The sequence below is a fragment of the Occultella kanbiaonis genome (assembly GCF_009708215.1).
Taxonomy (GTDB): Bacteria; Actinomycetota; Actinomycetes; order Actinomycetales; family Beutenbergiaceae; genus Occultella; species Occultella kanbiaonis.
The window spans coordinates 5,136,276-5,193,675 of record NZ_CP046175.1; the positions used below are offsets into that span (position 1 = coordinate 5,136,276).

Annotated in this window: 52 protein-coding genes (2 of these 52 only partly in view); 27 read left to right on the top strand and 25 right to left on the bottom strand. The window is 71.5% G+C overall.

Annotated elements, in window-relative coordinates:
* From GKS42_RS23490 to GKS42_RS23515, 6 genes are all read left to right on the top strand, one after another.
* A protein-coding gene (locus GKS42_RS23490) for an extracellular solute-binding protein (RefSeq protein ID WP_154796022.1) crosses the window boundary here: on the top strand, positions 1–1,223 show its 3' portion. It extends 406 nt beyond the left edge of the window; only the last 1,223 of its 1,629 coding nucleotides appear in the window; its start codon lies off the left edge, out of view; it ends in the stop codon at positions 1,221–1,223.
* A 111-nt stretch (positions 1,224–1,334) separates the two neighbouring features.
* Positions 1,335–2,042 (top strand): polysaccharide deacetylase family protein, encoded by a 708-nt coding sequence (locus GKS42_RS23495; RefSeq protein WP_154796023.1) that lies wholly within the window; start codon positions 1,335–1,337, stop codon positions 2,040–2,042.
* A gap of 68 nt (positions 2,043–2,110) precedes the next feature.
* Positions 2,111–4,024 (top strand): heparinase II/III domain-containing protein, encoded by a 1,914-nt coding sequence (locus GKS42_RS23500; RefSeq protein ID WP_154796024.1) that lies wholly within the window; start codon positions 2,111–2,113, stop codon positions 4,022–4,024.
* Positions 4,021–5,493 carry a hypothetical protein gene (locus tag GKS42_RS23505; RefSeq protein ID WP_154796025.1) on the top strand — a complete coding sequence of 491 codons (1,473 nt, stop codon included), beginning with the start codon at positions 4,021–4,023 and terminating at the stop codon, positions 5,491–5,493. The genes GKS42_RS23500 and GKS42_RS23505 overlap by 4 nt, the downstream gene beginning before the upstream one ends.
* Positions 5,494–5,509: 16 nt before the next feature.
* Positions 5,510–8,110, top strand: a complete 2,601-nt coding sequence (locus GKS42_RS23510; RefSeq protein ID WP_154796026.1) for a family 78 glycoside hydrolase catalytic domain — start codon at positions 5,510–5,512, stop codon at positions 8,108–8,110.
* A gap of 75 nt (positions 8,111–8,185) precedes the next feature.
* Positions 8,186–8,866: a class I SAM-dependent methyltransferase gene (locus GKS42_RS23515; protein ID WP_154796027.1), complete on the top strand. Its 681-nt coding sequence runs from the start codon at positions 8,186–8,188 to the stop codon at positions 8,864–8,866.
* Positions 8,867–8,893: 27 nt separating this feature from the next.
* On the opposite strand, the gene GKS42_RS23520 is transcribed toward GKS42_RS23515, so the two are convergent.
* The 3 genes from GKS42_RS23520 to rnhA form a co-directional block, all read right to left on the bottom strand.
* A complete protein-coding gene (locus GKS42_RS23520) occupies positions 8,894–10,171 on the bottom strand; it encodes an AI-2E family transporter (protein WP_154796028.1) in 1,278 nt (425 codons plus the stop codon).
* Between the two features lie 113 nt (positions 10,172–10,284).
* The gene (locus tag GKS42_RS23525; RefSeq protein WP_154796029.1) at positions 10,285–11,073 is read right to left on the bottom strand and encodes a TMEM165/GDT1 family protein; all 789 of its coding nucleotides are present in this window, start codon (positions 11,071–11,073) and stop codon (positions 10,285–10,287) included.
* Positions 11,074–11,236: 163 nt separating this feature from the next.
* Entirely contained in the window at positions 11,237–11,698 is a 462-nt protein-coding gene (gene rnhA, locus GKS42_RS23530; RefSeq protein WP_154796030.1) for a ribonuclease HI, read from the bottom strand.
* Between the two features lie 113 nt (positions 11,699–11,811).
* Here rnhA and GKS42_RS23535 point away from each other — a divergent pair, with 113 nt between their 5' ends.
* From GKS42_RS23535 to GKS42_RS23545, 3 genes are read left to right on the top strand one after another with little or no spacing between them, the layout of a single operon-like run.
* Positions 11,812–12,456: a molybdopterin-dependent oxidoreductase gene (locus tag GKS42_RS23535; protein ID WP_154796031.1), complete on the top strand. Its 645-nt coding sequence runs from the start codon at positions 11,812–11,814 to the stop codon at positions 12,454–12,456.
* Positions 12,457–12,473: 17 nt separating this feature from the next.
* The gene (locus tag GKS42_RS23540; protein WP_232847821.1) at positions 12,474–13,166 is read left to right on the top strand and encodes a ferredoxin reductase; all 693 of its coding nucleotides are present in this window, start codon (positions 12,474–12,476) and stop codon (positions 13,164–13,166) included.
* Positions 13,166–13,477, top strand: coding sequence for a DUF6510 family protein (locus GKS42_RS23545; RefSeq protein ID WP_154796033.1), 312 nt, complete (start codon positions 13,166–13,168; stop codon positions 13,475–13,477). Before GKS42_RS23540 ends, GKS42_RS23545 begins: the two co-directional genes overlap by 1 nt.
* Here the strand turns inward: GKS42_RS23545 and GKS42_RS23550 are convergent.
* The 7 genes from GKS42_RS23550 to GKS42_RS23580 all read right to left on the bottom strand — a co-directional run bounded on the left by GKS42_RS23550 (position 13,428) and on the right by GKS42_RS23580 (position 19,987).
* Positions 13,428–13,970, bottom strand: a complete 543-nt coding sequence (locus GKS42_RS23550) for a GNAT family N-acetyltransferase (protein ID WP_154796034.1) — start codon at positions 13,968–13,970, stop codon at positions 13,428–13,430. The genes GKS42_RS23545 and GKS42_RS23550 overlap by 50 nt on opposite strands.
* 12 nt (positions 13,971–13,982) lie before the next feature.
* Positions 13,983–14,666, bottom strand: a complete 684-nt coding sequence (purQ, locus tag GKS42_RS23555; RefSeq protein WP_154796035.1) for a phosphoribosylformylglycinamidine synthase subunit PurQ — start codon at positions 14,664–14,666, stop codon at positions 13,983–13,985.
* Positions 14,666–14,920, bottom strand: coding sequence for a phosphoribosylformylglycinamidine synthase subunit PurS (purS, locus tag GKS42_RS23560; RefSeq protein WP_154796036.1), 255 nt, complete (start codon positions 14,918–14,920; stop codon positions 14,666–14,668). The genes purQ and purS overlap by 1 nt, the downstream gene beginning before the upstream one ends.
* 101 nt (positions 14,921–15,021) lie before the next feature.
* Complete coding sequence (locus tag GKS42_RS23565) at positions 15,022–15,573, bottom strand: TOPRIM nucleotidyl transferase/hydrolase domain-containing protein (RefSeq protein WP_154796037.1); 552 nt, start codon at positions 15,571–15,573, stop codon at positions 15,022–15,024.
* 8 nt (positions 15,574–15,581) lie between these two features.
* On the bottom strand, positions 15,582–16,481 hold the full coding sequence (locus tag GKS42_RS23570; protein WP_154796038.1) for a phosphoribosylaminoimidazolesuccinocarboxamide synthase: 900 nt from the start codon (positions 16,479–16,481) through the stop codon (positions 15,582–15,584).
* A gap of 47 nt (positions 16,482–16,528) precedes the next feature.
* Positions 16,529–19,249 carry a multicopper oxidase domain-containing protein gene (locus GKS42_RS23575; protein WP_232847822.1) on the bottom strand — a complete coding sequence of 907 codons (2,721 nt, stop codon included), beginning with the start codon at positions 19,247–19,249 and terminating at the stop codon, positions 16,529–16,531.
* Positions 19,250–19,252: 3 nt separating this feature from the next.
* Positions 19,253–19,987, bottom strand: a complete 735-nt coding sequence (locus tag GKS42_RS23580; RefSeq protein WP_154796039.1) for a helix-turn-helix transcriptional regulator — start codon at positions 19,985–19,987, stop codon at positions 19,253–19,255.
* Positions 19,988–20,115: 128 nt separating this feature from the next.
* Here GKS42_RS23580 and GKS42_RS26995 point away from each other — a divergent pair, with 128 nt between their 5' ends.
* From GKS42_RS26995 to GKS42_RS23630, 10 genes are all read left to right on the top strand, one after another.
* Entirely contained in the window at positions 20,116–20,862 is a 747-nt protein-coding gene (locus GKS42_RS26995) for a DUF2249 domain-containing protein (protein WP_154796040.1), read from the top strand.
* A gap of 149 nt (positions 20,863–21,011) precedes the next feature.
* Positions 21,012–22,130 carry a TNT domain-containing protein gene (locus GKS42_RS23590; RefSeq protein WP_168217967.1) on the top strand — a complete coding sequence of 373 codons (1,119 nt, stop codon included), beginning with the start codon at positions 21,012–21,014 and terminating at the stop codon, positions 22,128–22,130.
* 73 nt (positions 22,131–22,203) lie between these two features.
* Complete coding sequence (locus GKS42_RS23595; protein WP_154796042.1) at positions 22,204–22,737, top strand: sigma-70 family RNA polymerase sigma factor; 534 nt, start codon at positions 22,204–22,206, stop codon at positions 22,735–22,737.
* Entirely contained in the window at positions 22,734–23,339 is a 606-nt protein-coding gene (locus GKS42_RS23600) for a hypothetical protein (RefSeq protein WP_154796043.1), read from the top strand. Before GKS42_RS23595 ends, GKS42_RS23600 begins: the two co-directional genes overlap by 4 nt.
* 49 nt (positions 23,340–23,388) lie before the next feature.
* Positions 23,389–23,961, top strand: coding sequence for a GNAT family N-acetyltransferase (locus tag GKS42_RS23605; RefSeq protein WP_154796044.1), 573 nt, complete (start codon positions 23,389–23,391; stop codon positions 23,959–23,961).
* Positions 23,962–24,044: 83 nt separating this feature from the next.
* The gene (locus GKS42_RS23610; protein WP_154796045.1) at positions 24,045–24,923 is read left to right on the top strand and encodes a hypothetical protein; all 879 of its coding nucleotides are present in this window, start codon (positions 24,045–24,047) and stop codon (positions 24,921–24,923) included.
* Positions 24,924–25,083: 160 nt separating this feature from the next.
* On the top strand, positions 25,084–25,623 hold the full coding sequence (locus tag GKS42_RS23615) for a hypothetical protein (RefSeq protein ID WP_154796046.1): 540 nt from the start codon (positions 25,084–25,086) through the stop codon (positions 25,621–25,623).
* A 20-nt stretch (positions 25,624–25,643) separates the two neighbouring features.
* The gene (locus tag GKS42_RS23620) at positions 25,644–26,150 is read left to right on the top strand and encodes a hemerythrin domain-containing protein (protein WP_154796047.1); all 507 of its coding nucleotides are present in this window, start codon (positions 25,644–25,646) and stop codon (positions 26,148–26,150) included.
* A 34-nt stretch (positions 26,151–26,184) separates the two neighbouring features.
* Positions 26,185–27,840, top strand: a complete 1,656-nt coding sequence (locus GKS42_RS23625; RefSeq protein ID WP_154796048.1) for an AAA family ATPase — start codon at positions 26,185–26,187, stop codon at positions 27,838–27,840.
* A gap of 119 nt (positions 27,841–27,959) precedes the next feature.
* A complete protein-coding gene (locus GKS42_RS23630; RefSeq protein ID WP_154796049.1) occupies positions 27,960–28,904 on the top strand; it encodes a GNAT family N-acetyltransferase in 945 nt (314 codons plus the stop codon).
* A 53-nt stretch (positions 28,905–28,957) separates the two neighbouring features.
* On the opposite strand, the gene GKS42_RS23635 is transcribed toward GKS42_RS23630, so the two are convergent.
* The 5 genes from GKS42_RS23635 to aceA all read right to left on the bottom strand — a co-directional run bounded on the left by GKS42_RS23635 (position 28,958) and on the right by aceA (position 36,188).
* Complete coding sequence (locus GKS42_RS23635; protein WP_210769254.1) at positions 28,958–29,689, bottom strand: class I SAM-dependent methyltransferase; 732 nt, start codon at positions 29,687–29,689, stop codon at positions 28,958–28,960.
* 43 nt (positions 29,690–29,732) lie between these two features.
* A complete protein-coding gene (locus GKS42_RS23640) occupies positions 29,733–31,550 on the bottom strand; it encodes a 5'-nucleotidase C-terminal domain-containing protein (RefSeq protein ID WP_154796931.1) in 1,818 nt (605 codons plus the stop codon).
* A gap of 305 nt (positions 31,551–31,855) precedes the next feature.
* The gene (purD, locus tag GKS42_RS23645) at positions 31,856–33,109 is read right to left on the bottom strand and encodes a phosphoribosylamine--glycine ligase (protein ID WP_154796051.1); all 1,254 of its coding nucleotides are present in this window, start codon (positions 33,107–33,109) and stop codon (positions 31,856–31,858) included.
* Positions 33,110–33,192: 83 nt separating this feature from the next.
* Positions 33,193–34,884, bottom strand: coding sequence for a malate synthase A (gene aceB / locus GKS42_RS23650; RefSeq protein ID WP_154796052.1), 1,692 nt, complete (start codon positions 34,882–34,884; stop codon positions 33,193–33,195).
* Positions 34,884–36,188: an isocitrate lyase gene (aceA, locus tag GKS42_RS23655; protein ID WP_154796932.1), complete on the bottom strand. Its 1,305-nt coding sequence runs from the start codon at positions 36,186–36,188 to the stop codon at positions 34,884–34,886. The genes aceB and aceA overlap by 1 nt, the downstream gene beginning before the upstream one ends.
* Positions 36,189–36,371: 183 nt before the next feature.
* Here aceA and GKS42_RS23660 point away from each other — a divergent pair, with 183 nt between their 5' ends.
* Positions 36,372–37,823 (top strand): XRE family transcriptional regulator, encoded by a 1,452-nt coding sequence (locus tag GKS42_RS23660; RefSeq protein ID WP_154796053.1) that lies wholly within the window; start codon positions 36,372–36,374, stop codon positions 37,821–37,823.
* Positions 37,824–37,896: 73 nt separating this feature from the next.
* Here the strand turns inward: GKS42_RS23660 and GKS42_RS23665 are convergent, their stop codons facing one another.
* Entirely contained in the window at positions 37,897–39,636 is a 1,740-nt protein-coding gene (locus GKS42_RS23665) for a BCCT family transporter (RefSeq protein ID WP_154796054.1), read from the bottom strand.
* Between the two features lie 244 nt (positions 39,637–39,880).
* On the opposite strand from GKS42_RS23665, the gene GKS42_RS23670 reads away from it, so the two are divergent.
* Positions 39,881–41,515 carry a carboxylesterase/lipase family protein gene (locus tag GKS42_RS23670; RefSeq protein WP_154796055.1) on the top strand — a complete coding sequence of 545 codons (1,635 nt, stop codon included), beginning with the start codon at positions 39,881–39,883 and terminating at the stop codon, positions 41,513–41,515.
* Positions 41,516–41,554: 39 nt separating this feature from the next.
* Here GKS42_RS23670 and GKS42_RS23675 read toward each other — a convergent pair whose 3' ends face one another.
* Entirely contained in the window at positions 41,555–42,841 is a 1,287-nt protein-coding gene (locus GKS42_RS23675) for an adenylosuccinate synthase (RefSeq protein WP_154796056.1), read from the bottom strand.
* A gap of 57 nt (positions 42,842–42,898) precedes the next feature.
* On the bottom strand, positions 42,899–43,309 hold the full coding sequence (locus GKS42_RS23680) for a DUF3151 domain-containing protein (protein WP_154796057.1): 411 nt from the start codon (positions 43,307–43,309) through the stop codon (positions 42,899–42,901).
* A gap of 115 nt (positions 43,310–43,424) precedes the next feature.
* Between GKS42_RS23680 and GKS42_RS23685 the strand changes: the two genes are divergently transcribed.
* Positions 43,425–43,739 carry an STAS domain-containing protein gene (locus GKS42_RS23685; RefSeq protein WP_154796058.1) on the top strand — a complete coding sequence of 105 codons (315 nt, stop codon included), beginning with the start codon at positions 43,425–43,427 and terminating at the stop codon, positions 43,737–43,739.
* A gap of 4 nt (positions 43,740–43,743) precedes the next feature.
* Here GKS42_RS23685 and GKS42_RS23690 read toward each other — a convergent pair whose 3' ends face one another.
* Positions 43,744–45,891 (bottom strand): ATP-binding SpoIIE family protein phosphatase, encoded by a 2,148-nt coding sequence (locus GKS42_RS23690; protein ID WP_154796059.1) that lies wholly within the window; start codon positions 45,889–45,891, stop codon positions 43,744–43,746.
* A gap of 140 nt (positions 45,892–46,031) precedes the next feature.
* Between GKS42_RS23690 and GKS42_RS23695 the strand changes: the two genes are divergently transcribed.
* On the top strand, positions 46,032–46,376 hold the full coding sequence (locus GKS42_RS23695; protein WP_154796060.1) for an STAS domain-containing protein: 345 nt from the start codon (positions 46,032–46,034) through the stop codon (positions 46,374–46,376).
* Positions 46,377–46,490: 114 nt separating this feature from the next.
* Here GKS42_RS23695 and fbaA read toward each other — a convergent pair whose 3' ends face one another.
* Together fbaA and GKS42_RS23705 are read right to left on the bottom strand one after the other, a co-directional pair.
* Complete coding sequence (fbaA, locus tag GKS42_RS23700; protein ID WP_154796061.1) at positions 46,491–47,513, bottom strand: class II fructose-bisphosphate aldolase; 1,023 nt, start codon at positions 47,511–47,513, stop codon at positions 46,491–46,493.
* Positions 47,514–47,627: 114 nt separating this feature from the next.
* Positions 47,628–48,254 (bottom strand): TrmH family RNA methyltransferase, encoded by a 627-nt coding sequence (locus GKS42_RS23705; protein WP_435529683.1) that lies wholly within the window; start codon positions 48,252–48,254, stop codon positions 47,628–47,630.
* A 107-nt stretch (positions 48,255–48,361) separates the two neighbouring features.
* Here GKS42_RS23705 and GKS42_RS23710 point away from each other — a divergent pair, with 107 nt between their 5' ends.
* Positions 48,362–49,135: an HAD-IIA family hydrolase gene (locus GKS42_RS23710; RefSeq protein ID WP_154796063.1), complete on the top strand. Its 774-nt coding sequence runs from the start codon at positions 48,362–48,364 to the stop codon at positions 49,133–49,135.
* A 218-nt stretch (positions 49,136–49,353) separates the two neighbouring features.
* Here the strand turns inward: GKS42_RS23710 and GKS42_RS23715 are convergent, their stop codons facing one another.
* Both GKS42_RS23715 and pyrE read right to left on the bottom strand, forming a co-directional pair.
* The gene (locus GKS42_RS23715; RefSeq protein WP_154796064.1) at positions 49,354–50,151 is read right to left on the bottom strand and encodes a LemA family protein; all 798 of its coding nucleotides are present in this window, start codon (positions 50,149–50,151) and stop codon (positions 49,354–49,356) included.
* An 87-nt stretch (positions 50,152–50,238) separates the two neighbouring features.
* A complete protein-coding gene (gene pyrE, locus GKS42_RS23720) occupies positions 50,239–50,814 on the bottom strand; it encodes an orotate phosphoribosyltransferase (RefSeq protein ID WP_154796065.1) in 576 nt (191 codons plus the stop codon).
* A gap of 55 nt (positions 50,815–50,869) precedes the next feature.
* Between pyrE and GKS42_RS23725 the strand changes: the two genes are divergently transcribed.
* Positions 50,870–51,664 carry an exodeoxyribonuclease III gene (locus tag GKS42_RS23725; RefSeq protein WP_154796066.1) on the top strand — a complete coding sequence of 265 codons (795 nt, stop codon included), beginning with the start codon at positions 50,870–50,872 and terminating at the stop codon, positions 51,662–51,664.
* Between the two features lie 107 nt (positions 51,665–51,771).
* Here GKS42_RS23725 and GKS42_RS23730 read toward each other — a convergent pair whose 3' ends face one another.
* Positions 51,772–53,052, bottom strand: a complete 1,281-nt coding sequence (locus GKS42_RS23730) for a metal-dependent hydrolase family protein (RefSeq protein ID WP_154796067.1) — start codon at positions 53,050–53,052, stop codon at positions 51,772–51,774.
* Between the two features lie 119 nt (positions 53,053–53,171).
* Between GKS42_RS23730 and GKS42_RS23735 the strand changes: the two genes are divergently transcribed.
* Both GKS42_RS23735 and GKS42_RS23740 read left to right on the top strand, forming a co-directional pair.
* The gene (locus tag GKS42_RS23735) at positions 53,172–54,383 is read left to right on the top strand and encodes a hypothetical protein (protein WP_154796068.1); all 1,212 of its coding nucleotides are present in this window, start codon (positions 53,172–53,174) and stop codon (positions 54,381–54,383) included.
* 91 nt (positions 54,384–54,474) lie between these two features.
* The gene (locus GKS42_RS23740; protein WP_154796069.1) at positions 54,475–55,299 is read left to right on the top strand and encodes a septum formation family protein; all 825 of its coding nucleotides are present in this window, start codon (positions 54,475–54,477) and stop codon (positions 55,297–55,299) included.
* A gap of 87 nt (positions 55,300–55,386) precedes the next feature.
* On the opposite strand, the gene clpB is transcribed toward GKS42_RS23740, so the two are convergent.
* Positions 55,387–57,400, bottom strand: the 3' portion of a protein-coding gene (gene clpB / locus GKS42_RS23745; protein WP_154796070.1) for an ATP-dependent chaperone ClpB. It continues 584 nt past the right edge of the window; 2,014 of the gene's 2,598 nt are visible here — the last part of the coding sequence; its start codon lies beyond the right edge, outside the window — the gene reads right to left on this strand; it ends in the stop codon at positions 55,387–55,389.

The following is a 57,400-nucleotide window of genomic DNA, read 5'->3' on the forward strand; positions in this document are numbered from 1 at the left end:
ACCGGTTCCAGACCACGGTCGCCGGCGACCGACTCCCCGACCTGTTCACGTTCTGGCCGAAGGGCATCCCCGGTCTGCCGTCGCTCCTGCAGGAGCGCGCCGCGGACCTCACCGAGCTGCTCAGCGGCGACGCGATCGAGAAGTACCCGTTCCTCGCCAGCATCCCCACCGAGAGCTGGAAGTCGAGCGTCTACGGCGGGCGCATCTACGGCATCCCGATCGCACGTGGCGCGCAGAGCAGCGTCGTGCTGTACGGGCGCTACGACCTGCTCGAGGAGCAGGGCATCGACCCGGCCGCCCAGTCCTGGGACGACCTCTACAGCATGTTCGCCGAGCTGAGCTCCACGAACACGTGGGCGCTCGCGAACGTCCCGATGCAGATCATCCGGCAGTCCTTCGGCCTGCCCAACGGGTGGTCGGTGGACGGCGACACCTGGCTGAGCGCGAACGAGGACGAGCGGCAGCTCGAGGTCCTCGAGGCGGGTCGCAAGCTCGTCGCCGATGGGCTGGTGCACCCGGACACGACGTCCGCGGACAACCAGCAGCGGCAGGCCTGGACGATCGCGGGCACCACCCGGTTCGTCGAGGACACGTTCAGCGCGTGGCCGGCGTTCGCGAACCTGTCCGGCGACCAGAGCGTGGATCTCAACGTCATCCTGCCGCCGCTGGCCGAGGGCGGTGGCATGGCCCCGATCTGGCGGGGCGCACCGACGCACAACCTCACGGGGATCAGTCTGAAGTCGGCTGACCGCGCCGAGGCGCTGCTGGACGTGCTCAACTACCTCGCCGCTCCGTTCGGCAGCTCCGAGCACCTGTTCAAGAACTACGGTCTGGAGGGTGTGCACCACACCCTCGTCGACGGCGACCCGGTGCTCAACGACAAGGGCAAGAGCGAGACCCAGCTCGCGCTGAGGTACCTCGCCGAGGGGCCGTGGGTGACCTACATGCCCGGGCGGCCCGACGTCGCGCAGTCGCTCTACGACGTGCAGACCGAGGCCGTGCCGACGGCGGTCTCCAACCCCTCGTCCACCTTGTTCAGCGAGACCGAGTCGCGCAAGGGCCCGCAGATCGGCAGTGCGCTCACCGACCTCGAGGTCGACATCCTGCAGGGTCGCAAGCCGGTGTCGGCCTGGACCGACGCCGTGAAGACCTGGAAGGCCGGTGGCGGCGACGCCATGCGGGACGAGTTCGCCGAGGCCTTCGCCGCCGCTGCCGAAGGCTGATCTGCGCTTGCCGGCCGGCACGGACCTGTCCGGGTCCGTGCCGGCCGGTGCGCGGTCAGGACCCCGTCGAACCGGACGCCTGGAGGCGGTCCAGGAAACTCGAGGAGGACGATGAGGCAGCCCCAGCTGCTGATGACCTTTGACGACTGCACGGTCGATCACTGGTTCGCCCACCGCGGCGTGTTCGTCGACACTGACGCGCGTGTGACGTTCTTCGTCTCGCACGCCGACCGGATCACCGATGACGAGACCGACAAGCTGCGGGCGTTGCAGCGCGAGGGTCACACGATCGCGAGCCACGGCCTGCGTCATCTCGACGGCCCGGCGTACGTCGCCCGGCATGGTCTGGCGGCGTACCTGGCGAACGAGATCGAGCCGTCGATCAGTGCGCTCGCCGCACGCGGTCTTGGCCATCGCGACTTCGCCTACCCCTACGGCCGCCACGACCGGGCCACCGACGACGCTCTGACGGCCCGGTTCTCCTGGGTGCGGACGACCTCGGCCAGGCACCTCGACGGACGCGCCACGCACGTCCGCGTCGACCTCGACAGTCCGACCCGGGTGCTGCCCTCCCGCGGCATCGACGTGGGCCGGCGCGGTGTCGCGAACCCCGATGACTGGGCGGCACTGCTCGCCGTCCTTGACGAGAGCGCACGCACCGGAACGGGAGTCTGCCTGTACGCGCACGACATCGCCGAATGGGATCAGGGACTGGCCGAGGGGCGCAACTTCATCACACCCGATCGATTGCGAGCGGTGCTGACAGCCGCGCAGGAACGCGGACTCACGGCCGACGGGTTCGAGGTGTTGCCCGACTGAACTCTGGCGCGAGGACCGGAGCGGCGCTCCACCAGCACGATTGACACGATCACCGACAGAAGGAACACATGCTTCACGATGAGCGGGCGGCAGCCCCAGCGATGGCAACGAGCGTCGTCCCGGACTGGGACCAGATACGCAGCCGGGTCGTCGAGCCCGGTTGGGCGGCGGACACCCTCGAGGCGGTGCGCGAGGACTTCGAGTTCTGGCAGTCGCACCTGCGGTTACCGGGACCCGACCAGGTCAGCGCCTGGACGCACCACTACTTCTGCGACGACGACGGTGAGCCGTTGCGGTTCGACCCGGGCAGCCCGGACGAACACGTGTGCCCCACCTGTGGGCGCGCCTACCGCGGGGAGCCCTGGGACGGCGCGTGGCGAACCCGGATGCACAACATGGCAGCGGCCCAGTCGCAGCGGGCGGCACTGCTCGCGCGGCTCGAGCGCGACGAGGATCGGCGGCGGAGCGCCACCGATGCCCTCGCCGAGATCGTGGACCGCTACGCCTGTGACTACGGCTCCTACGCGTTGCACGGCGTCAACGTCGGGCAAGGGCGAGTGCTGCCGCAGAACCTGGACGAGTCGGTCTGGGCCATCGGGCTGCTGCGCTCGGTCAGATGGGCGGGGCCGCTGCTGGCGGAGTCGACCCGGGCCGCGGCCCGGCGCCTGGCCGGGGAGATCGCTGCCGTGCTGGCGCCCCAGCTCGGGATGATCCACAACATCCACTGCTGGCTCGTCGCCGCGCTGGCGGAGTGTGCGGTCGCCATCGGCGACGAGGAGTTGCTCAGCACGGTGACCGAGGGCCCCTTCGGAGCCCGGAACCAGATCCTCGAAGGTTTCCACCCGGAGGGTCTGTGGTTCGAGGTGAACCCGCACTACCACTTCTACGCGGTCAACGCGCTGCTGTCCTTCGTCGAGGTCGCCGGGCCGGGAGCGCTCGCGGACGAGCATGCCGAACGGCTCCTTCGGGCCGTGCAGGCGCCGGCGAGACTGGCGTACTCCGACGGCCGGGTGCCCGCCTACGGCGACGGCTGGCCGAACAGTTTCCTCGGCGACTTCGCCCAGACCGCCGAGGTCGCGTCGAGGCTGCTGCCGGGAGCGAGCGCGCAGCTGGCGTCGTCCTACCTCGGCGATGCTCCGGCGCCCGTCGAGCTGTGGTTCGGAGCGGGCCGGGTCTCCGGTCCGTCGCCCGAGCGCGACGGCCGCTACAGCGTCGGCGCGATGGTGTTCGGCGCGGACTCGCTGCCGGGCACCGACGACGGCGTGACGCCGGCCTCGTTCGTGTGGCCCGGGCCGGGCATCGGTGTGCTCCGGAGCCCGTTGGCTCGGCTGGCGATGCGGTTCGGTCCGGATGCGGGCTGGCACGATCACCACGACAAGCTCTCGGTGGACGTCGAGTGTGGCGGATGGCGCAGCCTGGACCTCGGAACCAGCGGTTACGGAGCCGACATCACGGTGTGGATGCGTTCGCAGGCGGCGCACAACCTGCTCGTCGTCGGCGAACGGCAGCAGCCCCGGCACGCCGGTGTGCTGCTCCACGCCGATGACCGGTCCCTGGTGGCGCAGTCCAGCTGGAACGGCGCCGAGGTCCGCCGCAGCCTGCACCTGACGGCATCGGGCTGGACCGACGAGATGGAGGTGGCCGGGGTCCCGGGAACTGCGCTGGAGTGGCTGTTCCACGGTGACGGCACGATCGTCGCTGCGGCCGGCCCGGTGATCGACCTGCCGTCCGACGACCTCGGGCACGGGTGGCTCACGGACGTCCGGTCGTTGACCGTGCTGGACGGCATCGTGACCGTGACGTGGGATCACCCGGATGCCCCCGTCCTGAGGCTCGCGGTGCCGCCCGGCTGGACGGCGTACCGTGCCTGCGCGCCCGCCAACCCGACGGGCCTACCGCTCGGGGTCATCGCGGTACGGGGTCTCACGCAGGGCGCGACGACCCTGCGTGCGACGTTCACGCGGGAAGGGTCGCGCGCATGACCGGCCAGGCGCGCGAGAGCGGACTCGCGGCAGCCTCGATGGCGGTCCTGGACCAGTGGTGGGATCCCGGCATCGGCCTGGTCGTCGATCCTGACTGGTCGCCGACCCAGCGGCGGGCCCGGGTGCGCGAGACCTGCTGGTACGCGCTCGGGCTGCTCGCCCGTGGCGGTTCCACCGACACCCCGCGCGCGGTGCGCGCGATCGAAGCCGTGCTGGACCACCAGATCGATCAACCTGGCACGCCCTGGCACGGCACCTGGCTCCGCTGGCCCGAGGAGCCGACGCCCGTCGACGGTGCGCGAGCGTTCCGTGACTACGACCCCAACTGGCGTGAGTTCATCGGCTGCGCCCTCCTGCACCTCCTCGTCGAGCGGGAGGGTCACCTGCCCGCCGAGCTCGTCGCTCGGATCGACCACGCGCTCGACCTGGCCGTGGCAGGCACGCTCGCACGTGGGGTCGACCCGCTGTACTCCAACATCGCGCTCATGGCCGGATTCCTGATGCACGCCGTCGGGCGTCGCCGCGGGGACCGCGACTGCGACGTGAGCGGCCTCCACCTGATGGGGCGGGTGCTCGAGGCGTTCGAAGTCCGTGGGGCGTTCGAGGAGTACAACTCGCCCACCTATTACGGCATCGACCTCTACGCGCTCGCCCTCTGGCGCCGCTACGGAGGCGAGCCGGGCACGGTCCAGCGAGCCGGCGCCGTCGAGCTCGCGCTCTGGCGCGACGTCGCCGACCACTATCATCCGGGACTGTGCAACCTGGCCGGGCCGTACGACCGTTCCTACGGGATGGACCTGAACTCCTACGCCAGTGGGATCGGGTTGTGGCTGTGGCAGGCCGTGGGCCGCGACGCCGCGCCGTTCCCGGACATCCGCGGTCCGTTCGAGCACTTCTGGGATCTCGCGCTCGGCCCGTCGGTGGAGGCGCTGGGCATCCCCGACCTGCCGGCACCGGTGCGCGCAGCGCTGACGTCCTTTCCCGGACCGCGCACCCTCGAGCAGCCGATCGACGGACGTCGGGTCGCTACGACGGTGCTCGACGTCAACGTCATGGTCGGCGCCGAGCATCTCGGTGGCGACCGCAGAGGTCTGGGCGATCAGTTCCATCCGTTGACCGCGCACTGGCGCCTCGGCACCGGCGTGGGCTGGCTCCGGCTGGTCAGCGAGCTCACGATCGACGTCGCCGCGGCCTCCGCGGGGAGCGACGCCGCCGAGGTCCGGCTGCGGTGGCCGGCGGGTGGCTCGTTCGCGTTCCAGGTCCGGGCGGACGGGCTCGACGGCGGATCGGTGACACCGGAGCGGTGGCGGCTGCCCGGGCTGGAGGTCGCCGTCACCGGCACCGCCGCATTGGAACGCGTCGAGTCCGACCCGGACGGCACGTGGTGGCTGCACTATCGGGCGCCGTCGGATGCCGACGGCGGAGCCGGCCTGACGTTGCGGTGGTCTCACCGGGGCGAGGTCCCTTGATCGGGCCGTGCCCGGCATGAGCGCCGGCGCTCCGGACCGGCCGTCCGGCCTGATGGTCGACCTGCAGTCGGAGCCGGTCGGCGTGGACCCCGCCGACGCCCGGTTCTCCTGGCTCGTCCCGGCACTCGGCGACGGCATGCAGGTCCGGTACCGGATCCAGGTGGCCGCCTCGCCGTCCTCGTTCGGAGCGCCGTTCTGGGACAGCGGGCCGGTCACGTCGTCGTCGTCGACCGCCGTGCCGTACGCGGGGCCGCGGCTGGCGGCATCGACACCGTACTGGTGGCGGGTGCGAGCGGACACGTCGGTGGCCGGTGACTGGGCGACGCCGTCACGGTTGATCACGGCAGCCGACTCGTGGGGCGGCGACGCGATCTGGGGACCCGTCGGCGTCGATGACTCGGGCGCCGAGAACTCGTGGGTGCTCCTGCGGCACGAGTTCGACCTGCCGGACGCGCCCGTTCTGTCGGCATTCGTCGAGGCGGCGGGGCGCTCGGCCGAGGGTGGGCAGACGTCACAGACCGGGCCTCGGGGCGGGCGGCAGTACGTCTACAAGTTGTGGGCCAACGCCTCCGTCGCCGGCCGGGGCAGCGTGCGCGACTCGGACTCGCGCGCCCGGTATCACACCCACGATCTCGCGGGCGCGCTCACGCCGGGCCGGAACGCACTCGCCGCGTTGTGCTGGGCTGAGCACGGGCGCCAGTTCATCGCCCGGCTCGTCGTCGTGCTCGCCGACGGCCGCCGGATCGAGGTACCGACCTCCAGCCGGTGGAGGGCCGCGAGCGGGGCGCGCCTGCTGCCCGGGTCCGCGGACATCGGCGGCGGCTGGTACCGAGCCCCCCGCGAGGACTGGGACGCCAGACACGAACCCGTGGGCTGGACCGAGCCCGGCTTCGACGACCGCGACTGGGCGTCGGCCCTCGTGTGCGCGGCTCCGCCCGATCCTGCCCCGGCGATCGTCAGCATCGAGCAGAGTCTCGGCGAGGTCGCCGAGGCGGCTCTGCAGCCGGACGGCCGCTGGTTCATCGACCTCGGTCGCGAGATCGTCGGAGGCATCCGCCTCGACGTCCACGGCCGTTCGGGTGCACGCGTGCACGTTCGGCTCGGGGAGGAGCTGGCGGACGGGCGCGTGCGGTTCCGGATGCGCACCCACAACGTCTACGAGGACACCTGGACCCTGCGTGACGGGCCGCAGTCCGTGGAGCACTGGGGGTACCGGGCGTTCCGCTACATCGAGCTCGAGGCGGACCCGGCGCTCGACCTGACCCACGCCGTCCGGCCCGTCGTGCTCCGCTCCCCCTATGTGGGCGGTGCCGCGTTCTCCTCCTCCGACCCGGACCTGGACCGGGTGTGGGAGCTGTGCCGGTACACGATCGAGGCGACCTCGCTCGACGTGTACATCGACACCCCGGCTCGCGAGCGCGGCCCGTACGAGGGGGATGCGTACGTGAACCAGCTCTCCCAGTACGCGGTCGAGCGTAGCTACGCGCTGGCACGCTACTCCGGCGAGTACCTCACCCGGCGCTCCACCTGGCCGTCCGAGTACCACCTGATGCCGGTCCTGATCGCGTGGGAGGACTACGTCACCACCGGCGACGACCGGCAGTTGCGGGCCGACTTCGAGCACTGGGCGGCCCTCAACCACGACCGGCACCTCGACGAGAACGGGTTGCTTCGCAAGGACCCGGTGCCCACGGCGGGCAACTGGGACGCCGATCTGGTCGACTGGCCGCCCACGTACCGGGACGGGTACGAGTTCACCGAGGTGAACACCGTGCTGAATGCCTTCCAGGCAGCCGCCTACGCTGCCCTCGCCCGTATCGCCGAGGTCGTAGACCGCCCGCGCGAGGCCGCCCACTACCGTGACCTGGCCGACCGGACGCGGACCGCCGTCAACTCCCTCCTGCTCGACGCGGCCGCCTACCGTGACGGGCTGGGCTCGACCCATCACTCCCAGCACGCCACAGCTTTCCCGGTCGCTCTCGGCCTCGCTCCGGCCGACCGGCTCGCGGGGCTCGGTGACTGGCTCGCCCGCGACGGCATGAGGATGAGCGTCTACGGTGCCCAGTTCCTCCTCGAGGCCCTCTGCCGGGCGGGCCGGAGCGACCACGCGCTCGCGCTCATGTCCGCGTCCGGGCCGAACAGCTGGCTCCATCTGATCGACGACCTCGCTGCCACGATCGTTCCCGAGGCATGGGATCCGTCCCTGAAGCCCAACATGACGTACTCCCACGCGTGGGGGTCGGCCCCGGTCAATGTGCTGGCTCGATGGGTCCTCGGGGTGCGTTCGCAGTCCCCCGGGGCTGCGCGACTCGTGATCGAACCGCGTCCCGGTCCGCTCAACAGCCTGTCCGGGACGGTCCCCACCATCCGGGGCCCGGTCACCGTCGCTTACGACCGTGCCCGTGGCACCCTGCGCGTCGCGACGCCGCCGAACACCACCGGCCACCTCATCGTCCACCGGGCCGAGCTCGGTCTCTCCGAGGGCGCCACGGTCGAGGGCCCCGCGGGCGCTGCCATCGCCTGGGCTGCCGACCGGGTTGAGATCAGGAACGCCGCCGCGGGCGAGATGACCATCAGGTGGGATGCCACGCTCCCCAGACGTGGCACCGTCGGGTAGTTTGCCAGTCCGGCAACAGTAGTTGTCGTAAGGGCACCCCGGACCTCAGGCTTGACATCGACGAGAGGAGCCCGGATGGACCAGGCGGTATGGGACGAGATCTACGCTGAGCGGAACTGGAGCGGCGCGGTCAACGGCGCCCTGGCGGTCGAGGCCGCCGACCTCGAACCGGGACGGGCGCTGGATGTGGGTTCCGGCGAGGGCGGGGATGCGCTCTGGCTCGCGGCCCGCGGATGGCGAGTGACGGCGACGGACATCTCCCCCGTGGCACTCGACCGCGCGGCCGCGTCCGTGACCGCCGAACACGGGGACCGGATCGAGTGGGTCCACGTCGACCTGACCGCCGAAGCGCCCGAGCCGGGCGGGTACGACCTGGTCTCCCTGATGTACTTCCCGCTGCTGCGCAGCCAGGGCCCGACGGCGGTGCGTGCCCTGACCGACGCCGTCGCCCCGGGCGGGTTGTTCCTCATGGTCGCGCACGACCTGGGCGCACCTGCGGACCGGACCGCCGCAGGGCACGGGCACAACCACGACCACGGCGTGCCCGCCGGTGCCGGCCCGGCCGGCGGCAGTCCCTCACGGCAGTGGCGAGGACCGGACCCCGATGAGTTCCTGCGCCCGGAGGAGTTCGCGGCGACGCTGGGCGAGGGCTGGCAGGTCGAGACGCTGGAAACCCGTCCGCGGGTGGTACCGACCAGCGGGGCGGGCGTCGGCCATGTGGACGACGTCGTGCTGCGCGCCCGTCGGACCGCCTGACTCAGCCGGGGAGGTCCGCGCCGGACGTCACGCCTGCGGGCGCCGTTCCGCACCCGGATCGTCGTCGCCGTCGGCACCTGACTCCTCGGGGCCATCGGCGACGGACCCGCCGACCGCGCTCACGGTGGCCTCGGTCCCGACCGGCTCCGGCCCGGCTACGGCGTCGACCGCGTCCGGGTCGGCCGCCTCGGGCTCCGGATCGGCACCGGCCTTGGCATCCCGGAACCGGGCGAGTTGTTTTCGCGCCTCGGCGTCGGTGACCAGGTACGCGCTGATCCAACGGGACGCGGGGTGGGCATCCACGAGGACGGCCTTGGCGAACAGGGTCAGTGGGACCGCGAGGATGGCGCCGAGTGGGCCGACCACCAGAGTCCAGAACGTCAGGCTGAGGAAGCTGACCACCGGACTCAGCCCGACCGCATCGCCGGTGACCTTCGGCTGGATGATCGTCTGCACGGTGAAGTTGAGCACCGAGTAGACGACGATCACCCAGATCATCTGGCTCAACCCGCCGTCGACCAGGGCGATCAGTGCCGGCGGGATCAGGCCGAGGACGAACCCCACGTTCGGGATGTAGTTGGTCACGAAGGCGAGCACGCCCCACACGAGGACCATCGGCACCCCGATGATCGACAGTGCGATCACGTCGAGCACGGCCACGATCAGGCCGAACACGGTCGCGACGATCCAGTACTTGCGAACGCCGGTGACGAAGTCGGCCAGGGCGGCGGTGAGGTTGGGCCGTTGGGCGACGGACAGCTCGAACCTGCGCCCGACGTTGGTCGAGTCGATGGCCAGGAAGAACATGACGACCAACAGCAGTGCGGCCTGACCGCCTGCGGACGACATCCCCTCCAGCACGGTGCCGAGCAGCCCGACGATCCGGTTCAGGTCGAAGTCGCCGAGCACCCCTTCGAGCGTCTGCTCGTCGACGCCGAACTGGCTCAGCCACTCGATGAGGTCGGTGTAGATCGCTTGGAACCGATAGGAGTACGCCGGCAGTTCGGTGACCAGGCGGGCGACCGAGAGGGCCAGCATGATCACAAGTGCTACGAGGATCACGTACAGGAACAGCAACACCAGGATCGCTGCGACCATCGGGGGAACCCGGTGCCTGGTGAGCCACATCTGCAGGGGCCGGGCGGACACGATGAGCGTGAGCGCGAAGAACGTGGGCGCGATGATGCTGGACGCGAAGTGCAGGCCGACCGCGGCGATCGTGAGTCCCCCGAGCACGAGCGCCGTGGTCTGCAGTGAGGGCCGCGAGTTGACCTCGAGGACGCCCGTTCCTGACTGGGTGGACATGCTGCTCCTGTGCTGGGACCCGCTGACGATGACGCGGCGGGGGCTGCCCCGCGCGGCCAGTCTTCCACGCCGGGAGGTTGCTTTCGTGAAGCACCGCCCGGCGGCGGCCTCGGTCAGCGACCGGTCGTCAGCGCGCCGTCGGTGGCGTCGGCCCTGACGGCCGGCTCGATCGCGGCGGCCGGTTCGACGGCGGCCGGGTCGGCACCGGGCCCGTCGCCTTCGGCCGCACCCTCGCCCGGGCCGGCGGCGTGCGGCCGGTTCCGCTGGGCGATCCAGACCGCGGCGGCACCGAGGACCACCAGCACCGCGCCCATCGGGCCGGCCGGGGTGCCCGGCACGACCGCGTCGAGGAGCAGCCAGCCACCGAAGGCGAAGAACATCACTGCGGCGCCGAGCTGGATGACGTGCTCGGGCAGGTGCTTGCCGAGTACGGCGCCTACGACGATGGCCAGCGCGTCAGCGGCGACCATGCCGAGGGTGGAGCCGATCCAGACCCCGGCCCAGTCGTGGTCGGTGGCGAGAGCGACGGTGGCGAGCATCGTCTTGTCGCCGAGCTCGGCGAGGAAGAACGCGGAGGCGACGGCGATGAAGGCCGACCTCTTCACGCGGGCGGCCTTGGCCTCCTCGTTGTCGCTGAGGCTGTCACCGCGCAATGTCCAGAACCCGAAGAAGATGAATGCCAACCCACCGATGACGGAGATCAGGCCGGTCGGGATGGCGTTCCCGAGCACGTGGCCGAGGCCGACGGAGGCGACGTGCACCAGGGCCGTTGCGGCCGTGATCCCGCCGAGGACGACCCACCAGCGGTAGCGCAGCGCGAACGTCATGGCCATCAGCTGGGACTTGTCCCCCAGTTCGGCGACGAAGATCACGGCGAAACTCAACACGAGCGCAGACAGCACGGAGTAGACCCCTCATCGATCGCGGGGAATGCCCCGCGATCTTTGACATTACGCGCGCGTTCGACGCGGAATCAAATCCCGCGAAGTATTCGCATCACCGAATTCTCGAATAGTGAGAATGTTCGCCTCTGCGAACAATTATGAATTCGGCGGACCGAACAATTCACCGGGCCGCGGCACGCACCGCGTCCACGCCGCGGTTGGCGAGTTCGTCCGCGCGCTCATTGCCCGGATCGCCCGAGTGGCCCTTGACCCAGACCCAGTGCACCGTGTGCCGGGCCACCTGCTCGTCGAGGGACTTCCAGAGTTCCACGTTCTTGACGGGCTTCTTGTCCGCGGTGCGCCAGCCATTGCGCTTCCAGCCGGCCAACCAGGTCTTCATCCCGTTCATCACGTAGGAGGAGTCCACGTGCAGGGTCACGTCGCACGGCTGGTTCAGCGCACGCAGGCCCTCGATGACCGCGGTGAGTTCCATCTTGTTGTTCGTGGTGAGTTCCTCGCCGCCGAACAATTCACGCTCGTGTTCGCCGAAGCGCATCCAGGCACCCCATCCGCCCACTCCCGGGTTGCCCTTGCAGGCACCGTCGGTCCACATCGACACCACAGGGAGTTCGGGTTCAGCCATGACTGGCACCCTAGATCGTCGGAGCGGGTCCAGTCATACCGGCGGCCGCGCAGCACTGGTGCGCGGCCCGGCCGGGCGTCTACCTTGGGCATCAATCGAGACGGGATGTGGCCATGGGCGCGAACGACATCGATCCGAACACCGGCACCACGCCGCGATTCGTCTCGCGCGGTTTCACGGGTCGGGCACGCCGGGCCCGATCGGCCCGCCTCCCACCGGGACAGTACGACGTCGGCACCGGGTTCCCGGTGCTGTCCGCCGGCCCGACACCCAATACCCACCTGTCCCGCTGGGACTTCACCGTCCAGGGCCAGGTGGATCAGGTGCGGCACTACTCCTGGGCGGAGTTCCGGTCCCTGCCCCGCGAAGACGTCGAGGTCGACATCCACTGCGTGACGAGCTGGTCCAAGTTCGACACCCGGTGGGAGGGCGTCTCCGTGGACACGCTGCTCGGTGACGTCGAGTCCGAGGCGGAGTACGCGCTCGCGTTCAGTGATGGCGGGTACACGACCAATCTGCCGCTGGCCGATCTCACCGGCGGCCGAGCCTGGGTCGTGGACACCTACGACGGCGCGCCGTTGCGACCCGAGCACGGTGGCCCGGCCAGGCTGCTCGTGCCACACCTGTACTTCTGGAAGTCCGCCAAGTGGGTGCGCGGACTTGTCCTCGGCGAGGTCGAGGAGCTCGGCTTCTGGGAGAGGTTCGGCTACCACCGTTACGGGGACCCATGGCGCCAGCAGCGCTACGCCGGCGACTGAACTGGCAGGTGGCAGACGTGCTGAGCGTCACGGCCGAGACGCCGACGGCGAGCCGCCTGCGCCTCGCCGTCCACGACTGGGCGGGGCATGACGCCGGGCAACACGTGGACGTGCGGCTGACCGCGCCGGACGGTTACACGGCGCAGCGCAGCTACTCGATCGCCTCGCCGCCGCAGGCGCCGCACCTGGACCTGGTCGTCGAGCGCCTCGAGGACGGCGAGGTGTCGGGCTACCTGACCGAGGAGTTGCGCGGCGGCGACCTGCTCGAGCTGCGCGGGCCGATCGGCGGCTACTTCGTGTGGCCGGCGACGGCGGCCGGTCCGGTCCAGCTCATCGCCGGAGGCTCCGGCGTGGTTCCGTTCCTGTCGATGCTCGGCCACCATCGCGCCACCCGCAGCGAGACCCAGGTGCGGTTGCTGTACTCGGCCAGGTCCGAGGCGGATCTGATCGGCACCGGCGAGCTCGCCGGCGCCGGAATCTCGACGACCGTGACCCTGACCCGCGCCGCGCCGCCCGGTTGGGAGGGCCTGCGACGTCGGGTCGACGTGACGATGCTCGCCGAGCACACGCTCGCGCCGGAACGCTCGCCGCTGGTGTTCGTGTGCGGGCCGACGTCCTTCGTCGAGACCGTGGCAGCCGGACTGCTCAGCCTCGGTCACGACCAGTCTCGGATCAAGACGGAACGCTTCGGCGCCACGGGAGGACCCTGATGAGCACGCCACCGAACCCGCCGGACCGACGGCTGGACATCAACGCAGCCGCCGGACCGCTCGCCGAGTTGTTCGCCGTGGACCTCACGCTGGCCACGGTCCAGTGCGACGGCTGCGCGGTCACCACGGATCTGGCGCGGTACGACGTGTACGCGGACGGCCCCGGCCTGGTGATCCGCTGCCGGGGCTGCGACCACGTCGTGCTGCGCTACTCCACCGCCGGGGGCCGGCTGCGGCTGGACATGACCGGCACGCGCCTGCTCATCCTCCCGGGCGCGGGTTCGGGAGCCGCTGCGCGCCCAGGATCTTGACCATGGCCCGATCGGTCTCGGTAGCCGTGTGGTCGGTCCCAGCAGCGTCCGTCCAGGTGTAGGTCACGGTCGAGAGCAGGCCGGTGTCGGTGTAGCCGAGTCGCTCGTACAGCGCTTGCGCCCGGAGGTTGTCGAGCCCGACGCCGAGGCATGCGCGCGGATGCCCACGGCCGGCGATCCGGCGTTCCGCCTCGGCGATCAATGCGGTGCCGACTCCCCGCGAGCGGGTGCGCTCGGCCACGTGCACCGTGGCGATCTCCGGGATCGGGCCGAGCCTGTCGGCGACGTCACCGCCGTGGTAGCCGTCCCAATGGATGACTGCGGTGCCGACCGGGCGACCGTCCGCAGTCCTCGCCACGAGGTGGTCGATCAGTCCTGCCTCGGCCCGCGCGTGATGCGACTCGTGGGCGCGGCCTGCGGGCAGGGCGGCCTCCAGCGCGGCGACGTCCTCCGGGGAGGAGTCAGAGATCGAGACGGCAGCGGTGGATGTCACGGCACCCGAACGTCAGTTGGCCGCGAGCAGTGACCCGAGTGCCGAGGTGAAGAAGCGCAGGCCGTCCGTGCCGGAGCCCTCGGGGCCGAACCCGGCCTCGACGGCGTGCTCGGGGTGCGGCATCAGGCCCACCACGTTGCCGCGCGCGTTCGTGATGCCGGCGATGTCCCGGCGGGAGCCGTTCGGGTTGCCGACGTAGCGGAACACGACGCGTCCCTCGCCCTCGAGCTCGTCGAGGGTGGCCTCGTCGGCGATGAACTGCCCGTCCTGGTTCTTCAGCGGGACCACGATCTCCTCGCCGGCCGCGTACTCGTTCGACCAGGCGGTGGTGTTGTTCTCCACCCGCAGCGTCTGGTCCTTGCACACGAAGGTGAGGTGCTCGTTCTTGATCATGGCGCCGGCGAGCAGGTGCGTCTCGCACAGGATCTGGAAGCCGTTGCAGATCCCGAGGACCGGCAGCCCGCCGTTGGCGGCGTCCACCAGGGCGCCCATGATCGGGGCGAACCGGGAGATCGCCCCGGCACGCAGGTAGTCGCCGTAGGAGAAGCCGCCGGGCAGGATGACCGCGTCGACCTCGGCGAGGGAGTCGTCCGCGTGCCACAGCCGCACCGGCTCGGCGCCGACGAGGCGCACCGCGCGGGCGGCGTCCCGGTCGTCGAGGCTGCCGGGGAAGGTGATCACACCGATGCGGGCCATCAGTCCTCCGTGGCGACGTGCACCGAGACGACGTCCTCGATGACCGGGTTGGAGAGCACCTCTTCGGCGGCCCTGCGGGCCGCGGCGAGGACGTCCTCGGTCGCCTCCCCGTCCACCTCCAGCTCGAACCGCTTGCCCTGACGCACCGACGCGAAGCCGGTGAACCCGAGCCGCGGCAGCGCACCCGCGACCGCCTTGCCCTGGGGGTCCAGGATCTCCGGCTTCGGCATGATCTCCACGACGACACGTGCCATCTGAGCGGGACTCCCTGGTTCTACGAAAGGTGACGGGACGCCCCGATCCTACCGGCCGCCGTCGCCGGTCCGGCGAGGTGCCCGTAGAACGGGCAGTCGGCTCAGACGGCGCCGAGCACCCCGTCGAGCGGTGCGGGCACCCGGTCCAGGTCGAGCGCGTCGACGAGCGCCGGCGCGTAGGCGATCTTTCGCCCGCCGCGGGTGCCGAGGAACCGGCGGAGCTGGGCGGTCAGGGGTCGGTCCCGCTGGGCCGGTTGCTGCTGCATCGTCCGGAACGAGCCGAGTTCGCCGCGCTCGTCGATGACGGCCTCGACGGCGTCGGTGCCAAGGGCGCGGATCAGCTCGTCCTCGAGGTCGGCGACGCAGACGAAGAACCCGCGCTGCTCCAGTTGCGCTCGGGTCAGGTCCGCGCCGAGCCCGGCTGCGGCCAGTCCGCGCCGGTAGTAGCCGACCTCGGCCACGTCACACAGACCGGCGAGGTCAAGGCCGAGCCCGCGTGGGCCGAGCCGCTCGAGGTAGCGGCGGATGTTCGTGGCGCCGCCCATCGCGACGACGGCGACGCCCTCGGCGGCCAGATCCCGGCCCCGGCGGCCGGCCAGGCGTTCGAGCGCGGCGCTGTCACTGCGCCCCTCGACCAGCACCGCTGCACGCATGGCTCGGGTCAGGCGCCGAACGTCAGGCCGGTGATCCGCTCATAGGCCTCGACGTAACGGTCCCGGGTGCGGGCGACCACGTCCGCGGGCAACGCCGGCGGGGGCTCCTCCGAGTGCCGGTCCCACCCGGACTCCGGCGACGTCAGCCAGTCCCGGACGAACTGCTTGTCGAAGCTGGGCTGGGCCCGGCCGGGCTGCCACTGGTCGGCCGGCCAGTACCGGGACGAGTCCGGGGTCAGTACCTCGTCACCGAGGATCAGTTCGCCGCTCACCGGGTCGGTGCCGAACTCCAGCTTGGTGTCCGCAAGGATCACGCCACGCTCGGCCGCGATCTCTTCGGCACGTGCGTAGACGGCGAGGGTGGTGTCCCGGAGCCGGGAGGCGACGTCCTGACCGATCTGGGCGGCGACCACGTCGAACGAGACGTTCTCGTCGTGCTCACCGACGGCCGCCTTGGTGGCCGGGGTGAAGATCGGCTCGGACAGCCGGGAGCCGTCCACGAGGCCGTCCGGCAACGGCACCCCACACACCTCACGGGTGGCTTCGTACTCCACCAGTCCGGAGCCGGTGAGGTAGCCGCGGGCCACGCACTCCACCGGGTACATCTGGAGCCGACGGCAGATCATCGCCCGGCCGGCGACCTGCTCGGGCACCTCGAGCGAGACGACGTGGTTGGCCACGAGCGGGCTCAGCTGGTCGAACCACCACAGGCTCAGCGCGGTGAGGACGGCGCCCTTGTCGTCGATGGTCGTCGGGAGCACGTGGTCGTAGGCGCTGATCCGGTCGCTGGCCACGACCAGGACCACGTCGGTGGCGCCGTCGTCGGGCACGTACAGGTCGCGGACCTTGCCCGAGTAGGTGTGCCGCCAGCCGGGCAGCGCGGGTGGGGTGGTCGCCGTGTCGGTCACGGGTCCAGTCTGGCACCATCATCGCGGCCGCCCGCGCCTCCGCCCGGTCACGGCGCGGTCACCTCGAGGACGCCGTGCGCGCCGCGTTCGGCATCGCTCATCACGTGGTTGACGACCGGGTAGCGCCCGGCCTCGGGCATCACGAGCTCCACGAACCCGCCCTGTGCGGCGCCGAGCGCGAGGGTCTGCGCGCCGCCCCCGGTGGCCTCGCCGGAGGTCAGCAGGTAGGCGCCCTCGGCGAACACCGTGTCGAACTGGCCGCCGACGACGTGGAACGAGGTGCCCCGGTTCGGCCCGGCCGCGAGCACCCAGATCCGCACCCGCTCCCCCGCGACGGCCTCGAGTGGCGCGAAGTCGTAGGCGTTCGCGTACCCGTTGAAGACCACCAGGTCCGCCTCCCCCGCCGCGACCTTGGCGGTATCGACCTCGCCCCCCTGTTCGCCCAGGTAGTACTCGGACTGGATCAGTACGTACTCGCGGTCGACCGGCGCCAGGCCCGGCGGGTCGATGATCACCGCCCCGAACATGCCGTTCGCGATGTGGGCGCTCATCGGCATCGTGGCGCAGTGGTACATCCAGATCCCTGACCGGGTGGCCGTGAACGTGTAGGTGAGCGACTCCCCGGGCGCGATCGTGCGCATCGGCTCGTCCGGCGCCAGCGCCCCGGCGTGGAAGTCGATCGAGTGCCCGATGGTGCCGTCGTTGACCAACGTGATCACGAACGTGTCCCCGATCCGGCCGTGCAGGGTGGGGCCGGGCGCCGTTCCGTTGAACGTCCAGAGCGTCTGGGTGACCCCGGGCGCGACCTCCCTCTCGGCCTCGCCGACCGTGAACGTGTACTCGTGCGTGGTACCCGCCGGGATCGAGGGGACGACGGCGTCCGGCGCCTCCCAGCCCGGCCCGGGGGTCGCGCCAGGGTCGAGGTCTGCGGCGGCACCGGCGCCGGTGCCGCCGGCCGGGTCGTGGCCGTCGTGCTCCGCCGCACCGCCGGCGTCGCCCTCACCCGTCGCGGCCCCCGCGTCCGTGCCGCCACCGGTCACCTGGATGGCGAGCACCATGCCCATCTGGCGGTGCCCGATCACCGAGCACCAGGCGTCGAGGGACCGGCCCACCACGCCGACGTCGATCGTGGCGGACTCCCCGGGGGCGAGCCGCCCCGAGCTCATGCCGTTGTCGAGCACCAGGTCGTGCACCTGGGTCGCGTCGGTGTTGTGCACCTCGAGCACGAGCCGGTTCCCTGCTGGCACCTCGATCGCATCCGGCGTGAACCGCATGTCCGCGGCCTCGACCACGACGGTGGTGCTCTGCCCGGTCCCCGCCGCCCCGGCGCCTGCTCCCGCGCCCGCGCCGACCGCCGCCGGGTCCGCGGCGACTGCCGCTGCGACGGCGAGGGCGAGGGCGGCCAGACCGGCCACGGCCTGGCTCCGATACCGGTGTGGCACCGGTGCGACCGGACCGGTCGTGGGCGGGGTCCGCCCGGCCGAGCGCGCCCGGCGGTTCATCACCGCGGCGGCCACGAGCAGGGGCAGGAAGGACCCGAGCCCGATCAGAACCGCGAACGACGCCGCGACGAGCACAAGCGAGGGCACCGGTGCCACGCCGAGCACGAGGCCCGCGTTGGCGACCGCGACCCGCCACCCGGCGCCGCGCTCGATCGTGGTCATGGTCGCGCGCAGGACCGCCGGCCCACCGCCGAGCACCACCGGTGCCAGGTACGTCATCGCGCCGATGAGCACCTGGGCGGCGAACCCGGCCGCGAACGGGACCGTCACCGCGCCGACGGCGTCCGCCAGCTCGGCCCAGTCCGGGGTACGCGCCACGATGACGATCAGCTGCACGAGGCCGAACACCAGCCAGCAGATCCCGGCCAGCACGGACAGGGTGGGCATCGCCGTCGGCGGTTTCGTGCGCGCCACCCGGAGCATCGGGGTCCCGATCCAGGCGATCCCGACCAGGTAGCCGACCAGCCCGGCCAGCACCAGGATCCTGGAACCGGCGGCCGCGCCGACCGCGATCGCCACGACCGAGCCCGCCAGGATCCACAGCGCGCGCCGGGAGGCGGCCTCGCCGTCGGGGTCGATGCGGGTGCGCAGCATGGTCGGCCAGAGCGTGACGAGCGTCCCGAGCACGGTGAGGCCGACGAAGCCGAGCAGGTTCACGGCCACGTGCGCCACCTGCAGGCGCGCCTGCCACTCGTCGGCCGGGCCGCGGGCCATGAGGACGCCCAGGCCGGCACCGACAGGCAAGAGCCAGGACGCCACGACGTAGTAGCGGATCGTGGCGGCGAACCGGGAGGAGAGGGCACGCCGGGCCCGCAGCGCCAGGGCCGTCCCGTGCGCGGCCATCGCGGCGCCCACCATGATCGCGCCGGCGAGCACCAGGAGCCAGATCCCGGCGACCACCCCGGCCACGGTTGCGATCACACCGACGTTGAGGGCGACGGCGCGCACCGTCTGCCAGCGCCGGGACGCCGGCCGCCGGCGTAGCAGTGCGTCCGTGAAGTGGGTGCTCCACACCCCGATGGCGTTCGTCACGGCGCCGAGCAGGAGCAGGTGCACGAGCAGCCAGCGCTGCTCGGGGATCCACCGGTGCGCGATGGCGACGACCACGACGGCGAGCAGCCAGAACGCGACCGGCGCGTTCGCGCGCAGGTGGTGGCGGGAGCGGTCCGGCATCGGCGGGAGCGGCGGGCGGCCGCCGCGTCCGTCCTCGGCCGTCGTGGGGCCGTCCGGAGCGGCCGGGTCCCTGGGTCCGGTTCGGGACCGCATCGCTCAGGCCTTGGATTCGGGCACGCGCGCAGGCACCTGCTCGGGCAGGTGGAGCACACACGCCCCCCGCTCGGCGAACGGCACGAGGCGCACTCCGACCGGGTCCGCACCGGACTCCTCCAGGAACCCCTGGACCATGCCCAGGTGCACGCCGCAGACCACGTGCTCGTGTCGGTGGGCGGCCTCCAGGAGTGGGCACCGGCGCAGCCGGACCACGTCCGAGCCGTGCTCCGGGTCGGGGTCGAAGCCGAGCCCGTCCAGGGTGTCGAGCACCTCGTCGTAGGCGTCCCCGGAGCCGACGTCCGGGGAGTCGGCGGGACCGGAGCCGATGCGCCTCGAGCCGGCGGGATCGAGAGCCAGGGACCGGCGGGCGGACGCCTGACGAGCGGCCGATCGGCGGGCCAGGTCCTGACCCCAGTATCGGCCGGCCGTGATCCCGGCCTCACGTGGATCCTCACTGGTCCGGGCGACCTGGGCGGCGAGCGCGGTCGCCAGGCCGACGTACTCCTGGGTCGCCATCGGCGCATCCGGCTCGGTGGCGGCGTACAGCCAGGCCGGCCGGCCCCTCCCCTTCGCCGCGGCCCGGGTGCGCGTGACCAGTCCGGCCTCGATGAGGGCGTCGAGGTGCTCCCGCACGGTGTTCTGGTGCTGGTGCAGTGCCTGGGCGAGGGCGCCGACGGTGCACGGGGCGGACTGCTGCGCCAGCAGGTCCAGCACGGCCCCGCGAGCCGCGCTCATCGGCGTGTGCACCGACGCCGGTGGCAGCACCGGCCGCGGTCCAAGGTCCGACGGGCGACCTCGATTAATTATCACGGAATGCAGTGTAATAAAGTTTGGACGCCACGCACACCATTCCGGAGGACGTCATGACCACGCTCGTTGTCGCCAGCACCCAGGCCGATGCCACCGCCGTCGAGGAGCTCCGCGCCCGCCACACGGAACTCGGGGCCGCGCTGCGGGCGCGCACCGATGCCCTGTTCGCCGCCGCTGCCGGCGGCTCCGTCGCGGCCCAGGCCGCCCGGCGCGAGGTGCAGGAGTTCACGGCCGCCGCAGTGCTGCCGCATCTGACCCGGCTGGCCGCCGACACCCTCGCGCAGGCCCGTGAGCATGGCGGGACCCGACTCCTGGCGCAGAGCCTCGCGGGCCAGCAGGCGGGCATCGTCGGCGCGGCCCAGTCGCTCGCCGACGCGCCCGACCCGATCGCCGGCGTCGCTGCGGCCGGCGCCCTGACCGCGCTCACCACCGCCCACCTCGCCGACGTCGACGACCACCTGCTGCCGGCCCTGGCGGCCCTGCCGGGCGTATCGCTCGCCGACCTCGCTGCGACTCTGCCCACCCTCGGCGACGCGGGCCACGGCCACGCCTGCGGATGCGGCGGCACCGAGGCGGCGGAACCAGAACTGGATGCCCGGACCGTGCCGCACGCGATCCGGCACGCAACCGTCTTCGGGGCGCTTGATGCGGTGCGGCCCGGAGCGTCGATGATCCTCGTCGCACCCCATGACCCGCTGCCATTGCTGGCCCAGTTGGAGCAGCGCCGGCCCGGCGCGTTCGACGTGACATACGTCGAGCGGGGCCCGCAGGCCTGGCGGCTGCGGTTCAGCCGGAACTGAGCGATTCCGCGGCGCATCGCCAGGGGGCGTCACCGGCGAAACGGCGCGTCGAGCCCGGCGCTGCGTCACTGATTCACGTGACGGGTCGGTGGCGCAGCGGCACGTCCGGCCTGGCGTCTGCGCCGGGTCCGGACGGCATAATGCCTGGCATGGAACTCGACGCCGTCTCCGACCTCACGGAGCAGTTGGGTCGGTCGCTGGTCACCGCGGCGAACGTCGAGGCCGGCACCCAGTCCTGGCTGAGGTTCGACGTCGAGTGGTCGCAGGCAGGCACGCAGCACAGCGGTCGCGCGTACCTGACCGACACCGGGCACGCGGCCCCACGACCCGTGCGGGTGCCGGACGCCGCCGTCGGAGCTCTGGCCGCGCTGCGCGCGCACATGAGCGCACCCGGCAGGGGCGCGTGGCTGTCCGCGACGGCGTCGATGACTCCGCCGGGGTCGCTGGACGTCAGCTACAACTACGACCGCCGCCCGTACTGGAACTCGACCACCGGCTCGATGCTCGACGCGCCGGAGGAGCCACCGGTGCCCACCGACGAGAAGTGGCTGGCCGACCTGCGCCGCCACCCTCGGGAGCGCGACCTGGTGCCGGCCTGGCTGACCCTGGATCACGTGGAGGGTGAGGAGGCGGCCCGGTTGCGTGCCGCGCTGGGCACGATCGGGCACCCGCAGCGCGGGGTCGTGCTGCCCGGCGACGATCCGAACGCTGCGCTCGAGGGCACGATCGAAGTCATCCGCTACGGCCCTCGCCACTACGGGGTGCAGATCGAGGACTACGGCCAGCACGAACTCCTGGCCGAGCACTTCACGGAGCGCGACGCCTGCGCGACCGTCTGGGGCTATCTCACCGCGCCGGTCCCGCAGCCGCTCCAGATCCCGACGGCGGAACTCGCCCAGCGCGCGCAGGCGGCCCAGCGTAGTTACACCGATCTACACGCTCGGCTCATGCAGGCAGGGCCCGGTGGCATCATCACGAACCTCGCGGCCGGAGTGCCCTACGACCGGATCGGAGTGCTCGACGGCCTCTACTTCTACCCCTGGCGCACGCCCTGGGAGCAGCGTTCGCTGCCGCCGGCCGCAGCGGGCGAGGGCGCCCAGGAGATCATCCTGATGGCGATGCAGCCGGTCGAGGTGCAGGCCGAGATCGTGCCGCCGTGGTTCGACCAGCCCGGCGGCGGCATCCGGTTCCACGTGGAGGGCAAGGGCCGCGGGGTACGCGACCTCGTTCGCGCCGGGGTGCTGCGTCAGGTCATCGCGTTCGGCTGAACAGGGGCTGTGTAACCTTTCGCGACCGGTGTGCGTGTGAGTGGGTGTGGACCACATGCGAGACGGAGGTGTCATGGACGGGCCCGAACTCGCCTTCGCGGACGAGGACCCGGACACCGCGTTCGACGCGTTCGTCCGGGAACGTGGCCCTGCGCTGTACCGGGCCGCCTGGGCCCTCGCCCTCGACCGGGCCGACGCCGAGGACCTGACCCAGGAGGCCCTGGCCCGCACCTACCGGCACTGGCGGCGAATCCGGCGTGCGGACACCGACCCGTTCGCGTACGCCCGCCGGATCCTGGTCAACCTCCGGGTCGATCGCTGGCGCCGGCGCACCCGCGAGTCCGCGACGCTGCGCGAGTACGCGAGCGGTCCGCGACCGGCGGAGGTGGCTTCGGGCGTCGAGGACCGTGCCGAACTGGCCGGCCTGCTCGAGCGCCTGACCCTGCCCCAGCGTCGCGTCGTGGTGCTGCGATACGTCCTCGACCTCCCCGTTGCCGTGGTGGCCCGGGAACTGCGGATGAGCGAGAGCAACGTGAAGACGACCTGCTCGCGCGCACTCGCCGTCATGCGTGCCGACCGGACGCCGTCCGACCTGGAGGACTCATGAGGAACGTGGAACAACTCCTGCGTGAGGTGCCCGCAGCACTGCCCGAGCCCGACCTCGACGCTGCGTCGATCCGGGCGCGCGCTCGCCGGTCGCGGCACCGGAGCGCCCTCGTGGTGAGCACCGCCTGCGCCGTCCTGGTCGCGGGCGCGATCGTCGGGGGGCTTCAGGTCGGCGCCCGAACACCCACGGTCCTTCCGGGCACGGTGACTCCCTCCACAAGCCCGGGGCCGACAGGCCCTCCGTCAGGCGCCGGCGCACCCCTACCCGTCCTCGTGGTGGAGCCGGAGTCGGTCCGGTCGGTCATGGAGGCCCAGATCCAGGGTGTGCTGGAGGTGGATGCCGACGGGTGCGTCGGCATCCGGACCGTTGACCTGTTCTCCCTCGCCGCATTCCCGTACGGCACGACGATGGGCCGCGACGCCGAGGAGGCCGACGACCTCGTCGTCACCTTCCCGAACGGGACCGAGGTGCTCCTCGGCACCTCGGTCGTGGGCGGGGGCGGCTGGTACAACGACCCGGCGTTCGCCGACACGCTCCTGCCCGACGACCTGCCCGAGGCGTGCCGCTCGCTGCCCCTGGTCCAGTTCTCTCTGACGGAGTAGGCACCATCCGGCGTCGACATGGCGGAACCTGCTCGCCTACCGTCGAGGAATGACCCACGATTTCGCCACCAAACCCGTCCTGACCGGGGATCTGGTCACCCTCCGCCCGTTCGAGGAGGCGGACCTGCCCGCGATCGCCGCCGTCCTGAACGACCCCGTTGTGGGCCGGCTGACGATGAGCTACACCAGCACCGCCGAGCTCGAGGCCGACAACACCGGGGTCGAGGACGTGCGGGAGTTCTACCTCCGTAACACCACCGCGACCGACCGCCTCGACCTGGCGATCGTGGACAACGCGAGCGGCGCCGTCGTCGGCGAGGCGGTTCTCAACGACTACGACCCGAACGCGTCCTCGTGCAACTTCCGGATCCTGATCGGCCCGGCGGGCCGCGGCCGCGGGCTGGGCACCGAGGCAACCCGGCTGATCACCGACCATGGGCTCGACGTGATCGGCCTGCACCGGATCGGCCTCGACGTGTTCTCGTTCAACCCGGCCGGCCGGCGGGCCTACGAGAAGGCGGGGTTCGTGTTCGAGGGCACCAAGCGGGACGCCGCCGTCTTCGACGGCGAGCGCATCGACGAGCACTTCATGTCCCGCCTCGCCACCGACCCTCGCCCGTAGTCCGCCCGCGCCCACCGCACGGGCAGAACGGCCCATCGCGAGGGCGACCACCGCCGTCGGGCATCTTCTAGGCTCAGCCCTAGATGTCTACCGCCCGACCCAACCCACCGCGCCGCAAGCGGCCCGTCACGCGGGCCCGCAAGCGGGTGAGCCGGACCATCGGCACCGTCGTGACCACGATCGGCGTGCTGTCGACGGCCGTCACCTGCGGGGTCGGCGAGGTTTACTCCGGCGGGATCCAGGCGGTCGACGTGGGGCTCGGGGTCTTCCTCGTGGTGATGCTCCTCACCTGGGCGGTCGGCGCGGTCTGGGCGTCCGTGGTGCTGATCGGGCAGGCGGCCGTGCGGATCCCGCGCCGACGGCGGCTGCGGGCGTGGGCCAAGGGTGCGGGTTGGGCGTGGTTCGCCAAGGGCAAGCAGATCCCCGCGCAGCAGGCGTCCGCGGCGAGCGTGTGCCAACCGGTCCGGGACCTGAACTCCGACAAGCGCGCCAGGTTCTCCGAGCTGCTGACGGGGCACTACCGCGGCCGGATGGGGCTGTCCTTCCATTTCGAGCGGGGCAGCGGGTACCTGCTCGAGGTGGAGCAGGTCATCGCGCGACGGCTGCGGAACGTGCTGCCGCCGGTGAGCCTGATCGACCGCGCCGAGGACGACGTGTTCACCGGTCAGCAGGTGCGCTTCGAGTCCGCCACGTTCAACCACCACTGGCGGGTCGACGCCGAGGATCCGCGGTACGCGTCGGCGTTCACGCATCCCCGCCTGATGGAACTGCTCAACCACGCCGACGACTCCGTCACCGAGATCCACGTGCGTGGGGACTTTCTGGTCTCGCACGCCCCGACGAACCTGACCCCGCAGTTGCTCGAGACGCACCTGCGGATCCTCGCCGAGATCGACGACGGCGTCCCCGAGTGGGTGTGGCGCGAGTACGCGGGCACCACCAGCGTCCGGAGGCGGACGTGACTCGTCACTGCCCGGTGCGCCATGCGCCGCTGCCGGCAGACACCCACACCCGGTTCGGGGTGGCGGTGTCCGCGCCGTATGCTCGAACGGTGCAGATGACAATCACGATCGGTCGGCGGCGCAACCGTCGTGCAGCGGGTTCCCTGATCGTGAGGTTCGGGTGACGGCCGAGCGCTGGGTAGGGGTCAACGAGGGTTCGGGCGCCTGGGCGGACGCGGCCCACGACATCCTCACCGAGGTGGCCGGCCATCACCTCGCCGTCATCACGCGTGCCGATCTCGCCGAGCAGGTCCAGTCCCGCAGCCTGCTGCGCACCCGCTCCCCGTACCGCACCTGGATCGGGAGCGTCCTCGCGATCGTGGTCACTCGCGCGCACGCGGACGGCCTGCCCCCGCTGACATCGCTGGTGGTCCACCGGGCCGGCGGGGACGTCGAGACCGAGGAGAGCGTCACCCAGGCCCGCTTCGCCTGCTACCGGCGCTACGCCGACGACATCCCTGCCGAGGTCATCGCCCTCGCCGATGCCGAGGCTCGCGCCAAGGAGGCCGAGGCCGAGAACGCCACCCGCGCCCGCCGCACCGGAACTCGAACCCGCGCACCTCGGGTGAGCAAGCCGACGGCGCCCGAGGAACTTCCCAAGATCTGCCCGACCTGCTTCGTCCAGCTCCCCGCGTCCGGGATCTGCGACGACTGCGGCTAGATCCGGGCGGAGCGGACCTGATGTCCACCGATCGGCTCCTCACCTGGGGCGCGGAGCTGCGTGCCGTGCACGCCCGGCTGCGCGAGGCGATGACACTGGCCCGGGACACGGTCGAGGACTCGGATCCCACCGTGCCCATCCCGCGGGACCTGTTGTTGTACTGCTGGGGCTTCTGTTCCGCGCTGACAGGGCATCACCGCAGTGAGGACGCAGCGCTGTTCCCTCAGATCGAGGCCGCCCACCCGGACCTGGCGCCGGTGCTGCGGGGCCTGACCCGGGACCACTCGATGCTCGACCATCTCATCGGCGAGCTCGGCCGCACCCTCGAGGCCGGGGCACCGCGCGAGGACACCCTGCGCCACCTCGACGGCATCGAGGCGATCATGGAGACCCACTTCCGGTTCGAGGAGAAGCAGCTGATCTCGGTGCTGGACGCCCTCGACCTTCCCGGCCCGGCCGGTTCAGCAGTCGGTTCAACAGACGGCGCCGACGGCGATCGACGGCACTACCTCGGCCCTCTCGCCTGAGCAGGAGGCGGGCCGGGGCTGACAGGATGACCGGATGAGCATCCCGCCCGCGGCCGAACCGTCCGGCCCCAGCCCTCTCGAGGGCTCGCTGGCCTCCTTCCTGGCCGACTTCCACGCACTGGCGAGCCTCGCTGCCTCGCACTCGACGCCGGAGACCTCCGGGGAACCACTGCTGCCGGTGCTCACCGCGCACCTCGGAGTCGACCCACGCACTCCCGCCACCCTCACCGAGGAGATCAGCCCGCTGCGCACGGCGGACGCGGACGTCGCCCTGGAGCACGTGATCGCGGCGCACGGCGGCGGCGAACAGCTCGGCATCGGTGGCGGGGACCAGCGCTGGCACAACTCGCTCAGCGAGATCGTGCAGTACGCCGGCCAGCACGGCATGTTCCCGATCGGGCCGGTCGAGTTCCGAACCGTCCCGGTCGGGCCGGAGACCGAGCGGTCAGTGGTCGCGTTCGGCCTGCACCTGTTCGCCTTCGACGGCAACCCCGTCGCGGTCCTGCAGCGCGGCAGCAACCCGCAGTTCGGCGCGGCCGCCAAGCTGGAGGTGCTCACGCCTGACCGGGAGGTGGCAGCCGCCTTCCTGACCCAGATCCGCACCGCGATGAACAGCCACAGCGTGCTGCGCGGACAGGTCGTCACGTTCACCAGCTCCGAGTACGGGCCGAGCGCCGGCGGGGTCACGTTCCACGCCCGCCCCGCCGTCGGAGCGGGTGACATCGTGCTGCCCGAGGGGACCCTGCACCGGATCGAGCGGCACGTGCTCGGCATCGGCGCCCACGCCGAGGCGCTCGCCCGCGCCGGCCAGCACCTCAAGCGCGGGGTGCTGCTGTACGGGCCGCCGGGCACCGGGAAGACCCTGACCGTTCGCTATCTGGTGGGCGCCGCGAGCGACGCAACCGTGATCCTGCTCTCGGGGCAGACGCTCGCACTGGTGTCCCTGGCCGCCGAGACCGCCCGCACCCTGGCGCCGGCGATCGTGGTCCTGGAGGACTGCGACCTGGTGGCGGGCGCGCGCAACCCGCACACCTCCTCCCCGTTGCTGTTCGAGGTCCTCGATGCCCTCGACGGCCTGTCCGCCGACTCCGACGTCACGTTCCTGCTCACCACCAACCGGGTGGACGTGCTGGAGCCCGCGCTCGCGCAGCGGCCCGGCCGGGTGGATCTCGCCGTCGAGATCCCCCTGCCGGACGCGCCCGCCCGGCGCGCCCTGCTCGACCTGTACGCCCGGGACCTCGCCTTCTCCGCGCAGGCCCGCGAGGAGGTCGCGGACACTGCAGCCGGTGCCACCGCGAGTTTCGTCAAGGAACTCGTGCGGCGCGCGGTGCTGCTCGCCGCCGAGACCGGCGCCCCGGAACAGGTCGGTGACGACCAGCTGCGTTCCGCCGTCGCCGAGATGATGTCCGACGGCGACGCGATCACCCGGGCGACCCTCGGCGCCTCGGGACCGGACGGAGCGCCCGATGGCTTCGACGAGGACGAGGCGGACGACGGGTACGGGGCCGGTGGGACCAGCGGGGGCTGGTTCGCTTACGCCCCCGGGTCGGGCGGGGTGTGCCGGCCCGCGAGCGCCACCTTCTCCTCGGACCTGCACTTCGAGCCAGGTGCCGGCGACGGCCCGGAGGGAGTTCCTGGTCCGGGCCGCGATCCGGACCCCGGTCCCGACGGCGGCGAAGCGCCCGCGTAGATCGGTGCGCTCTCTCGTCGGGCGAGGCGGCCACCGCCGCGATTACCCTTGACGCCGCGGGGGCGGTCCGCGGCATCCTGGGGCGTCCCGTCCGCCGATCACGCCTGGAAGGCCGCCCGATGACACTGCGCTGGAGCACCCTGGACACCGATGCGGTGCCCGCCTGGGCCGAGCTGACGAACCTGCTCGCGAAGGTCGACCGCACCGAGGAGTACTACGAGCCGGAGGACCTGGCCGAGGAGCTCGGCGAGCCGGGCTTCGACCCCGCGCTGGACTCGATCGCGGTGTGGGACGGGGACACCCTGGTCGCCTACAGTCAGCTCCGGGTCTCCCTCGCGCTCACCTATGAGGGCACGGCCCGGGCGATGATCGGCGGCGGCGTGCACCCGGATTGGCGCGGGCAGGGCATCGCCACCCGGATGTTCGACGAGATGGAACCGCGCGGGCGGGCCCTGGCCACCGAGCGTCACCCGGGCGAGCCGTTCGAGCTCCGCGCGTCCGGCGGCCTGGAGTCGGACCCGGTCCGCCCGCTGCTGACCGGGCGTGGCTACGAGATCGTCCGGTACTTCACCGCGATGCAGCGCCCGCTTCCCGGGGACCCGCTGCCCGAGGTCACCGACCCGCGGGTGGGGCCGGTCACGCCCGAGCTGGCCGAGCCGCTGCGGCTCGCGCACAACGAGGCGTTCGCCAGCCACTGGGGTTCCGCGCCGCAGGAGCCCGAGCAGTGGGCCAAGGGGATGGAGGCCCGGTCGCTGCGGGTCGCGACGTCCCGGGTCGCCGTGGAGGACGGCGTGGTGCTCGCCTACGTGATCACCGGCCAGTGGGTGGACCGGGAGCTCTACATCAGCATCGTCGGCACCCGACCGTCCGCACGCGGCCAGGGCCTGGCGCGCCAGGTGCTGACCGCGAGCCTGACGGCCGCGGCGGCGACCGGCGAGTACGACCTGGTCGAGCTCGACGTCGACTCCATCAACCCGACCGGCGCCGGCCGCCTGTACGAGTCGGTCGGCTTCACACCGGTGCGCACCACCGCGACGTTCGCCAAGGTCGACCGGACCGACTGACGCTCGATGCCCGACGGCGCAGCCGCCGTCGGGCTCTTGCGCGTGACGCCGGACTACTCGGGGCGCTGCGCGACGTAGACCCACTCGCGGCCGGGCCGGTCCGGTGCGTCGCGCACGTCGCGGACGACGTAGCCGGTCTCGACGAGCGAGGCCTCGACCTCCTCGCGAGTACGGAACCGCAGCCTCGACGTCGACTCGATGCGGACGCCGTCGACGTGGAAGACCGTCGGCGATGAGAACTCGAGCACGCCATCGGAGTAGGAGATGATCTCGGTCCAGTCCTCGACCAGGCCGGCCGGGCCGCAGTCGACGATCTGGTGGGTCGCCTCCGGCGTCCAGGCCTCCCAGGCACGCACCTCCGGCCGGCGGGCCTCGAACACCAGGTGCCCACCGGGCCGCAGCGCCCGGTGGATGCCGGCCAGCGTGGCGACCCAGTCGTCGTCGCTGGTGAACACCTGCGAGACGTTCGCGGTCATGGTCGCGGCGTCCACGGTGAGGTCCGGCAGTGCGGTCGCGTCCCCGTCGAGCCAGCGGACCCGGTCCGCTCCCGGCTTGCCGCGGGCGACGTCGACGCTCGCCCGGGCCGGGTCGACGCCGACGACGTCGAGGCCCCGGTCGGCCAACATGATCGCGAAGGTGCCGGTGCCGCACCCGACGTCGAGCACGCTGCGGGCGCCGAGCTCGTCGGCCAGCAGGGCGACGTAGACGTCGAGGTCGCGGCGGTCGGGGTCGAGCGCGTCGTAGACGGCGGCGAGTCGGGGCTCGTCGAAGATCGGATCGGGCACGCCCGTCACGCTAACGGGCATGCCCAACTGATTTCCGCGGTCGTCAGGCCTGGATGATCACGGGCGCACCGTTGGCGACCAGGCGCCAGTCCGTCGCGGCGAAGACCGAGGAGTCGATCTGGCCGACGGCCGTTGCCCAGTCGATGATGAGCTGACGGATCTCGACCTGGGCGTTGTAGACCACCGGGGCAGCCACCACGCCCGGGAAGTTGCCACCGCCGGACTGGCGGTAGTTGTTGATCGCGATGACGAACCGTTGCGCGGGGTCGATCGGGGCGCCGTCGTAGCTCAGGCCGACGATCCGGGATCCGGGCGCCTGCGCGATGTCGATGTCGTAGGTGAGCGGCGCGGTGAAGCCGCCCATGATGTCGTAGTTGTAGTCGGGCGTGCCGTTCGGCGCCGTCGGGGTGACGGCGTTGGTGACGTCGTCCGGGGCGAACGGTCCGGTACCGGTGATCTGCTTGAAGTAGGCCGCGGACTGCTCCAGGTAGGCGAGCACCTCGGCCCCGGTCAGCGTGATCGCCAACAGGGTGTTGTCGAAGATGTACATGCCGGCCACGTCCCGCACCGTCACGTCGCCCGCGGGAATGGCCGCGTCCCGGTTGAACGGGGCCGCGATGGACAGCACCGGAAGGTCGGCCTCGGGCGTGCCGGCCAGGGCCTGGGTGACGGCGTCCGACTGGACGTGGTTGATGAAGTCCATGGCCGCGGTGTCCTCGTACCGTGAGGTCTGCGCGGACATCGCGGTCAGGTTCGTGCCGATCACCGAGTTCACGTAGCCGCGGACCGTCTCATGGTCGGCGGTGAGGATCTCCACGATCGCCGGGTCCTCGGGCACAGAGTTCGCGTTCAGCAGGCGGGAGTGCGCGGACTCCACGTGCCAGCGGCCGCGTTCGGAGACCAGGTCGAGGTCCATGACGCTCAGCCGCATGCCCCAGCGCAGCGGTTCGGTGAGCAGGACCTGCTTGCCGGTGGCGGTGTTGGTGACGAAACGCTCGACGATCTCGGAGTGTGCGTGGCCGACGAGGATCGCGTCGATGTCCGGCACCTGCTCGGCGACGAGGGTGGCGGCGTTCTCCGGGTACGGCAGGGCGTCGCCGTAGGAGCTGGACGTGTCCGCGCCGGAGTGCGCCGAGACGATGATGATGTCCGCCCCGCGGCTCTTCATCCGCGGCACGAACACCTGCGCCTGCTCGACGAGGCCCGGGAAGTGCAGGATGCCCTCCACGTTCGCCTTGTCCCAGATCGCCACGCCCGGGGTGACCAGGCCGAGGATGCCGACCTTGATCGGGCGGGCCCCACGCGGGCGGACGGTGTGGATGACGTAGGGCTCGTAGGCGGGTTCACCGGTGAAGTCGTCGACGGCGTTCGCGCACAGCAGCGGGAAGTCCAGCTGGTCGACGAACGTCTGCAGCGTGTCGAGGCCGTAGTTGAACTCGTGGTTGCCCATCGCGGCGGCGTCGTAGCCGATCGCGTTCATGGCGGCGGCCATCGGGTGCACGTGCCCACCCGTGATCGGGTCGATCCTGGCGTAGTAGTACGCGAGCGGCGTGCCCTGGATCGTGTCCCCGGCGTCCAGCAGCAGGGTGGTGCGCTCGCCACGCTCGGCCCGCATCGCGCTGACCAGCGTCGAGATCTTCGCCAGGCCGATGTCGTTGCCGGCCGAGTCGGTGTACTCGCCGTCCTTGAAGTAGTCCCAGTTGAACACGTTGCCGTGCAGGTCCGTGGTGCCGAGCACGGTCAGGCGGCGCCGGTGCGCGTCGTTGCGCCCCGGACCCCCGGTGTCGGTGTTGCCGGCGTGCGCGGCGTCGGCACCGATGAGGCCCGCGGCCGCAGCGCCGGCGGTCCCGACGGCGGCCATCCCGAGCAGGCGACGCCGGGACACCTCCGAATCGAGGAGGGCGGCGTGCGCGGTCTTCGCGTCGGAGGTGGGGGTGGGCTTGTGGGCCATGGGGACTCCTCGTCGAATCGCCGGCGGCCTCGTGGGCCGCCGGGGTGGGGCGTCCGCCGGGGGGGCGGACCGCGACGACACTACTCAGGTCGGCCCGACCTGCACAGGGGGGTCGCCGATGAACGTCCGGTGACCACTGGGCCTCGACCTGCCGCGACGGCCGACCGGGCCACCCTGGCGCGCGCGGAGCGCCCGGGTGGCCTCCGTCGGGAGCGTCAGAGAGCGGCGGCGATGTCGCTGCGGTGCTGGCCGCCGTCGATCCCGATCCGCTCGACGCCCGCGTAGGCGGCCGCGCGAGCGGCCGGCAGGTCCGCGCCGGTACCCACCACGGACAGCACCCGACCACCCGCGGTGACCAGGCCGCCGTCGGCCATGGCCGTGCCCGCGTGCAGCACGTGCACGTCGTCGAGCGCCTCGGCGGCGTCGATGCCGGTGATCGGGTCGCCGGAGCGGACCTGCCCGGGGTAGCCGTGGGCGGCGATCACGACGGTGACGGCGGCACCGTCGGACCAGCGCAGGTCCGGCAGCCGGTCCAGGGTCCCGGTGGCGGCGGCGTGCAGCGCGGTGGCGAGGGAGGACTCGAGGCGGGCGAGCACCACCTGGGTCTCGGGGTCCCCGAACCGCGCGTTGAACTCGATCACGCGCAGCCCGCGCGAGGTGAGCGCAAGGCCGCAGTAGAGCAGGCCGACGAACGGGGTGCCGCGGCGGGCGAGCTCACGCACGGTGGGCAGCGCGACCCGGTCCACGACCTGCTCGACGAGGTCGTCGGGCGCCCACGGCAGCGGCGAGTACGCACCCATCCCGCCGGTGTTCGGTCCGGCGTCGCCGTCGGCGAGGCGCTTGAAGTCCTGGGCGGGCGCGAGCGGGACCACGTTCTCGCCGTCACAGAGGCAGAACAGGGAGATCTCGGGGCCGTCGAGGAACTCCTCGATGACCACGGTGGCCCGGCGGCTGCGGTTCACGCACTCGGCGGCGTGGGCGAGCGCGGCGGCCCGGTCCTGCGTGACGACCACACCCTTGCCCGCGGCGAGGCCGTCGTCCTTGACCACGTACGGAGGGCCGAACGCATCCAGCGCGGCCTCGGCCTCCTCGACGGTGCGGCACACGTGCGCCATCGCGGTCGGGACGCTCGCCGCGGCCATGACGTCCTTCGCGAACGCCTTCGAGCCCTCCAGCGTCGCCGCGTCACCGTTCGGTCCGAACACGGGGATCCCCGCGGCGCGCACGGCGTCCGCGACCCCGGCGACCAGTGGCGCCTCAGGGCCGACCACCACGAGGTCGGCGTCGAGCTCGCGGGCGAGCGCGGCGACGGCGGCCGGGTCGTCGGCATCCACGTCCCGGTTGGTCGCGAGCGCGGCCGTGCCGGGGTTGCCCGGGGCCACGGTCAGCGTGCTCGTCGCGGAGTCCGCGGCGAGCGAACGGGCCAGGGCGTGCTCGCGGGCACCGGAGCCGATCAGCAGGATCTTCACGGACAGCGAGCCTACCGGGCCGCCCCCGTGCGCGAGTGCGCGCGATCACGAGAGCGTGATCGCGCGCACCGACCTGCATGGGTTCAGCGCAGGTAGTCGCGGTAGCCGCGGAGGGTGAAGAACTCCTCGAACTCCTCGCCGAGGGCAACGTCGCAGAACAGCCGGACGGCGTCGGCGAGCAGTGGGTGACCACCGGGATCCGCGCCCGAGTGGATCCGCTCCGCCTCCTCCGCCACGAGGCGGCGCACCAGCGGCTCGGTGACCGCGATGCCCTCGTCGAGCACCACGCCGGCCTGGCGCCACTGCCACACCTGGGACCGGGAGATCTCCACGGTGGCGGCGTCCTCCATCAGGTTGTTGATGGCGACGGCACCCTGGCCGCGCAGCCACGCCTCGAGGTAGCGCAGCGAGACCGCGATGTTCGTGCGCAGCCCGACCAGGCTGGCCCCGGAGCCGGCCGAGTCAACGTCGAGCAGGTCCGCCGGGTCCAACACGTCGTGCCGCTGTCGCTCGAGCTGGTGGTCGCGCCCGCGCAGCACGCCGGTGAACGCGGCCCTGGCCACCGGCACCAGACCCGGGTGCGCCACCCAGGACCCGTCGAAGCCGTCCTCGGCCTCCCGATCCTTGTCCGCCCGGATCCGCCGCAGCGCGTTCTCGGTGGCGCGTTCGTCGGCCCGGTTCGGCACGAACGCGGCCATCCCGCCGATCGCGTGGGCGCCGCGACGGTGACACGTGGCCACCAGGCGCTCGGTGTAGGCACGCATGAACGGGACGGTCATGGTCAGCGAGTCGCGGTCCGGCAGGGTCGCCCCGGTCTGCCGCAGCGTCTTGATCAGCGAGAACAGGTAGTCCCACCGCCCGGCGTTCAGCCCGGCAGAGTGCTCACGCAGCTCGTAGAGGATCTCCTCCATCTCCAGCGCCGCCGGCAGCGTCTCGATGAGCACCGTCGCCCGCACGCTGCCGCGCGGGATCGAGTACCGGTCCTGCAGGTAGCAGAACACGTCGTTCCAGAGCCGGGCCTCCAGGTGCGACTCGAGCTTGGGCAGGTAGAAGTACGGTCCCTGCCCGCGCTCGATCAGAGCCGCGGCACAGTGGTGGAAGTACAGCGCCACGTCGGTCAGCGACGCCGACGTCTCGCGCCCGTCGATCAGCAGGTGCTTCTCGCTCAGGTGCCAGCCGCGCGGGCGCATCAGCACCGTGGCGGTGCGCGCGCCGACGATGTACTCCTTGCCGCCGGGGCCGGTGAAGTCCAGCTCGTCGCGGGTGAACCGGATCAGGTTCTGCTGTGCCTCGATCAGGTTCACCCAGGTGGGGCTGGTGGCGTCCTCGAGGTCCGCCATCCACACGTCCGCGCCGGAGTTCAGCGCGTTCACGGCCATCGCCCGGCTCGCCGGGCCCGTGATCTCCACCGTGCGGCGGCTCAGTCCTGGCGCCGGCGGCGCCACCTGCCAGGTGGGGTCGGCACGGAGGTCTGCGGTCTCCTCGAGGAGTCCGAGCTCGTTGCCCTCGGCGAGCCACGCCTGACGCTCCGCTCGACGCCCGAGGAGGCACCGCCGTCGGGCATCGAAGCGGTGGTGCAGCTCGACCACCGTGGCGAGCGCGCCCGGGGTGAGCACGACGTCGTCGCCCGGCACCCGCGGTGCCGTGATCGTCAGGCCCGACGGCGCAGCGAGCCTGATGCGGTTCGGGCCGCCCTGGTCGGTGGTCGGGTTCTCCGGAGCGGCCGACCGCGTCCGCTCGGTCGTGTGACTGCGGGGTGGGCTGATCGTGCTCATCAGAACTGCTCCTCTTCCGTCGAGCCCGTCAGCGCGAGCGTCCCGGACGTCGGGTTCAGGGCGGTCGCGACTCGGTCGAAGTAGCCGGTGCCCACCTCCGCCTGGTGCTTGACGGCGGTGTAGCCGCGGTCGGCGGAGGCGAACTCGGCCTGCTGGAGCTGCACGTAGGCGCTCATGCCGGTACGGGCGTACCCGTGCGCCAGGTCGAACATCGAGTGGTTCAGGGCGTGGAAGCCGGCCAGGGTGATGAACTGGAACGCGTAGCCCATGGCACCGAGCTCGCGCTGGAACCTGGCGATCGTGTCCTCGTCGAGCGCGGCCGCCCAGTTGAAGGACGGCGAGCAGTTGTAGGCGAGCTTCTTGCCGGGGAACTGCGCATGGATCGCCTCGGCGAACTCCCGCGCGAAGCCCAGGTCCGGCTTTCCGGTCTCCACCCAGATCAGGTCGCAGTACGGCGCGTAGGCCAGGCCGCGGGCGATCGCCGCGTCGGGCCCTGGGGTGATCCGGTAGAAGCCCTCGGTGGTGCGCTCGCCGGTGACGAACGGCCGGTCCCGCTCGTCGGTGTCGGTGGTGAGCAGATTCGCACCGAGGGAGTCGGTGCGGGCGATGACCAGGGTGGGGACCCCGGCGAGGTCGGCCGCGAGCCGGGCCGCGTTCAGGGTGCGGATGTGCTGCGCGGTCGGGATGAGAACCTTGCCGCCCATGTGGCCGCACTTCTTCTCCGAGGCGAGCTGGTCCTCCCAGTGCACCCCGGCGGCGCCGGACGCGATCATCGCCTTCATGAGCTCGAAGGCGTTCAGCGGGCCACCGAAGCCGGCCTCGGCGTCGGCGACGATCGGGGCAAGGAAATCACGGCAGTCGGGCTCCGTGTCCCCCTCACTGAAGGAGATCTGGTCCGCCCGCAGCAGCGCGTTGTTGATGCGCCGCACCACGGCCGGCACCGAGTTCGCCGGGTAGAGCGACTGGTCCGGGTAGGTCTGGCCGGACAGGTTCGCGTCCGCGGCCACCTGCCAGCCGGAGAGGTAGATCGCCTCCAGGCCCGCCTTGACCATCTGCACCGCCTGGTTGCCGGTGAGGGCGCCGAGTGCGTTCACGTAGTCGCGGGTGTGGATCAGGTCCCAGAGCCGCTCGGCCCCGCGGCGGGCGAGGGTGTGCTCCTCCTGCACGCGGCCGCGCAGGGTCACCACATCCTCGGCTGTGTAGCTGCGTTCGATGCCGCGCCAGCGCGGGTCGGTGGCCCAGTCGCGGCGCAGCTGCTCGGCCGGGTCGAGCCGGACGGCCCGGCCCTCCTCGCTGTGCTGGATGGACGGGGTCTGGGACTGGTGGGTCGTGGTCGTCACGGTCGTTCACTCCTTCGGAAGACTTCGTTCGGGACGGGTTCGACAGCCTCGGGTGTGAGGTGGTGTCGACGACTCTGGTCGAAGAACAACCCACTTTCCACGCCCACTTGCTGGAAAGAATGTCGATTCTTTCGCTATTGTCAAAGAATGAGCACCGAGACCGACGCTGGAGCCGCCGTGCTGACCATCGGCCGGCGGATCCGACACTTCCGGACCACGGCCGGGATGACCTTGGACGACCTGGCCGGCCAGGTGGGCACCGCACCGAGCCAGCTCTCCCTGATCGAGAACGGGCACCGCGAGCCGCGCCTCACCCTGCTGCAGGCGATCGCGACCGCCCTCGGCGTCGAGCTCGCCGCCCTGCTGGACGCCGAGCCGCCGAGCCGGCGTGACGGCCTCGAGATCGCCCTGGACACGGCCCAGCGCGGGCCGCTCTACGCGACGCTCGGACTGCCGCGGGTCCGGGCCGGCAAGCGGCTGCCGACTGAGGCGTTGGAGGCACTGGTCGGCCTGCACGCCGAACTGGCCCGGCGCTCGAGCGAAGCCAGCGCCACCCCCGAGGAGGCCCGGCGCGCGAACACCGAGCTCCGCCGGGCGATGCGGGCCCGGGACAACTACCTCGAGGAGATCGAGGACGCCGCCGAGGAACTGCTGGGCACGGTCGGGTACTCCTCCGGCCCGCTGACCCACCGCACCGTCGAGCAGATCGTCGCCCACCTCGGGTTCAGCCTGCATCACGCGCGCGACCTGCCCTCCTCCACCCGCACGGTCACCGACCTGGAGCACGGCCGGATCTACCTCCCGCCGGCATCCCTGCCCGGCGGGCACGGGCTGCGCTCCCTGGCCCTGCAGGCGGTGGCGCACCGGGTCCTCGGGCACACCCACCCCGGCACCTACGCCGACTTCCTGCGCCAGCGCCTGGAGATCAGCTACTTCGCCGCGTGCGTGCTGATGCCACGGCACGCGGCTACGGAGTTCCTGCTCACCGCGAAGCGGAACCGGGACCTCGCCGTGGAGGACCTGCGGGACGCGTTCGGGGTGACCCACGAGAGCGCGGCGCACCGGTTCACGAACCTGGCCACCTCCCGGCTCGGCATCACCGTGCACTTCGCGCGGGTGGGCCGCGACGGCACGCTGTTCAAGGGGTACGAGAACGACGACGTGGACTTCCCGACGGACGTCACCGGAGCGATCGAGGGGCAGACGGTGTGCCGGCACTGGACCTCACGCACCGTGTTCGACCACAACGACCTGGCCGGCGAGTTCCACCAGTACACGGACACACCGTCGGGCACGTACTGGTGCAGCGCCCAGACCGGCCAGGGCGCCGACGGCGACTTCTCCGTCACGCTCGGTGTCCCGTTCACGGCCGCCAAGTGGTTCCGCGGCCGGGAGACCACGTCCCGCTCGGTGTCCCGCTGCCCCGACCCGACCTGCTGCCGGCAGCCGTCCGCGGACCTGACCGCCAAGTGGCGCGGCGCCGCCTGGCCGAGCGCCAAGCTGCACACGCACATCCTCGGCGCACTCCCCTCGGGCACGTTCCCCGGCGTGGACGACGCCGAGGTGTACTCGTTCCTCGAGGCGCACGCACCACGCTGACCTGCGCTGGCCCTGTGCTGGTTCGAGCCCACCTGCGCTGATTCGCGTTCCGTAGCCGGCGGCTCCGGGACGATCAGCCCGTGCGGCCGAGGAGCCGGTCCAGGAGCCGGCTCCGCCGGCCCCGCTCGGCGTCCGGGCGCACCCCGACGAGGCCGTCCTCGATCAGTGCCCGCGAGACGTGCTCGGTCAACTGGTCGCGCCGCAGCATCCGTTGCGCCCGGAGCATCTGCTGGCGCTCGTACCGGAACTGTTTCAGGCACGCGAAGCACATCAGGATCATCACCACGCTGAACGGCAGCGCGATGGCGATCGCCACCCCGCGCAGGGCCACCAGACCACCGGCGATGACGAGGGCCAGGGCTACCGCACCCTCCAGCAGCGACCACAGCACCCGGCTCCACGTGGGCGGCTCCGGGTCGCCACCGGAGGCGAGCATGTCCACTACCAGCGACCCCGAGTCCGAGGACGTGACGAAGAACAGCACCACGAGGATGATCGCCAGGCCGCACACGATGGTGCCCCCGGGCAGTTCGCGGAGCAGGATGAAGAGCGTGTTCGACTCGTGGACCGTGTTCTCGCCCGCGGCGTCGGTGCCGATCAGGCCGCCGTCACCGAACACCTCCCGGTACAGGGCCGAGCCGCCGAGCACGGTGAACCACAGGAAGCTGAACAGCGTGGGCACGAACAGGACTCCGAGCACGAACTCCCGGACCGTGCGGCCCCGGGAGATCCGAGCGATGAAGACGCCGACGAACGGCGCCCAGGAGATCCACCATCCCCAGTAGAACGCGGACCACCAGCCCTGCCACTCCATGCCCTCGCCGTCGGTCACGGCGAGCGCCGAGGTGCTGAAGCTGAGCTGGATGATCTGCTGCAGGTAGGCGCCCATCGACTGCACGTACTCACGCAGCAGGAACAGGGTGGGCCCGGTGAACAGAACGAAGATCAACAGGCCGATCGCCATCGCCATGTTGATGTTCGAGAGCCACTTCATGCCCTTCTTCACACCCGTCACCACCGAGAAGATGGCCACGCCGGTGATGGCACCGATCAGGATCGCCATCGTGAGGTTCGTGGGTGTGCCGATGATGTCCAGGAACTCGAGCCCGCCGGCGATCTGGGACACGCCGATGCCGAGCGAGGTGGCCACGCCGAACAGGGTGCCGACGATCGCGGCCACGTCGATCACGTCCCCGAGCCACCCCTTGACCCGCCGGCCGAACAGCGGCTCGAGGGTCCACCGGATCGAGATCGGTCGCCGCTTCACGTGCACGGCATAGGCGATGGCGAGCCCGACGACCACGTAGATCGCCCACGGGTGCAGCCCCCAGTGCAGGAACGTCAGCACCAGCGAGTCCTGCGCGGCCTGGGCGTCCGACCCCACGATCCCGGACGCCCGGTTCGGGATGCCGGCGAAGTGGTGCAGCGGCTCGGCCACACCCCAGAACACCAGCCCGATGCCCATCCCGGCCGCGAACAGCATCGCCAGCCAGGTGGTCAGCGTGAACTCGGGCGCCTCGTCATCCCTGGAGAGCTTGATGTCGCCGAAGTGGCCGACCCCGACCCAGATGGAGAAGACGACGAACCCGGTCACTATGACCGTGTAGTACCAGCCGAACCCAGCCACGATGGCGGACTGGACCGTCCCGATCGCCGCGGTGACCAAGTCGCCTCCGACGATCGCCACGACGACGAACGAGACGACCAGGATCAGCGACGGCCAGAAGACCGGTGGGTGGATGGAGTGGTACCAGCGCCCGGGAGAGGTGGGCTCGATCTCGCCGGACGTGGGCTCCGACTCGGTCGGCTCCATGACTCGTCCTCCTCGACGCCGGGCGCAAGGTCCACGACGCCCGCAACGCTAGCGACAGGTCCCGCGGTCGGCACATCGACCGTGTCCACGCCCGTGCGCAAACGCGGGTCGGTGACGGACCGCGACCGACTTTGGTCGGTACCGCCCCCGACTTCGGCGGGTGGCCCCGAGCCCCGCTGGCCTGTGAACTGGTTGTCGGGCACGGCGCGGGTGCGCCGGCCGACGAGAGGAGCTGCATCCGACGATGAAGACACCACACCCGGGCCATCGACACACCCCGTGGACCCTCACCCTCCTCACGTTCCTCGCCCTGGTGGGATCGGTGGCGCACGGCTCATCGACGGCGACAGCGTCGGCGACAGCGAACGCGGACCGGATCGTCGTGACCACCGACGGTGGCCTCGTCCGGGGGTCGCTGGACGGCGAGACCCGCTCATTCCAGGGCATCCCGTACGCGGCCCCGCCCGTGGGCGAGCTGCGCTGGCGTGCCCCAGCGCCTGCCGAGCCCTGGCGCGGGGTCCGTGATGCCACCGCCCCGAGTCCCGCCTGCGCTCAGAACGAGGGCGAACTGCCCGGCGGTAGCGCCAGCGAGGACTGCCTCTATCTGAACGTGACCACCCCGGCCGCTACCAGCGGCGAGCCACGGCCGGTGATCCTGTGGCTACACGGCGGCGGCTTCTTCATGGGAGCCGGCCACAACTACGACCCGAGCCGACTCGCGACCCGGGGCAACGCCGTCGTCGTCACGATCAACTACCGCCTCGGGATGTTCGGGTTCCTCGGTCTGCCCGGGCTCGCGGACTCGGGCACGTTCGGCCTGGCGGACCAGCAAGCCGCGATGGCGTGGGTCCAGCGCAACGCTGCGGCATTCGGCGGCGACCCGGACAACGTCACGCTCGCCGGTCAGTCCGCGGGCGCCGTCAGCACCTGCGCGCAACTCGCCTCACCCGGCGCGGCCGGGCTCTTCGACCGGGCGATCATGCAGAGCGGTTCGTGCGACCTGGCCTGGCTGGCCAACACCGTCTACCGGGGACAGCCGGCCGATGACATCCTGCTCCCGGTGCAGACCGTCCAGGAACGAGGCCGGGCACTCGCCACGGACCTCGGCTGCACGAGCGATGACCCGGACGCGGTCATCGAGTGCCTGCGGGCACTCCCGGTGGAGACCCTCAAGCCGGTGATGGACGGGTTCATCCAGCCTGCGTACGGCACCGAGCTGCTCCCCGCCCAACCCAGTGAGGCGTTCTCCACCGGGGCGTTCAACCGGGTCCCGGTGCTCTCCGGGCACACCCGCGACGAGTCCACATTGGAGGTGGTGGGCTACGAGGGCGGCGCGGCTCCGATGAGCGAACAGACCTACCAGGAAGTGATGACCGAGACGTTCGGCGACGACCGGGCGGCGGTCGAGGAGGTCTACCCGAGGAGCGCGTACGAATCCGGCGCGGCCGCGTGGGCCGCCATCGCCACCGACTCCAAGTGGGCGTCGGGCCAGTACGAGACGTCGCTGGCACTGTCGAGGTTCGTACCGGTCCACCAGTACGAGTTCTCGGACCCAGCCCCGCCGTTCAGCAGCCCTGCTCCGATGACGATGGGGGCCTATCACACCTCGGACCTGTGGTCCTTCTTCGCGCTCAGCGGCGCGGAGCCGACCTTCACGGCGGAGCAACAGCGACTCTCGGACCAGATGATCGACTACTGGGCGGCCTTCGCCACCACCGGGAACCCGGACGTGGCAGGCGGACCGGCGTGGCCGAGGTTCGACGGCGCAGCGAACACGCCCTACGTTCAGTCGCTGGCGCCCGGCACCATCGGAGCCGTGGACGTGGCCACCGAGCACCACCTCGCGTTCTGGCGCCAGCACGAGTCCGCGAGCGCGTAACCTCCGCGCCCCGCTCGGGCGAAAGCGCGACGGACTGGCTCAGTCCAGCAGGTCGTGCCGCACGATCGTCGCCTCGCGGTCGGGGCCGACGCCGATGGCGGAGATCCGGGTGCCGGACATCTCCTCGAGGGCGAGCACGTAGCGCTGGGCGTTGACCGGCAGCTCGGCGAACGTGCGGCAGTGCGAGATGTCCTCCCACCAGCCGTCGAGCTCTTCGTAGATCGGCTTGGCGTGGTGGAACGCGCTCTGGTCCACGGGCATCTCGTCGTGACGCACGCCGTCGACGTCGTAGGCCACGCAGACCGGGACCTTCTCCTGGCCGGTGAGCACGTCGAGCTTCGTCAGGACCAGGTCGGTGAGTCCGTTCACGCGGCCGGAGTAGCGGGCGATGACGGCGTCGTACCAGCCGGTGCGGCGCGGGCGGCCGGTGGTGACGCCGTACTCGCCGCCGGTCTTGCGCAGGTGCTCGCCCAGGTCGTCGAGGAGCTCGGTCGGGAACGGGCCCTCGCCGACGCGCGTGGTGTAGGCCTTGATGACGCCGACCACGCGGTCCACCCGGGTGGGGCCGATGCCCGCGCCGGTGCACACCCCGCCGGCCGTGGCCGAGGAGGAGGTCACGAACGGGTAGGTGCCGTGGTCCACGTCGAGCATGGTGGCCTGGCCGGCCTCGAACACCAGGGTCTTGCCGGCGTCGAGCGCCTGGTTGAGCACGAGCGAGGTGTCGGCGACCATCGGCCGGACCCGCTCGGCATAGGCGAGCAGCTCGGCGGTGACGGCGTCGATGTCAGCGGCCCGGCGGTTGTAGATCTTGACCAGGACCTGGTTCTTCTGGGTCAGGGTCCCTTCGACCTTCTCCCGCAGGATCTTCTCATCGAAGAGGTCCGAGATGCGGATCCCGACGCGGTTCATCTTGTCCGCGTAGGTGGGCCCGATACCGCGACCGGTGGTCCCGATCTGGCGCTTGCCGAGGTACCGCTCGGTGACCTTGTCGAGGGTGCGGTTGTAGCTGGGGATGACGTGCGCGCTGGAGGAGATCAGCAACCGGGACACGTCCACACCGCGCGAGGTGAGCGCCTCCAGTTCCTCGAAGAGGACCTCCAGGTCCACGACCACGCCGTTGCCGATCACCGGCACACAGCCGGGCGACAAGATCCCCGAGGGCAGCAGGTGCAGGGCGTACTTCTCGTCCCCCACCACCACGGTGTGGCCGGCGTTGTTACCGCCGTTGAACTTGACGACGTAATCCACCCGCGAACCGAGCTGGTCGGTTGCCTTGCCCTTGCCTTCGTCGCCCCACTGGGCACCGAGGACCACCACCGCTGGCATCGAAGAATCCCTTTCGTAGCGGAACCACGTGTCGGGCCCCGCCCGAGTTTACTGGGATCAGAGGTTGCGTGCCGCCGGGTCCGAATCATCGGCGAACGTGCGGCAGCGCTGGGCCTCCTCGGCCTCCCCGATCGCCTCGGCAGCGTCCGCGAGCGCGAGCAGGGCGATCAGGAACCCCTGGTTGGGCTCGTGGTCGGCCGGGATCGGACCGTGTCCCTTCCAGCCGGAGCGGCGCAGCGCGTCCAGGCCGCGGTGGTAGCCGGTCCGGGCGAACGCGTACGCGGCGACCGGGTCGTCCGCAGCCAGGGCCTCGCGGGCGAGCAGCCCCCACGCGTAGCTGGCGGCGGGCAGTCGCGCGGCGACGGTGCGCAGGTCCTCGCCGGCGGCGAGGGCGGCGCGCGCAGCGACGTCGGGGTGGTCGGCGGGCAGGAGGGTGGGCGCGGGGCCGCCCAGCAGGTTCTCGGCCATGGGGCCAGTCTCGCACCCTCGAGCCGGGTCGGGCCCGACGGCGGTGGGCCGGCTCGACATGCGGGTCACCGGCACCGCCACTAGCCTCGCACGAGAGCGGGACGGGAGGTCCGGCGTGATCGATGTGTCGGCCTCGGCATCCGAGGCCCTTGTCACGGTGACGGGCGACCTCGACCTGTCCGTGAGCGACAGCGCGCCGACCGCGCTCCGGCAGGTCAGCCATCTCGAGCACGACCGCTTCGTGCTCGACGTCTGCGGGATGGGCTTCATGGACTCAAGCGGCGCGACCTGGCTGATCACGCTGGCCGATGAGGTCGGCCGACGCGGCGGCACCACGGTGCTCCGCGGCGCGAGCGCCCGGGACCTGTTCGTGCTGAAGGTAGCCGGTGCGCTCGACCTGTTCGAGATCGACACGGCGCACCGGTGCTAGCCGCCTAGACCAGATCCTGCGGGATCTCGGGGCGCACCCGCGCCCAGACCACCTTGCCGACGCCCGACGGCCGCCAGCCCCAGTCGGCGAGCCGGGTGACGATGTGCATCCCGTAGCCGCCGACCCGGGCCGGGTGCACCTCGAGCGGCGTGGGTGGCACCGGGTTGTTGTCCTGCACCTCGATCCGGAGCCCGTCACCGGCGTCCTTGAGGGTGAGCCCCACCGACCCCCAGCCGTACACGACGGCGTTCGTGATCAGCTCGGCCACCACCAGTTCGGCCGCCATCGTGTTCGCCAGACCCCACACCTCGCACGTGCTCACCGTCAGGCGCCGGGCCATCCGCACCGAGTCGACGTCCGCCGCGAGCCGCCAGTAGGCCTCCCTCGGCACGTCGGCGCCGTCCTGCCCGGCCGGCTCCGGGAACCGGATGATGACTACGGCGATGTCGTCCTCGGGCGGCTCGGACAGCCGGCTCAGCAGCGCCTCGCCCACGTCCGCCGCCGTCGTGGCCGAGGACGACGTGGCCACCACATCCACCAGGATCTCCCGGACCAGGCCGACCCCCTCCTGGATCGTGCGGGAGCGGCGCTCGACGAGCCCGTCGGTGTAGAACATCACCGCGTCACCCGGCTTGACCTGGACCGTGGCCGTCTGGCGCTGCTCGGTCCCGAACCCCATCAGCCGCCCGGGCGCACCGTCGAGCTCGCGGACCTCACCGTCGCTGATCCACAGCCCGGGCAGGTGGCCGGCCCGGCTGTAGGCGAGGGACCAGGTGCCCTCCTCCTCGTCGGAGGGGGTGAGGCTGGCGTAGACCAGGGACGCCGGTCGGCGGATCCGCATGTTCTCCAGGATCTGGTCGACCTTCGTGAGGACCTTCCCGGGGTCGACGAGCTCGGTCGCGAACGCCCGCACCACCGAACGCAGTTGCCCCATCGCGGCGGCCGCCTCGACGTCGTGCCCGACGACGTCCCCCACCACGGTCCCGACGGTCCGCTCGTCGAGGTGCACCACGTCATACCAGTCCCCGCCCACCTGGGCGTGCTCGGCGTTCGGGGCGTAGTAGGTCCACACGTCCAGGCCCTCGATCTGGTCCTGCTCCGGCAGCATCGCCCGCTGCAGGGCTTCGGCGACCCGGTGCTCGGCCTCGTAGAGCTGACGGTGGTCCATGGCCTGACCGACCCGTCTGGCGACGAGTTCGAGGACTGCCTCCGAGCCCTCGGCGTCGTCGTCGCGCCCCCCGAGCAACACGGCCATCAGCCCGAGCGCACGACCGCGGACCAGCAGCGGCAGCGCGAGCAGCTCGCCACCCGGCACAAGCGAGGCGCCCAGCTGGGTGCGCACCTGATCGACGAGCTGGGCGCTGGCGCTGCCGGGGATCTCGACCGCGTCCATCGCGATCCGGGCTCGGCGCATCGAGGTGGCAGCGAACAGCCGCCCCACCGGGTCCTCGGGATCCGCGGCGGTGCGCCCCCGGCGTCGTTGCTTCGCGCTGCGACCGACTGCGGTGAGGCCACCGATCGGCTTGAGCACGCCGTCGTCGGCGAAGAAGCCGCACCACGTGTACAGGTGCCGGGTGAGCAGCCGGACGATCGCGTCCAGGGCCTGCTCGTCGTTGACCTCGGCGAGGATGTCCGAGACCCGGGCCACGGTCTCGAGCGCATTGCGCGAGTGGTAGCCGAGGTCCGGCGGCGGTGTCGCGACCGGCTCCAGGCCGCCTCGCTGCACCGCGACGAACCGGACCAGGGTGCCGTTCTCGTCCCGCATCGGCGTGATGGTCACCGGCACGGAGATCTCGGTGCCGTCGCGCCGCACCAGTGGCAGCGTCATCGAGAACGGCTGGCCGTCGATCGCGTGCTCGGCGAACAGGCCCCGCACCACCGGCTGGTAGCCCGGGCTCAGGATCCGCCCGTACTGCGCCCGTGCCTGCGCCAGGCTGTATCCGGTCGCTCGCTCGAACGCCGCATTGCCCCAGGTGAACACGGGGCCGACACTGGTCACAGTCAGCACGGCGACCCCGACGTCGCCGGTCAGGAGCACCTCGGCCGCAGCCGCGACGGCCTCTCGCTCGGCGGGGACCAGGCCCTTGGTGAACGAGGTCGGTCCCGTCGCCCCGGCGCCCACACGCGCGGAAGGCGCCGGGATGTTCGTCACCTGGAACCTCCATCGTCTACGGTGTGGTCTGTTGGGTGGAGCGCGCAGGGCGCGTCCTAATTCGGCCTGAGGAGGCACGTGTGGCAGACGCTAACAGCAGCGACTCTCGCCCGCCTGCCGTGCCCGATCACAGTGGATCGGTGCATGCGCTGCTCGAGTCCGGTTGCACCCGCCTGGTGCTCTCGGGGGAGATCGACCTGACCCTGAACGCCGAGCTGACCGAGGCGGTCGCGGACGCGGAGGCGGCCGGGCTGCCGGTGCAGGTCGACGCACGCCACGTCACGTTCATGGACTCGTCCGGGATCGCCCTGCTGGCCCGGCTGGCGAGCCGCACCCCGGGCCGGCTCACCCTCATCAAGCCGCCGGACGTGGTCCGGTTCCTGCTCGAGGTGACCCGGATCGGGGAGATGGTGGACGTCGTCGACACCGACGAGCGCGCGCCTGTCGCGCCGGCATCGGCGGCGACGCCGCCGGACCCGGCCTGACCCACCGCCCGACGCACCGGACCGGGCCGGGCGCCGCCGTCGGGCCGGAAAGCACGAGATCCCCCGCCGGCCCACCGAATGGTGGACCGACGAGGGATCGCGGGTCGCGAGCGGTCAGCTCAGCTTCTGGCCCGCCGAACGCAGCTGCTGCGCCGCCTCGACGATCCTGGCCGCCATGCCGCCCTCGGCCAGCTTGCCCCAGGCGCGCGGGTCGTAGGCCTTCTTGTTGCCGACCTCGCCGTCGACCTTCAGCACACCGTCGTAGTTGCTGAAGATGTGGCCGACCACGGGGCGGGTGAAGGCGTACTGGGTGTCGGTGTCGATGTTCATCTTGATGACACCGTTGTCCACGGCGAGCGCGATCTCGTCGGCAGTGGAGCCGGAGCCGCCGTGGAAGACCAGGTCGAACGGGTTCTGGATGCCGACCTCGGCGCCGACGGCCGCCTGGATCTCACCGAGGATCTCCGGGCGGAGCTTGACGGCGCCCGGCTTGTACACGCCGTGCACGTTGCCGAAGGTGAGGGCGGTCAGGTAGCGACCCTTCTCACCGGTGCCGAGGGCGCGGACCGTGGCCAGGCCGTCCTCGACCGTCGTGTAGAGCTTGTCGTTGATCTCGTGGGAGACGCCGTCCTCCTCGCCGCCGACCACGCCGACCTCGATCTCGAGGATGGTGCGGGCCGCCTGGGACAGCTCGAGCAGCTCCTCGGCGATGACGAGGTTCTCGTCCAGCGGCACGGCGGAGCCGTCCCACATGTGCGACTGGAAGGAGGGCAGCTTGCCGGACTTGACCTGCTCGGCCTCGATGGCCAGGAGCGGGCGGACCCAGCTGTCCAGGTTGCCCTCGGCGCAGTGGTCCGTGTGCAGGGCGACGGTCACCGGGTAGTTCTTCGCGACCTCGGCGGCGTAGGCGGTCAGCGCGAGCGAGCCGGCGATGCGGTCCTTGATCGTGGAGCCGGAGGCGTACTCGGCACCGCCGACGGACACCTGGATGATGCCGTCACTCTCGGCCTCGGCGAAGCCCTGCAGCGCGGCGGTGAGGGTCTGGGAGGAGGTGACGTTCACGGCGGGGTAGGCGAACTTGCCGGCCTTCGCCCGATCGATCATCTCGGCGTATACCTCGGGGGTGGCGATGCCCATGGTCTCTCCTGTGTCTTGATTTCTGCTGTCGCTGCAGTCTCCCACGGATCCAATGCCCGACGGCGGTCGCGCCCTGTCCGTGGACGCCCGCCCGGGCGCGTGGTCGAGCGGGCGTCAGTGCGCGTGCTGGACGATCCACTGGTGCATCGCGATCGCCGCCGCGGCGCCGGCGTTGATGGACCGGGTGGACCCGTACTGGGTGATGTGCACGACGACCTCGCTGGCCTCCTGCGCGGCCGGCGTCAGCCCCTGCGACTCCTCGCCGAACAGCAGGACGCACGCGCTCGGCAGGGCGCGCCCCTCGATCGGGACGGACCCGTCGATGTTGTCCACCCCGACGATCGGGATCCCCTCGGTGGCCGCCCACGCCGCGAACGCCTCGATGTCCTCGTGGTGGCGCAGGTGCTGGTAGCGGTCGGTGACCATCGCCCCGCGACGGTTCCACCGCCGTCGCCCGATGATGTGCACCTGCGCCGCGGCGAACGCGTTCGCGGTGCGGACCACGGACCCGATGTTGAAGTCGCGGCCCCAGTTCTCGATCGCCACGTGGAACGGGTGCCGGCGGGTGTCCAGGTCCGCGACGATCGCCTCGAGCCGCCAGTACCGGTAGCCGTCCACCACGTTGCGGGCGTCGCCCGCGGCCAGCAGCTCCGGGTCCAGCCGCGGGTCGTCCGGCCAGTGGTCCGGGTCGCCGGGCCACGGCCCGACCCCGACCGCCTCGTTGTCCTCCACGTGAGGCAGTATCCCCCGGCCCACGACCGCCCCCGAGCGCGGAGGGCGGGGCCTCGGCGGACGAGGGTTACCGCCTACGCTTGTGCGCAGTGGCCCACACGCGCGAGGAGACCGAGATGACCGAACAGATCACCACCTGGCTGACCGACATGGACGGCGTGCTCGTGCACGAGGAGTCGGCCCTGCCAGGGGCTGCGGAGTTCATCGCGACCCTGCGCCAGAAGCAGGTCCCGTTCCAGATCCTCACGAACAACTCGATCTTCACGCCGCGCGACCTCGCGGCCCGGCTGCGCGTCTCGGGGATCGAGGTGGAGGAAGGCTCGATCTGGACCTCGGCGCTGGCGACGGCGACGTTCCTGGCCGATCAGATCCCGGGCGGCAGCGCGTACGTGATCGGGGAGGCCGGCCTGACCACGGCGCTGTACGAGCGCGGCTACACCCTGACCGACACCGACCCGGACTACGTGATGCTGGGCGAGACCCGCACCTATTCCTTCTCTGCGATCACGCGGGCGATCCGACTGGTCGCCGCCGGGGCCAGGTTCATCGCCACGAACCCGGACGTGACCGGGCCCTCCGCCGAGGGCCCGCTACCTGCCACGGGGTCGGTCGCCGCGATGATCACGGCCGCCACCGGCCGCAAGCCCTACTTCGTCGGCAAGCCGAACCCGGTGATGATCCGCACCGCGATGAACCGGATCGAGGCCCACTCCGAGCACACGGCGATGATCGGGGACCGGATGGACACCGACATCGTGGCCGGCATGGAGGCGGGCCTGCGCACGTACCTGGTGCTCACCGGGTCCACGAAGCGCGCCGACGTGGAGGGCTACCCGTTCCAGCCGAGCGCGGTGCATGACGGCATCGCCGACCTGATCGGCCTGCTGTAAGGAGGCGCCCGGGCGCCTCCCTCCTCGCCGGTGACGAAGTCCCCTACGCCTGAGACAGAACGCTCCACGGTTCTGTATCGGGCGGGAGGCACTGCGCGACGGCGGGAGGTACTGGTTCGGGCGGGAGGTACTGGTTCGGGCAGAGGGTGCCGCGCGGTTCCTGAGACGTCGAACGCCCCGGTACCTTGCGGTACCGGGGCGCTCGACGTGCTGGTTGATCACTGCTGCGGGGGCGGACCACCCTGACCTGGGTACTGACCACCCTGGCCGGGGTACTGACCACCCTGGCCGGGGCCCTGCTGGAACGGCTGACCGGGCTGGTAGCTGTTCGGCTGGTACTGGCCCGGGCCGCCCTGCTGGGTGCCCGGCTGCACCGGCGAGTCCGTGGCGCGCGGCTGCGCGGCCGGGGCGTTCTGGTTGTAGGTGCCCACGTTGCCCTGGGTGTCCTGGAAGGACACCCGCGGCGCGGTCCGCACGGCCGGGTCTGTGACTTCGAAGTACTCGGCGCGGGAGAACTTGAACATGTTCGCGATGATGTTCGGCGGAAACGTCTCCACCTTGGTGTTCAGGTCCCGCACGTTCGCGTTGTAGAACCGGCGGCCGGCGGCGATCCGGTCCTCGGTGTTCGTCAGCTCGTTCTGGAGCTGGGTGAAGTTCTCGGCAGCCCGCAGCTGCGGGTAGGCCTCGGCGACGGCGAACAGCCGGCCGATCGCGTTCGAGAGCTGGTCCTCCTGGATGGCCTGCTGAGCCGGCGTGGCGCCCGGCGTCGCGGCCGCGGCGCGGGCCCGGGTGACCTCGTCGAAGACGCTGCGCTCGTGCGCGGCATAGCCCTTGACGGTCTCGATCAGGTTCGGGATCAGGTCATAGCGCCGGTGCAGTTCGACGTCGATCTGACGCCAGGCCTCCTGCACCAGGTTCCGCAGCTTCACGAAGCCGTTGTAGGTGCCTACGGCCCAGAGGACCACGATCAGAACCAGGACGACCACGATGAGGATGACGATCAAGCCTGCATCCATGGCGCTCACCTCCTGTACTCGTCGATGCCGGAGGGGGTCCGACCCCTTCCGCGGCGAGGTACCTGTGCGGCCCCCGTGCGGTCGATACTACTGGGGCTCGAGGCCTAGATCGGCTGCGGAGAGCACCCAGAGATAGGGCAGTTCTGCCCCCTGAACCGCCTCACGGGCGCCGGTGTCCCGGTCCACGATCGATGCCACGGCCACCACCTCGGCACCGGCCTCGCGGGCCGCGGCCACCGCGGTGAGGGCGCTGCCGCCGGTGGTCGAGGTGTCCTCCAGGACCACGACGCGCCGCCCGGCGACGTCCGGCCCTTCGACCTGCCGCTTCATGCCGTGCCCCTTGGCCTCCTTGCGCACCAGGAACGCGTCCAGGTCCAGGCCCCGGCTCGCCGCGGCGTGCTGGACCGCGCACACCACCGGGTCCGCACCGAGGGTCAGGCCGCCGACGGCGTCGATCTCGCCGGGCCCGAAGCCAGCCTCCTCGAGCGCGTCCAGGAGCAGGTGCCCGATCAAGGGTGCCGCCTCGTGGTGCAGGGTGGCTCGGCGCATGTCGACGTAGTAGTCGGCCTCGCGGCCGCTGCTCAGGGTGACCCGGCCGTGCACCACGGCCAGTTCGTTGATGAGTTCGGCCAGTCGCTGCAGGGGTGTGGTCTCGGTGGTCACGGGCGAGAGTGTATCGGCGTGCCGGCCGGCGGCCACCGACGGATACGGTGGGGTGGTGCGAGTGGCGACGTGGAATGTGAACTCGATCCGGGCCCGCGTGGATCGGGTCACCGACTGGCTCGAGCGCACCGGCACCGACGTGCTGGCCATGCAGGAGACCAAGTGCGCCGACGACCGGTTCCCGTACCTGCCCTTCGAGGCCCTCGGCTACGAGGTGGCCCACCACGGGCTGAACCAGTGGAACGGGGTCGCGATCGCGTCCCGGGTCGGCCTGACCGACGTGCAGCGCGCCTTCCCCGGCCAGCCCGGCTGGGCGGACCCGGCCACCGTCGAGGCCCGGGCGATCGGCGCCACCTGCGCCGGGCTGCGGATCTGGAGCCTGTACATCCCGAACGGGCGCACGCTCGGCGATCCCCACTACGAGTACAAGCTGGCCTGGCTGGCCGCGCTGCGTGAGGCGGGCACCGGGTGGCTGGCGGCCGACCCGACGGCGCCCATCGCCCTCCTCGGGGACTGGAACATCGCGCCCCATGACGAGGACGTCTGGGACATGGCCGTGTTCCAGGGCGCCACCCATGTCTCCCCGCCCGAGCGCGCCGCATTCGCCGCCATCGAGGCGGCCGGGTTCGCCGAGGTCACCCGGGCGCACCTTCCGCAGGTGTACACCTACTGGGACTACCAGCGGCTCCGGTTCCCACGCAACGAGGGCATGCGGATCGACTTCGCGCTCGCGTCGACGGCGTTCGCGGAGCGGGTGCACGGCGTCGCCGTGGACCGCAACGAGCGCAAGGGCAAGGGCGCCTCCGACCACGTGCCCGTGGTGCTCGAGGTGGATGCGCCGCCGGCCTGACCGCCGACGCTCAGGAGTCGAACCGAACGCGTAGGGCTCCAGCGTGCCGAGGACGAGCGCACGGCCGGCTGGATCCACCGATGCCGCGCAAGCCTCGTGCCGCCCGGTCAGGCGAGCGTGTTCTTGTGCAGGACGCCGCCCTTCATGATGGCCACCAGGTTCGCCGACGGGTCGGCGAGCAGGTCGATGTCGGCGACGGGGTCGCCGTCCACGAGCAGGAGGTCGGCGATCGCACCGGCGCGAACCTCGCCCAGCACGCCCGGATAGGGGTTGCGCTCGCCGCTCAGCGCGCACAGCTGTGCGTTCGCCGACGTCGCCATGGCCAGCACCTCAGCGGCGCCGAACCAGCGGGTCAGCTTCGCGAGCTGCGCGCCCTGGCGGGTCGCCAGCCGGGCGTCGAAGAGGGTGTCACTGCCCCAGGCGAGGTTGGCGCCGTGCTGCTTGGCCAGGTCGTAGGCGCGTTCGGTCCCCTCGAGGATCCGCTCCAGCTTCCACTCGCTCGTCGGTGGGACGGACACCTTGTCCTCGTCGTCGAGGAAGGGCTGCGGACACCACCACGCGTCGTGTTCGGCGATCATCGCGACGGTCTCGGAGTCGAGGAGATGGCCGTGTTCGATCGAGCGCACGCCGGCCCGCAGGGCGCGCTGGACGGCGGCCGGGGTGTAGGCGTGCACCATCACGTACGTGCCCCAGTCCGAGGCCGCGTCGACGGCGGCCCTCAGCTCGGCCTCGGTGTACTGGGTGACGTCGATCGGGTCGTAGGACGAGGCAACCCCGCCCCCGGCCATGACCTTGATCTGGGTGGCCCCGAGCCGCAGCTGCTCGCGGACGCCGCGCAGCACCTCGGGCACGCCGTCGGCGATCACGCACGCGCCGATCCGCTCGATGTGGGCGAGGTGGCCGCAGACCCCGCGCGGGAGCTCGAACGGGAACCGGAAGTCGCCGTGGCCGGAGGTCTGGGAGATCATCGCGCCGGCGGGGTAGATCCGTGGCCCGGGTACGAGACCCGCGTCGATCGCCCGCTTCAGCCCGAAGACCGGCCCGCCGGCCTCCCGGACCGTCGTGAACCCGCGCTGGAGGGTCGCCTCGGCCTCCCGCGCGGCCAGGATGTTCACGTAGCCGACGTCCGCGGTCATGAGGGCCTGCAGCGGCAGGGTTGCGAACATCGAGTGCCAGTGGGCGTCGATGAGGCCCGGCATCAGCACCCGGCCGCCGCCGTCGAGCTCGGCGCGGGATGCGCCGTCGGCCGGTGCGGCCACCGGTGATCTCGAGACCACCTCGATCACGCCGTCGCGGACGAGGACGTCGGAGGGATCAGACACCTGCGCGGATGTCCCGTCGAAGACTCGGACGTTGCGGAACAGGGTCTCGTTGGTCGCAGCCGTCATGGCACCCCTCTGCACGGTCGGCTCACTGCCGACGATCGGCCTGCCCCCAGGCACACCCGACGCTAGCGGCACCGCCATCGGGTGGGAAGCCAGCCGGGCGGGACGGTTAAAGTCGGTCCATGACGCAGACCCCGCCATGGCCCGACGGCACCCAGCCGGCCGCCTCCGACCCGGCGGTGCAACCAGACCCGCAGGGCCCGACGGCGCAGCCGAACGCGCAGGGCCCGACGGCGCAGCCAAGCGGGTGGGCCGACCCGGGTTCGGGTTGGGGTAACCCGGGCGGGCCCTCGGCGGCGCCGGCGGGTGGTTCCGCGCCGCAGCAGAGTGGGTACCCCGCTCAGCAGGCCGGATACGGACCGCAGCAGCAGGGCGGCTACGCACCACAGCCGGGCGGCACGCCACGACAGGGCGGTTACGCACCGCAGCAACAGGGCGGCTACGCACCACAGCCGGGCGGCACGCCACAACAGGGCGGCTACGCACCACAGCCGGGCGGCACGCCACAACAGGGCGGCTACGCACCGCAGCCGGGCGGTTACTACATCCCCCAGCCCGGCGGCACTCCGGCCGGGCCGGGCGCAGTTCCGGCCATTCCGCAGGCAGGTCCGCAGGCGCCGGCCCAGCCTCGTGGGCAGAGTTCCTACGGAAGCCGCCCGGCCTCGGCAGCCCCCGGCCCGCAGCAGCCGACCGGGACCGGTGGCTACGGACAGTTCACGTTCCCGGTCTTCGAGAAGCAGAAGCTCGAACCGATGGCGGTGGCCGCAGTCGCCACCGCCCCGCTCGGACCCGTGGGTCTGGTGCTCGGACTGCTCGCGCGGCCCCGGGTCCGACGGACCCGCCGCCGCAGCATGAACCTGGCCTGGGCCGGGATCGTCATCGGTGGCGCGTTCACGGTCGCGTGGATCCTGGTCGCCGTCACGCTCACCCTGAACGGGACGATCGCGCGGGCCACCGAGCGTCCCGTCGCCGGCGATGTGGACTCGGCGCGTAGCGTGGCCGCGGCGAACCTGGCGGTCGGCAACTGCATCTACACCCTTCCGCCGGCGCAGTCCGTGGGCGAGGTGCGCCTCGTGCCCTGCGCGGAGAGCCACATCGCGCAGGTGATCTCCACCCACGAGCTCACCGGAGACTTCCCGGGTGCGGAGGCGGTCGCGGCCCGGGCGACCGAGCTGTGCGATGCCGACGCGGCCGGGATCGACGCCGGCGACCTGGACGTGATGCCCTGGCACCTGGCCCCGAGCGCGGAGGGTTGGGGGCAGGGCAACACGACGGTGGTGTGCCTCGTGCGGGGCGCGACGGGACCCGTCGAGGGCGATCTGGTCAACGGCTGAGGCGGAGCCTGCGCCGACCGGCCCTCGAATGGGCCGAAGTCCCCATGGAACGCGTATGACGGACCTGCCAGGACACCCTAAAATTCGCACTATGAGCACCTCGTGGGATCCCTACCAGCAGCAGGGTCAGCAGCCCGGGTACGGGCAGCAACCCGGCTACGGCCAGCAACCGCAGCAGGGGGGCTACGGTCAGCAGCCCCAACCGGGCGGCTACGGACAGCAGCCAACGCCCGGTGCCTACGGACAACAGCCCCAGGCCGGCGGCTACGGACAGGCATCCCAGCCCGGCTACGGACAGGTGTCACAGCCCGGCTACGGGCAGCAGCCCCAGACCGGTTACGGGCAGGGCTCGCAGCCGAGTTTCGGCAACTACAGCCAGCCCGGCGGGTCCGGCAACTACTACGGCGGGCCGACGCCGCCCGCCCGCAACACCGGTGCGATCGTCGGAATCGCGATCGGCGTCGTGGTCCTGCTGGTGATCGGGTTCTTCGTGGTGCGGGGGCTCAACAACGGCGGCACCGAGGCGAACCCGAACGACGTCTCCGAACCGACCGAGATCGCCGACGTCGACCTGGTCCCCGGCAACTGTCTGGCGACGCTGGACTACAACGACAACCGGCTCCTGAACCAGGTCCCGTGCGCGGAGGTGCACGGTTTCGAGGTCGTCGCCGAGCAGGTCGTCGACGACACCGAGTTCTCCGACGAGTTCCCGGACCGCGCGGACGAGTTCTGCTTCGACTCCCTCCGTGAGATCATCCCCGGCGAATTCGACACCGAGCACGTCGGCTATCACACGTTCTACCCGTCCCAGGAGACCTGGGACGCCGGGGACCGCAAGCTGACCTGCCTGGTCTCGGCCACGGATGGGCTCGAGTTCACCGGCAGCTTCATCGCCGGGGACGCCGCGATCGGCTGATCGGTCCAGCTCCCCTGAACAGCCGAACGCCGGTGGGTCGGCACTGCCGACCCACCGGCGTTCGGGTGCTGCGCGATGTCGATCCGGTCAGCCCGCGTTCAGCACCAGGCCCGGTGCCTCGGAATCGTCCGAGACGTCCACGAGGACGCGGTCGCCGTCGGCGACCTCCCCGGCCAGCAGCATCCGGGCGAGCGGGTCGCCGATCTGCCGCTGGATGAGCCGGCGCAACGGGCGCGCCCCATAGGCCGGGTCGTACCCGTCCAGGGCCAGCCACTCACGTGCGGCCGGACTCACCTCAAGGTCGAGCCTGCGCTCGGCGAGCCGATCCGCGAGCCGGGCGACCTGCAGGTCGACGATCTCGCCGAGTTCGGCGACGGTGAGCGCATCGAAGATGACCACCTCGTCGAGCCGGTTCAGGAACTCGGGCTTGAACGAGGCCCGCACGGCGGCCATGACCGCCTCGCGCTTGGCGTCCTCGGACAGGCCCGGGTCCACCAGGAACTGCGAGCCGAGGTTCGAGGTCAGCACCAGGATCACGTTGCGGAAGTCCACGGTGCGGCCCTGACCGTCGGTCAGCCGACCGTCGTCGAGCACCTGCAGGAGGATGTCGAACACCTCCGGGTGAGCCTTCTCCACCTCGTCCAGGAGCACCACCGAGTACGGCCGCCGGCGCACTGCCTCGGTGAGCTGGCCACCCTCCTCGTACCCGACGTACCCGGGCGGGGCGCCGACGAGCCGGGCCACGGAGTGCTTCTCGGAGTACTCGCTCATGTCCACGCGCACGATGGCGCGCTCGTCGTCGAAGAGGAAGTCCGCCAGGGACTTCGCCAGCTCGGTCTTGCCGACCCCGGTGGGCCCGAGGAACAGGAACGAACCGGTGGGCCGGTCCGGGTCCGAGATGCCGGCCCGGGAACGGCGTACCGCGTCCGAGACCGCGCGGACGGCGTCCCGCTGCCCGATCAGCCGCTGCCCCACGACGTCCTCCATGTGCAGGAGCTTCTGGGTCTCGCCCTCGAGGAGCCGCCCGGTCGGGATACCGGTCCAGGAGGCGACCACCTCGGCGATCTCCTCCGGGCCGACGCGGTCCGCGATCATCGGCTCGACGGCACTGGGAGAGGCGTTCGCCTCGGCCGCCTCGGCCGCGGCGATGTCCCGCTGGACCGCGGGGATCTCACCGTAGAGCAGCCGGGACGCGTTCTCCAGGTCGCCCTCCCGCTGGGCCCGTTCGGCCTCGGTGCGCAGGGCGTCCAGGCGCGACTTCAGGTCCCCGACGCGGTTGTGGCCCTCCTTCTCGGCCTCCCACCGGGCGTTCAGCGCGGCGAGCTCCTCCGAGCGGTCGGCGAGGTCCGCGCGCAGCTTCTCCAGGCGCGCCTGGGACGCCTCGTCGTCGGACTCGGAGAGGTAGGACTCCTCCATCTTCAGGCGGTCGACGGCGCGGCGGAGCTCGTCGATCTCGATCGGCGAGGAGTCGAGCTCCATGCGCAGCCGGGAGGCGGACTCGTCGATCAGGTCGATCGCCTTGTCCGGCAGCTGTCGGCCGGGGATGTACCGGTCGGACAGTTGCGCGGCCGCCACGAGTGCGCCGTCGGAGATCGTCACCTGGTGGTGCGCCTCGTACTTGGGCGCGATGCCGCGCAGGATCGCGACGGTGTCCGCCACGGACGGCTCGCCCACGAACACCTGCTGGAACCGGCGCTCCAGCGCCGGGTCGGACTCGATGTGCTCACGGAACTCGTCGAGCGTGGTGGCACCGACCATCCGCAGCTCGCCGCGGGCGAGCATCGGCTTGAGCATGTTGCCGGCGTCCATGGACCCCTCCGAGGCGCCCGCACCGACCACGGTGTGCAGCTCGTCGATGAAGGTGACCACTTCGCCGTCGGACGCCTTGATCTCGTCGAGGACGGCCTTGAGCCGCTCCTCGAACTCGCCCCGGTACTTCGCGCCGGCGACCATCGCGGCCAGGTCGAGTGCGATCAGCCGCTTGTCCCGCAGCGAGTCCGGCACGTCGCCGTCCACGATCCGCTGGGCCAGTCCCTCGACGACCGCAGTCTTGCCGACGCCGGGCTCGCCGATCAGGACCGGGTTGTTCTTGGTGCGCCGG

Coding starts and splice junctions, on each gene's coding strand:
- GKS42_RS23495 (WP_154796023.1), top strand. CDS start 1,335: ATGAGGCAGCCCCAGCTGCTGATGACCTTTGACGACTGCACGGTCGAT.
- GKS42_RS23500 (WP_154796024.1), top strand. CDS start 2,111: ATGCTTCACGATGAGCGGGCGGCAGCCCCAGCGATGGCAACGAGCGTC.
- GKS42_RS23505 (WP_154796025.1), top strand. CDS start 4,021: ATGACCGGCCAGGCGCGCGAGAGCGGACTCGCGGCAGCCTCGATGGCG.
- GKS42_RS23510 (WP_154796026.1), top strand. CDS start 5,510: ATGAGCGCCGGCGCTCCGGACCGGCCGTCCGGCCTGATGGTCGACCTG.
- GKS42_RS23515 (WP_154796027.1), top strand. CDS start 8,186: ATGGACCAGGCGGTATGGGACGAGATCTACGCTGAGCGGAACTGGAGC.
- GKS42_RS23520 (WP_154796028.1), bottom strand. CDS start 10,171: ATGTCCACCCAGTCAGGAACGGGCGTCCTCGAGGTCAACTCGCGGCCC.
- rnhA (WP_154796030.1), bottom strand. CDS start 11,698: ATGGCTGAACCCGAACTCCCTGTGGTGTCGATGTGGACCGACGGTGCC.
- GKS42_RS23535 (WP_154796031.1), top strand. CDS start 11,812: ATGGGCGCGAACGACATCGATCCGAACACCGGCACCACGCCGCGATTC.
- GKS42_RS23545 (WP_154796033.1), top strand. CDS start 13,166: ATGAGCACGCCACCGAACCCGCCGGACCGACGGCTGGACATCAACGCA.
- purQ (WP_154796035.1), bottom strand. CDS start 14,666: ATGGCCCGCATCGGTGTGATCACCTTCCCCGGCAGCCTCGACGACCGG.
- purS (WP_154796036.1), bottom strand. CDS start 14,920: ATGGCACGTGTCGTCGTGGAGATCATGCCGAAGCCGGAGATCCTGGAC.
- GKS42_RS23565 (WP_154796037.1), bottom strand. CDS start 15,573: ATGCGTGCAGCGGTGCTGGTCGAGGGGCGCAGTGACAGCGCCGCGCTC.
- GKS42_RS23575 (WP_232847822.1), bottom strand. CDS start 19,249: ATGCGGTCCCGAACCGGACCCAGGGACCCGGCCGCTCCGGACGGCCCC.
- GKS42_RS23580 (WP_154796039.1), bottom strand. CDS start 19,987: ATGAGCGCGGCTCGCGGGGCCGTGCTGGACCTGCTGGCGCAGCAGTCC.
- GKS42_RS26995 (WP_154796040.1), top strand. CDS start 20,116: ATGACCACGCTCGTTGTCGCCAGCACCCAGGCCGATGCCACCGCCGTC.
- GKS42_RS23590 (WP_168217967.1), top strand. CDS start 21,012: ATGGAACTCGACGCCGTCTCCGACCTCACGGAGCAGTTGGGTCGGTCG.
- GKS42_RS23595 (WP_154796042.1), top strand. CDS start 22,204: ATGGACGGGCCCGAACTCGCCTTCGCGGACGAGGACCCGGACACCGCG.
- GKS42_RS23600 (WP_154796043.1), top strand. CDS start 22,734: ATGAGGAACGTGGAACAACTCCTGCGTGAGGTGCCCGCAGCACTGCCC.
- GKS42_RS23605 (WP_154796044.1), top strand. CDS start 23,389: ATGACCCACGATTTCGCCACCAAACCCGTCCTGACCGGGGATCTGGTC.
- GKS42_RS23610 (WP_154796045.1), top strand. CDS start 24,045: ATGTCTACCGCCCGACCCAACCCACCGCGCCGCAAGCGGCCCGTCACG.
- GKS42_RS23620 (WP_154796047.1), top strand. CDS start 25,644: ATGTCCACCGATCGGCTCCTCACCTGGGGCGCGGAGCTGCGTGCCGTG.
- GKS42_RS23625 (WP_154796048.1), top strand. CDS start 26,185: ATGAGCATCCCGCCCGCGGCCGAACCGTCCGGCCCCAGCCCTCTCGAG.
- GKS42_RS23630 (WP_154796049.1), top strand. CDS start 27,960: ATGACACTGCGCTGGAGCACCCTGGACACCGATGCGGTGCCCGCCTGG.
- GKS42_RS23640 (WP_154796931.1), bottom strand. CDS start 31,550: ATGGCCGCCGTCGGGACCGCCGGCGCTGCGGCCGCGGGCCTCATCGGT.
- aceB (WP_154796052.1), bottom strand. CDS start 34,884: ATGAGCACGATCAGCCCACCCCGCAGTCACACGACCGAGCGGACGCGG.
- GKS42_RS23660 (WP_154796053.1), top strand. CDS start 36,372: ATGAGCACCGAGACCGACGCTGGAGCCGCCGTGCTGACCATCGGCCGG.
- GKS42_RS23665 (WP_154796054.1), bottom strand. CDS start 39,636: ATGGAGCCGACCGAGTCGGAGCCCACGTCCGGCGAGATCGAGCCCACC.
- GKS42_RS23670 (WP_154796055.1), top strand. CDS start 39,881: ATGAAGACACCACACCCGGGCCATCGACACACCCCGTGGACCCTCACC.
- GKS42_RS23675 (WP_154796056.1), bottom strand. CDS start 42,841: ATGCCAGCGGTGGTGGTCCTCGGTGCCCAGTGGGGCGACGAAGGCAAG.
- GKS42_RS23680 (WP_154796057.1), bottom strand. CDS start 43,309: ATGGCCGAGAACCTGCTGGGCGGCCCCGCGCCCACCCTCCTGCCCGCC.
- fbaA (WP_154796061.1), bottom strand. CDS start 47,513: ATGGGCATCGCCACCCCCGAGGTATACGCCGAGATGATCGATCGGGCG.
- GKS42_RS23710 (WP_154796063.1), top strand. CDS start 48,362: ATGACCGAACAGATCACCACCTGGCTGACCGACATGGACGGCGTGCTC.
- GKS42_RS23715 (WP_154796064.1), bottom strand. CDS start 50,151: ATGGATGCAGGCTTGATCGTCATCCTCATCGTGGTCGTCCTGGTTCTG.
- GKS42_RS23730 (WP_154796067.1), bottom strand. CDS start 53,052: ATGACGGCTGCGACCAACGAGACCCTGTTCCGCAACGTCCGAGTCTTC.
- GKS42_RS23735 (WP_154796068.1), top strand. CDS start 53,172: ATGACGCAGACCCCGCCATGGCCCGACGGCACCCAGCCGGCCGCCTCC.
- GKS42_RS23740 (WP_154796069.1), top strand. CDS start 54,475: ATGAGCACCTCGTGGGATCCCTACCAGCAGCAGGGTCAGCAGCCCGGG.